General features: G+C 70.6%; 47 protein-coding genes and 1 riboswitch (2 of these 48 cut by a window edge). Of the genes, 31 read left to right on the forward strand and 16 right to left on the reverse strand.

Going from position 1 to position 57,671, the window contains the following annotated elements:
• A protein-coding gene (locus HUT18_RS31185; protein WP_254878888.1) for an ABC-F family ATP-binding cassette domain-containing protein crosses the window boundary here: on the reverse strand, positions 1-1,302 show its 5' portion. It extends 315 nt beyond the left edge of the window; 1,302 of the gene's 1,617 nt are visible here — the first part of the coding sequence; the start codon lies at positions 1,300-1,302; its stop codon lies off the left edge, out of view.
• A 428-nt stretch (positions 1,303-1,730) separates the two neighbouring features.
• Between HUT18_RS31185 and HUT18_RS31190 the strand changes: the two genes are divergently transcribed.
• A complete protein-coding gene (locus HUT18_RS31190; protein WP_176103852.1) occupies positions 1,731-2,411 on the forward strand; it encodes a GPP34 family phosphoprotein in 681 nt (226 codons plus the stop codon).
• A gap of 35 nt (positions 2,412-2,446) precedes the next feature.
• Here the strand turns inward: HUT18_RS31190 and HUT18_RS31195 are convergent, their stop codons facing one another.
• Positions 2,447-2,860, reverse strand: coding sequence for an SsgA family sporulation/cell division regulator (locus HUT18_RS31195; protein WP_176103853.1), 414 nt, complete (start codon positions 2,858-2,860; stop codon positions 2,447-2,449).
• A gap of 229 nt (positions 2,861-3,089) precedes the next feature.
• Between HUT18_RS31195 and HUT18_RS31200 the strand changes: the two genes are divergently transcribed.
• Positions 3,090-3,806 carry an endonuclease V gene (locus HUT18_RS31200; protein WP_176103854.1) on the forward strand — a complete coding sequence of 239 codons (717 nt, stop codon included), beginning with the start codon at positions 3,090-3,092 and terminating at the stop codon, positions 3,804-3,806.
• A 151-nt stretch (positions 3,807-3,957) separates the two neighbouring features.
• Here HUT18_RS31200 and HUT18_RS31205 read toward each other — a convergent pair whose 3' ends face one another.
• Together HUT18_RS31205 and HUT18_RS31210 are read right to left on the reverse strand one after the other, a co-directional pair.
• Positions 3,958-5,157 (reverse strand): trans-acting enoyl reductase family protein, encoded by a 1,200-nt coding sequence (locus HUT18_RS31205; protein ID WP_176103855.1) that lies wholly within the window; start codon positions 5,155-5,157, stop codon positions 3,958-3,960.
• Positions 5,158-5,655: 498 nt separating this feature from the next.
• Positions 5,656-6,921, reverse strand: a complete 1,266-nt coding sequence (locus HUT18_RS31210; protein WP_254878889.1) for an IS30 family transposase — start codon at positions 6,919-6,921, stop codon at positions 5,656-5,658.
• A 256-nt stretch (positions 6,922-7,177) separates the two neighbouring features.
• Between HUT18_RS31210 and HUT18_RS31215 the strand changes: the two genes are divergently transcribed.
• From HUT18_RS31215 to HUT18_RS31230, 4 genes are all read left to right on the forward strand, one after another.
• Positions 7,178-8,305 (forward strand): CaiB/BaiF CoA-transferase family protein, encoded by a 1,128-nt coding sequence (locus HUT18_RS31215; RefSeq protein WP_254878890.1) that lies wholly within the window; start codon positions 7,178-7,180, stop codon positions 8,303-8,305.
• Between the two features lie 154 nt (positions 8,306-8,459).
• Entirely contained in the window at positions 8,460-9,602 is a 1,143-nt protein-coding gene (locus tag HUT18_RS31220) for an acyl-CoA dehydrogenase family protein (RefSeq protein WP_176103856.1), read from the forward strand.
• Between the two features lie 67 nt (positions 9,603-9,669).
• A complete protein-coding gene (locus tag HUT18_RS31225) occupies positions 9,670-10,884 on the forward strand; it encodes an acetyl-CoA C-acetyltransferase (RefSeq protein ID WP_176103857.1) in 1,215 nt (404 codons plus the stop codon).
• A 42-nt stretch (positions 10,885-10,926) separates the two neighbouring features.
• Positions 10,927-13,098 carry a 3-hydroxyacyl-CoA dehydrogenase NAD-binding domain-containing protein gene (locus HUT18_RS31230; RefSeq protein WP_176103858.1) on the forward strand — a complete coding sequence of 724 codons (2,172 nt, stop codon included), beginning with the start codon at positions 10,927-10,929 and terminating at the stop codon, positions 13,096-13,098.
• Between the two features lie 164 nt (positions 13,099-13,262).
• Here the strand turns inward: HUT18_RS31230 and HUT18_RS31235 are convergent, their stop codons facing one another.
• Positions 13,263-13,991, reverse strand: a complete 729-nt coding sequence (locus HUT18_RS31235; RefSeq protein WP_176103859.1) for a MerR family transcriptional regulator — start codon at positions 13,989-13,991, stop codon at positions 13,263-13,265.
• 304 nt (positions 13,992-14,295) lie between these two features.
• Here HUT18_RS31235 and HUT18_RS31240 point away from each other — a divergent pair, with 304 nt between their 5' ends.
• Positions 14,296-15,741, forward strand: a complete 1,446-nt coding sequence (locus HUT18_RS31240) for an amino acid permease (RefSeq protein ID WP_176103860.1) — start codon at positions 14,296-14,298, stop codon at positions 15,739-15,741.
• A 76-nt stretch (positions 15,742-15,817) separates the two neighbouring features.
• On the opposite strand, the gene HUT18_RS31245 is transcribed toward HUT18_RS31240, so the two are convergent.
• On the reverse strand, positions 15,818-16,714 hold the full coding sequence (locus tag HUT18_RS31245) for an oxygenase MpaB family protein (RefSeq protein WP_176103861.1): 897 nt from the start codon (positions 16,712-16,714) through the stop codon (positions 15,818-15,820).
• A gap of 251 nt (positions 16,715-16,965) precedes the next feature.
• On the opposite strand from HUT18_RS31245, the gene HUT18_RS31250 reads away from it, so the two are divergent.
• On the forward strand, positions 16,966-17,589 hold the full coding sequence (locus tag HUT18_RS31250) for a TetR/AcrR family transcriptional regulator (RefSeq protein WP_176103862.1): 624 nt from the start codon (positions 16,966-16,968) through the stop codon (positions 17,587-17,589).
• 93 nt (positions 17,590-17,682) lie between these two features.
• Here the strand turns inward: HUT18_RS31250 and HUT18_RS31255 are convergent, their stop codons facing one another.
• Positions 17,683-19,203, reverse strand: a complete 1,521-nt coding sequence (locus HUT18_RS31255) for a M1 family metallopeptidase (RefSeq protein WP_176103863.1) — start codon at positions 19,201-19,203, stop codon at positions 17,683-17,685.
• A gap of 436 nt (positions 19,204-19,639) precedes the next feature.
• On the opposite strand from HUT18_RS31255, the gene HUT18_RS31260 reads away from it, so the two are divergent.
• Positions 19,640-21,337 carry a BCCT family transporter gene (locus HUT18_RS31260; protein ID WP_254879121.1) on the forward strand — a complete coding sequence of 566 codons (1,698 nt, stop codon included), beginning with the start codon at positions 19,640-19,642 and terminating at the stop codon, positions 21,335-21,337.
• A 73-nt stretch (positions 21,338-21,410) separates the two neighbouring features.
• Here the strand turns inward: HUT18_RS31260 and HUT18_RS31265 are convergent, their stop codons facing one another.
• Entirely contained in the window at positions 21,411-22,361 is a 951-nt protein-coding gene (locus HUT18_RS31265; protein WP_176103865.1) for an FAD-dependent oxidoreductase, read from the reverse strand.
• Between the two features lie 113 nt (positions 22,362-22,474).
• Between HUT18_RS31265 and HUT18_RS31270 the strand changes: the two genes are divergently transcribed.
• Positions 22,475-24,112, forward strand: a complete 1,638-nt coding sequence (locus tag HUT18_RS31270) for an ABC-F family ATP-binding cassette domain-containing protein (RefSeq protein WP_176103866.1) — start codon at positions 22,475-22,477, stop codon at positions 24,110-24,112.
• 188 nt (positions 24,113-24,300) lie between these two features.
• Here HUT18_RS31270 and HUT18_RS31275 read toward each other — a convergent pair whose 3' ends face one another.
• Positions 24,301-26,766 carry a Tex family protein gene (locus tag HUT18_RS31275; RefSeq protein ID WP_176103867.1) on the reverse strand — a complete coding sequence of 822 codons (2,466 nt, stop codon included), beginning with the start codon at positions 26,764-26,766 and terminating at the stop codon, positions 24,301-24,303.
• Positions 26,767-26,945: 179 nt separating this feature from the next.
• Positions 26,946-27,815 (reverse strand): hypothetical protein, encoded by an 870-nt coding sequence (locus tag HUT18_RS31280; RefSeq protein WP_176103868.1) that lies wholly within the window; start codon positions 27,813-27,815, stop codon positions 26,946-26,948.
• Positions 27,816-28,009: 194 nt separating this feature from the next.
• On the opposite strand from HUT18_RS31280, the gene HUT18_RS31285 reads away from it, so the two are divergent.
• Positions 28,010-29,032, forward strand: a complete 1,023-nt coding sequence (locus HUT18_RS31285; RefSeq protein ID WP_176103869.1) for a GlxA family transcriptional regulator — start codon at positions 28,010-28,012, stop codon at positions 29,030-29,032.
• A 212-nt stretch (positions 29,033-29,244) separates the two neighbouring features.
• A complete protein-coding gene (locus HUT18_RS31290; RefSeq protein ID WP_176103870.1) occupies positions 29,245-29,877 on the forward strand; it encodes a DJ-1/PfpI family protein in 633 nt (210 codons plus the stop codon).
• Positions 29,878-29,944: 67 nt separating this feature from the next.
• Here HUT18_RS31290 and HUT18_RS31295 read toward each other — a convergent pair whose 3' ends face one another.
• Positions 29,945-30,703 (reverse strand): enoyl-CoA hydratase/isomerase family protein, encoded by a 759-nt coding sequence (locus HUT18_RS31295; RefSeq protein WP_176103871.1) that lies wholly within the window; start codon positions 30,701-30,703, stop codon positions 29,945-29,947.
• A gap of 291 nt (positions 30,704-30,994) precedes the next feature.
• Here HUT18_RS31295 and HUT18_RS31300 point away from each other — a divergent pair, with 291 nt between their 5' ends.
• Positions 30,995-31,504 (forward strand): ATP-binding protein, encoded by a 510-nt coding sequence (locus HUT18_RS31300; protein ID WP_176103872.1) that lies wholly within the window; start codon positions 30,995-30,997, stop codon positions 31,502-31,504.
• Positions 31,505-31,538: 34 nt separating this feature from the next.
• Here HUT18_RS31300 and idi read toward each other — a convergent pair whose 3' ends face one another.
• Entirely contained in the window at positions 31,539-32,132 is a 594-nt protein-coding gene (idi, locus tag HUT18_RS31305) for an isopentenyl-diphosphate Delta-isomerase (RefSeq protein WP_176103873.1), read from the reverse strand.
• A 791-nt stretch (positions 32,133-32,923) separates the two neighbouring features.
• Positions 32,924-33,865 (reverse strand): cation diffusion facilitator family transporter, encoded by a 942-nt coding sequence (locus HUT18_RS31310; protein ID WP_176103874.1) that lies wholly within the window; start codon positions 33,863-33,865, stop codon positions 32,924-32,926.
• A gap of 798 nt (positions 33,866-34,663) precedes the next feature.
• On the opposite strand from HUT18_RS31310, the gene HUT18_RS31315 reads away from it, so the two are divergent.
• The 15 genes from HUT18_RS31315 (at position 34,664) to HUT18_RS31385 (ending at position 51,979) form a co-directional block, all read left to right on the forward strand.
• Positions 34,664-36,487: a DUF5941 domain-containing protein gene (locus HUT18_RS31315; RefSeq protein WP_176104917.1), complete on the forward strand. Its 1,824-nt coding sequence runs from the start codon at positions 34,664-34,666 to the stop codon at positions 36,485-36,487.
• Positions 36,484-37,236, forward strand: a complete 753-nt coding sequence (locus tag HUT18_RS31320) for a sugar phosphate nucleotidyltransferase (protein ID WP_176103875.1) — start codon at positions 36,484-36,486, stop codon at positions 37,234-37,236. Before HUT18_RS31315 ends, HUT18_RS31320 begins: the two co-directional genes overlap by 4 nt.
• Positions 37,224-38,288 (forward strand): iron-containing alcohol dehydrogenase family protein, encoded by a 1,065-nt coding sequence (locus HUT18_RS31325; RefSeq protein ID WP_176103876.1) that lies wholly within the window; start codon positions 37,224-37,226, stop codon positions 38,286-38,288. The genes HUT18_RS31320 and HUT18_RS31325 overlap by 13 nt, the downstream gene beginning before the upstream one ends.
• A complete protein-coding gene (locus HUT18_RS31330) occupies positions 38,266-39,045 on the forward strand; it encodes a CDP-alcohol phosphatidyltransferase family protein (protein WP_176103877.1) in 780 nt (259 codons plus the stop codon). Before HUT18_RS31325 ends, HUT18_RS31330 begins: the two co-directional genes overlap by 23 nt.
• 47 nt (positions 39,046-39,092) lie before the next feature.
• Entirely contained in the window at positions 39,093-39,938 is an 846-nt protein-coding gene (locus HUT18_RS31335) for a glycosyltransferase family 2 protein (protein WP_176103878.1), read from the forward strand.
• Positions 39,939-40,034: 96 nt separating this feature from the next.
• Complete coding sequence (locus HUT18_RS31340) at positions 40,035-40,964, forward strand: ABC transporter permease (protein WP_176103879.1); 930 nt, start codon at positions 40,035-40,037, stop codon at positions 40,962-40,964.
• Complete coding sequence (locus HUT18_RS31345) at positions 40,957-41,745, forward strand: ABC transporter ATP-binding protein (RefSeq protein ID WP_176103880.1); 789 nt, start codon at positions 40,957-40,959, stop codon at positions 41,743-41,745. The genes HUT18_RS31340 and HUT18_RS31345 overlap by 8 nt, the downstream gene beginning before the upstream one ends.
• A 373-nt stretch (positions 41,746-42,118) precedes the next feature.
• Positions 42,119-43,021, forward strand: coding sequence for a squalene synthase HpnC (gene hpnC / locus HUT18_RS31350; protein WP_176103881.1), 903 nt, complete (start codon positions 42,119-42,121; stop codon positions 43,019-43,021).
• Positions 43,018-43,983 carry a presqualene diphosphate synthase HpnD gene (gene hpnD, locus HUT18_RS31355; protein ID WP_176103882.1) on the forward strand — a complete coding sequence of 322 codons (966 nt, stop codon included), beginning with the start codon at positions 43,018-43,020 and terminating at the stop codon, positions 43,981-43,983. Before hpnC ends, hpnD begins: the two co-directional genes overlap by 4 nt.
• 166 nt (positions 43,984-44,149) lie before the next feature.
• Positions 44,150-45,565, forward strand: coding sequence for a hydroxysqualene dehydroxylase HpnE (hpnE, locus tag HUT18_RS31360; RefSeq protein ID WP_254879122.1), 1,416 nt, complete (start codon positions 44,150-44,152; stop codon positions 45,563-45,565).
• 54 nt (positions 45,566-45,619) lie between these two features.
• Complete coding sequence (locus HUT18_RS31365) at positions 45,620-46,687, forward strand: polyprenyl synthetase family protein (protein ID WP_176103884.1); 1,068 nt, start codon at positions 45,620-45,622, stop codon at positions 46,685-46,687.
• Positions 46,688-46,818: 131 nt separating this feature from the next.
• Positions 46,819-48,792 (forward strand): squalene--hopene cyclase, encoded by a 1,974-nt coding sequence (gene shc / locus HUT18_RS31370; protein WP_176103885.1) that lies wholly within the window; start codon positions 46,819-46,821, stop codon positions 48,790-48,792.
• A complete protein-coding gene (locus HUT18_RS31375; RefSeq protein WP_176103886.1) occupies positions 48,792-49,445 on the forward strand; it encodes a 1-hydroxy-2-methyl-2-butenyl 4-diphosphate reductase in 654 nt (217 codons plus the stop codon). Before shc ends, HUT18_RS31375 begins: the two co-directional genes overlap by 1 nt.
• Before the next feature lie 5 nt (positions 49,446-49,450).
• Positions 49,451-50,473 (forward strand): adenosyl-hopene transferase HpnH, encoded by a 1,023-nt coding sequence (gene hpnH / locus HUT18_RS31380; protein WP_176103887.1) that lies wholly within the window; start codon positions 49,451-49,453, stop codon positions 50,471-50,473.
• 120 nt (positions 50,474-50,593) lie between these two features.
• Positions 50,594-51,979 (forward strand): aspartate aminotransferase family protein, encoded by a 1,386-nt coding sequence (locus HUT18_RS31385; protein ID WP_176103888.1) that lies wholly within the window; start codon positions 50,594-50,596, stop codon positions 51,977-51,979.
• 47 nt (positions 51,980-52,026) lie between these two features.
• On the opposite strand, the gene HUT18_RS31390 is transcribed toward HUT18_RS31385, so the two are convergent.
• On the reverse strand, positions 52,027-52,824 hold the full coding sequence (locus HUT18_RS31390) for a tyrosine-protein phosphatase (protein WP_176103889.1): 798 nt from the start codon (positions 52,822-52,824) through the stop codon (positions 52,027-52,029).
• Between the two features lie 452 nt (positions 52,825-53,276).
• A riboswitch (cyclic di-AMP (ydaO/yuaA leader) is annotated at positions 53,277-53,432 on the forward strand.
• 4 nt (positions 53,433-53,436) lie between these two features.
• Between HUT18_RS31390 and HUT18_RS31395 the strand changes: the two genes are divergently transcribed.
• Entirely contained in the window at positions 53,437-54,291 is an 855-nt protein-coding gene (locus HUT18_RS31395; RefSeq protein WP_176103890.1) for a LysM peptidoglycan-binding domain-containing M23 family metallopeptidase, read from the forward strand.
• Positions 54,292-54,541: 250 nt separating this feature from the next.
• Positions 54,542-55,333 carry an SGNH/GDSL hydrolase family protein gene (locus HUT18_RS31400; RefSeq protein WP_176103891.1) on the forward strand — a complete coding sequence of 264 codons (792 nt, stop codon included), beginning with the start codon at positions 54,542-54,544 and terminating at the stop codon, positions 55,331-55,333.
• 174 nt (positions 55,334-55,507) lie between these two features.
• Here the strand turns inward: HUT18_RS31400 and HUT18_RS31405 are convergent, their stop codons facing one another.
• Together HUT18_RS31405 and HUT18_RS31410 are read right to left on the reverse strand one after the other, a co-directional pair.
• Positions 55,508-56,191: a TetR/AcrR family transcriptional regulator gene (locus HUT18_RS31405; RefSeq protein WP_176103892.1), complete on the reverse strand. Its 684-nt coding sequence runs from the start codon at positions 56,189-56,191 to the stop codon at positions 55,508-55,510.
• A 193-nt stretch (positions 56,192-56,384) separates the two neighbouring features.
• On the reverse strand, positions 56,385-56,954 hold the full coding sequence (locus tag HUT18_RS31410; RefSeq protein ID WP_176103893.1) for a carboxymuconolactone decarboxylase family protein: 570 nt from the start codon (positions 56,952-56,954) through the stop codon (positions 56,385-56,387).
• A gap of 131 nt (positions 56,955-57,085) precedes the next feature.
• Between HUT18_RS31410 and HUT18_RS31415 the strand changes: the two genes are divergently transcribed.
• A protein-coding gene (locus HUT18_RS31415; RefSeq protein ID WP_176103894.1) for an MBL fold metallo-hydrolase crosses the window boundary here: on the forward strand, positions 57,086-57,671 show its 5' end (the start). It continues 617 nt past the right edge of the window; the window shows 586 of its 1,203 coding nt (coding positions 1-586); it begins with the start codon at positions 57,086-57,088; the stop codon falls past the right edge of the window.

A 57,671-nucleotide genomic window follows, 5' to 3' on the forward strand; every position in this document is an offset into this window, starting at 1 on the left:
GAAGCGGGCCAGGCGTGCCCGGACCTGGTTGTCCGTGGCCCCGGGCGCGAAGCGCCGCACATTGGCGGCCACGCTCGCTTCCTCCTCCAGCACGTCGAGGCGTTGCGGCAGGTACCGCACGGGCACCCAGGTCGCCACCGCGCCCGCGGCCGGGGCGAGTTCCCCGGCCAGGGTGCGCAGCAGCGTCGACTTGCCCGCGCCGTTGCGGCCCACCAGGGCGATCCGCTCCGGCCCGTGCACCCGGAACTCACCCGGCACCCGGGCCCCGCCGTGGGCGAGCTCCAGCTCACGCAGTGTGCACACTTCACGGCCCGGCGGCACGGCGGTGAACGGGAGTTCCACCCGGATCACGTCGTCGTCGCGCACCGCGTCCTCCGCCTCGTCGAGGCGTTTGCGCGCGTCCGTGACCCGGTCCTCGTGCATGATCCGGTGCTTGCCCGCCGAGACCTGGGCCGAGCGCTTGCGCAGCTTCATCACGGCCCTGGGCTCCCGCTTGATCTCGTACATCTTCTGGCCGTAGCGCTTGCGGCGGGCCAGTACCACCTGGGCGTCGGCCAGATCGCGCTGCTGGCGCTTCAGATCGGCCTCGGCCACCCGCAACTTGCGCTGTGCGGCCTCCTGTTGGGCCGCGACCACCTCCTCGTAGTCACTGAGCGTGCCGCCGTACCAGTTGACCTCGCCGCTGCGCAGTTCGGCGATCTGGTCGACGCGTTCGAGCAGTTCACGGTCGTGGCTGACCAGGACCATCACACCCGGCCAGCTCTCGACGGCCCGGTACAGCCGCCTGCGCGCGTACAGGTCCAGGTTGTTGGTGGGTTCGTCGAGCAGCAGCACCTCCGGGCGGCGCAGCAGCAGCGCGGCCAGGCGCAGCAGTACGGACTCGCCGCCGGACAGTTCGCCGACCGTGCCGTCCAGGGAGCCGGGCAGACCGAGCTGTTCGAGCATGGCCGTGGCCCGCTCCTCGACGTCCCAGTCGTCGCCGACGGTGGTGAAGTGCTCCTCGCGCACATCACCGGCCTCGATGGCGTGCAGGGCGGCGCGGGTGCGGTCGATACCGAGGGCCCGGTCGACGCGCAGCCCCGTTTCCAGGGTGAGGTTCTGGGGCAGGTAGCCCACTTCACCCCGGGTCCCTACGGTGCCGGAGCTCGGCTGGAGCGCTCCCGTGATGAGCCTCAACAGGGTGGACTTTCCGGCCCCGTTGAGGCCGATCAGCCCGGTCCTGCCGGGTGCGAAGGCCGTACTCAGGTCCTCGAAGACGGGGGTCCCGTCCGGCCAGGCGAAGCTCAGCCGGGTACAGATCACGGACGCGGCCGACGCCGACGGTGTGAACGCGCCGGAGGAACTCGGGAACGGAGAACTGGAAGCAGAGGGAGAGGAATGGGTCATACGGGCCTCGCGGATTCGGAGTACGGGCGGATGGCGACGTATCCGGAACACCGCGGTCACAGCGGAAACAGGCCCTGGGCTCCGCGCGAAAGGCGGCCCTGAGGACGGCTCGTGACATCGAGGTCGTACACGGCGGGCACAGCCGACACCAGTGGTGGGCTGTACTGCGCGGTGTTCCGAGACCTCAGACGAGCAACGTCCTACTCCTGTCGACGACGACAACGACCCGACCAACGTACGACCGGGGTCGCGCACCGTCAACGGATTAATGTGGCGACCGAGCCCCGCTCCTTCGCGCCCGCCGCGAAGCGGAGCACAGGGAGGATCGAGGGAGGAACGACGCTGTGGCCGAGATCCCGCAGTCACTGCCCGCACGCCTGTACCTGCTGGCCTGGGACGCCCGCGAGGGACGGCTCACCGGGGCGGCGAGGCTCTCCCACCTGCTGCGCGCGGGCGCGCTGACCGAGCTCGCCCAGCGGGGGCTGCTGACCGACGACGACGGTGTGGCCACGCCCGCCGACCCGGACGCCGAGACGGGTGATCCGGCCCTCGACGGACTGCTCGAACTCATCACCGAGTCGCGGCCGCGCACCTGGAAGGAGTGGGTGGGCAGCAGGACCGAACTCACCCGTACCGCCGTCCAGGACTCCCTCACCGACGCGGGCTTTCTGCGCACCGAGCGCAAGCGCGTCCTTGGTCTGTTCCCCTCCGTCGAGCACCTGCTCACCGACCCGGCGCCCGTGGAGCGCCTCCAGTCCGAGGCGCGCGAAGTGCTCTGCGGCCCGGTGCCGGTCGCTCGGATCCCGGACCGCGAGGCCGCGCTCGTCTGCCTCGCGGCGGTCGCCGAACTGAACACCTTCGCCACGGCCGAGGAACGCCGCGCGCACAAGGACCGCCTGGCACAGCTCACCGAGCGCGGCGGCATGGCGGCGCCCGCCCTTGGCAAGGTCTTCCAGGAGGTTCAGGTGGCGATCATGCTCGCCGCCACCTCGGTGACCCTCACGACCGGCGCCTCGGGGAGCTGAACGCCCGCCCGGCGTTCACCGGCGGGCCGCGGTCGTCAGCAGACGTCGTCCAGCGCCTGCGCCAGGTCCCGCTCGATGTCGGCGAAGAGATGCTCCTCGCCGAAGGGCACCAGCGCGGAGGTCAGGTCCAGGAAGCCGCGCAGCTGCTGGGTGGGTATGTGCACCACGGCGATCCCCTCCGCGCCGTGGAACTCCAGGACGGTACGGCCCGGTCCGTAAGGGCGAACCCGTACGTCGCCCTCGCCCGCGGCCCGTTCGATGCCCTCTGCCAGGAGTTCGCGTCCGAAGGTCCAGCACACGTCCTCACCGCGCAGGGCCGCGTGCGCGGGGAAGGCCATCCGTACGGCGAACGGGTCCCAGCCGTCGAAGTGCAGGGTCGCCGGGATGACCGGGACGCGAGGGGCGGCGGCGATCAGTCGCACCTCGACGGCGTGCGAGACAGAGGACAACTCCTGCTCCTTGAGGGGCCGGGGCGCGTGAGGGTAGGGCGCGGGGATGGGGGCGGACATCCTGTGAGATGCGCGAGGGGCTGAATGCGTGCACTCCCGGCCGGGGTGACGTCCGTCACATTCGGGGGCTGTGCCTCCGGTCTTGATCACCGCCCGGGGCGCCCGGGTGGTGCCGCCCTCGCTGCTCCCGGACGTCAACCGCCAACGGCGCGCCTAGGCTTGGCCCATCATGACGTGCATTCCGCCGCCCGGCGACTGGCCGGTCACCGAGTCCCAAGCCCGCGCCGTACAGGACGAGTTGCGCGCCCGTGTGATCCTCACCGAGGCGGGCCCGGCGCCCGGTGCCGGACATGTGACGGGTCTGGACGTCGCCTACGACGACGCGCGCGACCTGGTCGTGGCCGCGGCCGTGGTCCTGGACGCGGCGAGCCTCAAGGTGGTGGCCGAGGCGACGGCGGTGGGGCGGGTCAGCTTCCCGTACGTGCCCGGACTGCTCGCCTTCCGTGAACTGCCCACGGTGCTGGCCGTGTTGGCCCGACTGCCCGTCGAGCCCGGTCTGCTGGTGTGCGACGGCTACGGGCTGGCCCACCCGCGGCGGTTCGGTCTGGCCTGCCATCTGGGCGTGCTCACCGGGCTGCCCACCATCGGGGTCGCCAAGAACCCGTTCACCTTCAGCTACCGCGAGCCGGGGCAGGAGCGCGGGGCGGCGGCGCCACTGACCGACGGCGCCGAGGAGGTCGGCCGGGCGCTGCGCACCCGCACCGCCACCAAGCCGGTCTTCGTCTCCGTCGGCCACCGCACCGATCTGGACACCGCCTGCGCCCACGTCCTCGCCCTCACCCCGCGCTACCGGCTGCCGGAGTCCACCCGGCGCGCGGACGCGCTGTGCCGCCAGGCCCTGAAGGCCGCACAGGCGGGCAATCAGGAGGAATTCCAGGGGAGTTGAGGTGCGCCGCGCCAGGAGATGAGGCCCGCTCAGCCGGAGCCGGAGCCGGAGCCGGAGCCGGAGCCGGAGCCCGAGCCGGAGCAGGAGGACGGGGCCCGGTCGCGCCGGAACCGGGAGACGAGGCCCCGGCGCGCCCGGTGGTGAGGTTCCGTCAGCGGACCGCCGCCACTCGGAAGACCATCCCGGCCCGCCGCAGCCGCTCGATCAGGGCGTCGCCCATGGCCACCGCGGTGGTGACCTGACCCGAGGTCTCGGGCAGGTCGTCGAAGACGAGCGCGAGCGCCGCCTCGGCCATCATCTTGGCCGTCTCGTCGTAGCCGGGGTCGCCGCCCGCGACCTCGGTGTAGACCCGTCGGCCGCCGCCTTCGCCGACGAAGCGCACCGAGAAGGTGCTGCGGGCCCGGCGCTCCTCGCTGGGGCCCTCGCCGGGCTTGATCCGCTCGGAGAGCGCGCGTCGCGCGGGCGGGATCTGCGCCGCGACGAACACCCCGGCGACCAGGCCGACGAGGCCGCCCACGGTGGCCAGCCGACGTACGCCCGCGTAGTGGCGGTAGCGGAAGTCGGGGCCGTAGCGCTCAAGCGCGCGGGCCGAGCGCTGCACGATCTGGGGGTCGATGGTGGGCAGCGGCAGCGCCCAGGCGTCGACCTCCTTGGCGTAGCGGAAGGTACCGATGGGCGCGTACGCGCGGCGGTTGGCCGGGCGCGGCTCGTGCTGACCGCGCTCGCGGGCGACCGCGAGTACCTGCCGACCGCGGGCGAAGGCGGTCATCGCCGAGGCGAAGGTGCCGCCGGAGAACTGGGCGTTGGTCTGCACGTAGCCGTCGACGCGCAGCGGCACGTCCTCGGGCAGCTGCTGGACGGTGAAGTACGCGCCCAGGTCGTGCGGCACCGAGTCGAAGCCGCAGGCGTGCACGAGACGGGCGCCGGTCTCGCGCGCCCGCGCGTCGTTCTTCAGGTACATCAGGTCCACGAACTCGGGCTCGCCGGTCAGGTCGACGTAGTCGGTCCCGGCGTCCGCGCAGGCGGCGACGAGTTCCTGGCCGTAGGTGATGTACGGACCCACGGTGGTGGCCACCACCCGGGCCGAGGTGGCGAGTTCACGCAGGCTGTCCGGTTCGTTGACGTCGGCCCGCAGGACCGCGGGCCCGTCGCCCGTGGGGGAGAGGCCGAGCAGACGCTCGCGCAGGTCCTCCAGCTTCTTCGTGCTGCGTCCCGCGATCGCCCAGCGCAGCCCCTCGGGCGCGTGGACGGCGAGGTACTCGGCGGTCAGCCGTCCGACGAAGCCCGTGGCACCGAACAGCACGATGTCGTACGTGCGCTCGGCTCGTTCGGTCCTGCTCTGCGCTGCCATGACACCCCTTGGTGAGTCGAATGGGCGGAGTACGAGTGTGCACCAAGAGGCTCGGAGGGTGTGTGCCGGGGCGGTGCGCGCGTGCCTTGCGCGCGGTGCCCGCGCCGGCGCGCTCGAACCTTTGGTCTGTCACTCGAACGGCAGGTCCCCAACCGGTAGTTGAAGTCGTTATGGAGGCATGTATGGCGAAATGCCTCCGTTGGAAAGCGGAGATCGAACTCGACGTTGTACCTGTCACGCGGCAGCGCCGGAACCTCGCCCCTCGCGGGCCGCGTCAAAGAACAACAGCGCACGTCAGTCGGGGACTTCCCCGTATCTGACCGACCTTCTCGTTGCGCTGAATCACCTGCAAGCGGACTTCGAGGAGCGCTTCGCGGCCATTGAGCACGCTGCCCGCAGCGGCCTCCATGAGGCGCCATCAGAACCTTCGGTGCTCTGAGCACTGACCAACCCCCGACGCCGGAGGGCGAATTCAAGGTGTCGTGGCAACACCGCTGGTCATGCGGCTGTTGTGAGGAGCTTAGCGAGGCGCTCGGCTGGGGTTTCCCAGCCGAGCGTTTTGCGTGGACGGCCGTTGAGTTCGGTGGCGACGGCGTCCAGGCGCTCACGGCTGTGCCGGGACAGGTCGGTGCCCTTCGGGAAGTACTGCCGCAGCAGCCCGTTCGTGTTCTCGTTCGATCCGCGCTGCCAGGGGCTGGAGGGCTCGCAGAAGTAGACCGGCATGCCCGTGGCCATGGAGAACTGGTGGTGCAGGCCCATCTCCGAGCCCTGGTCCCAGGTCAGCGACCGCCGCAGGTGGGCCGGGAGCGTGCTGACCGTGTCGATCAGCGCGTCGCGGACGGTGAGGGTGTCGCGGTTGCCGGGCAAGTGGACCAGCATCACGTAGCGGGTGGTCCGCTCGACCAGCGTGCCGATCGCGGAGCCGTTGTCCTTGCCGATGATCAAGTCTCCCTCCCAGTGGCCGGGAACGGCCCGGTCCTCGACCTCAGCCGGCCTGTCGCTGATCATCACCATCGGCGCCGGAAAGCGCGGAATCCGCTGGTCGGGACGGCGTTGAGGCTTGCGCAGGGTTCGGCCGGTGCGCAGTGCCTTCGTGAGCTCACGGCGCAGCTCGCCCCGGCCCTGGACGTAGAGCGCCTGGTAGATCGTCTCGTGCGACACGTGCATCTCCGGCTGGTCGGGGAAGTGCAGGCGCAGGCTCCGGCTGATCTGCTCGGGACTCCACTTCAGCCCCAGCCACGACTGGATGGTGTCACGCAGCAGCAGACACGCAGCGATCTTCCCGCCCTTGGGGCGGGGCCGCCTGGCCCGTGCCCGGGCGTGCGCGGCGTGTGGCCGGTACTGGCCGTTCACGGGGTGCCGATTGCGGCGGATCTCCCGGCTGATGGTCGAGGGGCTGCGGCCCAGCTCGGCCGCGATGGCACGGACAGTGGCCTTCTCCCGCAGCCGGTCGGCGATGTGTATCCGCTCGTCCTCACCGAGATACCGGGAGTCCCCGCGGACCTCGATCAGCCGCGTCTTCGCGGTCCTGACGGCACGGACCGCGACCGAGGGCGCATCTTTCGCCTTCGGCCGCGGTCTCTTCACCCGGCCCTTCGGCCGTCCGTACCGCCACTCCCTGCCAGTCCGATCGTGGACCCCCACGATCCGGCAGGCCTGCGCGTTGCCCATTCCTTGATCCACAAGGGAAAGGTAGAGCTCACGCTCTTTCAGGAGCTTCCTGGGCCCCTGCGGCCGACGGTCCTCCCTGACATCGAAGTCCACTGCAACTCCCTACGGACGGGTGTTGCAACGACCTCTTGAACTGAAGATCGCCGGGGGTTTCGTCATGCCCGCCGGCCTTCGGGCAGGCCCTCACGTGCGACGGAGTCGGTCCCGGCGGCCCGGCTTCCGCCCCTGGCGCGGCCCCGGAAAACTTACTGAGCGCTTGCTCGCGAAGGGCTTGTGCGGTGGCGTCCGGGTTCATAACATCAACAGTGTTACATCGATGGTGTCACATTGCTGAGGGGTGTGGAGAACAGTGGCAGAGCCGCCCGGACAAGGCCCGCTCGCGGGTGTGCGTGTGGTCGAGCTGGCCGGGATAGGGCCCGGTCCGTTCGCAGCGATGCTCCTGGCCGACCTGGGGGCGGACGTCGTACGTGTCGAACGCCCCCGCGGCGGTATCGGCATCGATCCGAAGTTCGACGTCACCAACCGCAACAAGCGCTCCGTGGCCCTCGACCTCAAGGCCGCGGACGGCCCCGCCACCGTGCTCGACCTGGTGCAGCGCGCCGACATCCTGATCGAGGGCTACCGCCCGGGGGTGGCCGAGCGGCTCGGCGTCGGCCCCGAGGAGTGCCTCGCCCGCAACCCGCGCCTCGTCTACGGACGGATGACCGGCTGGGGACAGGACGGGCCGCTGGCCGACCGGGCCGGACACGACCTCGGCTACATCGCCATCACCGGCACCCTCGGCATGATCGGCAAGCCGGACGAGGCACCGGCCATCCCCGTGAACCTGCTCGGCGACTTCGCGGGCGGCTCCCTCTACCTGGTGGTCGGCCTGCTCGCCGCCCTCCAGCACGCCCGCACCACCGGCACCGGCCAGGTCGTCGACGCCGCCATCGTGGACGGCGCCGCCCATCTGGCGTCCATGATCCACGGCATGGCCGCGGCCGGAGTCTGGCAGGACCGGCGCGGGGTGAACCTGCTCGACGGCGGTGCGCCCTTCTACGGGATCTACGAGACCTCCGACGGGCAGTACATGGCCGTGGGTGCCCTGGAGCCCCAGTTCTACGCGGAGTTCGGCGAGCTCCTCGGCCTGGGTGAGGAGGCCGCGGCCCGGGACGACTTCGGGCGCTGGGACAGCCTGCGCGAGTCGATCGCGGCACGCTTCAGGACCCGTACCCGGACGGAGTGGACCGAGGTGTTCGAGAAGTCGGACGCCTGCGTGGCGCCGGTACTCTCGATGTCCGAGGCGCCCGCACACCCGCATCTGAGCGCGCGGGGGACCTTCGTGGAGCACGAGGGCATCACCCAGGCCGCGCCCGCGCCGCGCTTCTCGGCCACCCCCGCCACCGTACGCAGCGGCCCGGCCCGGCCGGGCGCCGCGAACACCGAGGTCGCCCGCGACTGGGGCGTCCCGCAGCTCGCGAAGGACGCGGGCTGATGTCCGCCCCCGGCCCCGCCACCCGCCGGAGCCTGCCGCACCACGCGTGCCCGGGTGCCCCGCACCCTTCCCGCGGGCGCACGCCTCGCCGGGCTCACCGAAACCGTCCAGGACCGGCGGCGCAGTACACCGGCCGCCCGCACAGGAGGACCCCTTGAAGCGCGTGATCTTCGAGCCCGAGCACGAGGCGTTCCGCGAGACGGTGCGCACCTTCCTCGCCAAGGAGGTGCTGCCGCACTACGAACAGTGGGAGAAGGACGGCATCGTCTCCCGCGAGGCATGGCTGGCCGCGGGCCGTCAGGGGCTGCTGGGCCTGGCCGTGCCCGAGGAGTACGGCGGCGGCGGGATGGCCGACTTCCGCTACAGCGCGGTCCTCGCCGAGGAGTTCACCAAGGCCGGGGCGGCCGGACTGGCCATCGGGCTGCACAACGACATCATCGGCCCGTACCTGACCTCGCTGGCCACCGACGAGCAGAAGCGCCGCTGGCTGCCCGGGTTCTGCTCGGGCGAGATCATCACGGCCATCGCCATGACCGAGCCGGGCGCCGGATCCGACCTCCAGGGCATCCGCACCACCGCGGAGGACCACGGCGACCACTGGGTGCTGAACGGTTCCAAGACCTTCATCTCCAACGGGATCCTCTCCGACCTCGTCGTGGTGGTCGCCAGGACCACCCCCGAGGGCGGCGCGCACGGTCTGTCCCTGATCGTCGTCGAGCGCGGCATGGAGGGCTTCGAGCGGGGCCGCAACCTCGACAAGATCGGCCAGAAGTCGCAGGACACCGCCGAGTTGTTCTTCAACGACGTGCGGGTGCCCAAGGAGAACCTGCTCGGCGAGCTCAACGGCGCGTTCCTGCACCTGATGACCAACCTCGCTCAGGAACGGCTCGCCATCGCGATGGCGGCGATCACCGCGTCCGAGCACCTGGTCGACATCACCACCACGTACATCAAGGAGCGCGAGGCCTTCGGCCGCCCGCTGGCCAAGTTCCAGCACATCCGCTTCGAGATAGCCGAGATGGCCACCGAGTGCGCGGTCACCCGGGCCTACCTCGACCGCTGCATCACCGAGCACTCCGACGGCGCCCTCGACGCGGTCAACGCCTCGATGGCCAAGTGGTGGTCGACCGAACTGCAAAAGCGTGTCGCCGACCGGTGCCTGCAACTGCACGGCGGGTACGGCTACATGACCGAGTATCCGGTGGCCAGGGCCTTCACCGACGGCCGGATCCAGACGATCTACGGCGGCACCACGGAGATCATGAAGGAGATCATCGGCCGTTCGCTGCTGAACTGAGCCGGCCGCCCCGACGGGCACCGGCTCACCCCGAACTCAACCCTCGTACGTACGAAAGGCTGCTGTCTTGACCACCGAAGCGTATGTCTACGACGCGATCCGCACCCCGCGCGGCCGCGGCAAGGCCAACGGAGCCCTGCACGGAACCAAGCCGATCGACCTGGTCGTCGGGCTCATCAAGGAGCTGCGCACCCGATTCCCGAACCTGGACCCGGCGGCCATCGACGACATCGTGCTCGGTGTCGTCAGCCCGATCGGCGAGCAGGGTTCGGACATCGCCCGTATCGCCGCCATCGCGGCCGGGCTGCCCGACACGGTCGCCGGTGTGCAGGAGAACAGGTTCTGCGCCTCCGGCCTGGAGGCGGTCAACATGGCCGCCGCGAAGGTGCGTTCGGGCTGGGAGAGCCTGGTCCTCGCCGGCGGCGTCGAGTCGATGTCGCGGGTCGCGATGGGCTCCGACGGCGGTGCCTGGTTCGGCGACCCGATGACCAACCTGGAGACCAACTTCGTCCCGCAGGGCATCGGCGCCGACCTCATCGCCACGATCGGCGGCTGGACCCGCGCCGACGTCGACGAGTTCGCCGCGCTCTCCCAGGAGCGTGCCGCGACCGCGCAGAAGGAGGGCCGCTTCGACCGGTCCGTCGTGCCCGTGCTCGACCGCACCGGACTGACCGTCCTGGACCGCGACGAGTACCTGCGTCCCGGCACCACCGCCGAGACCCTCGCCAAGCTCAAGCCCTCCTTCGCCGACATCGGCGAGCTCGGCGGCTTCGACGCGGTGGCGCTGCAGAACTACCACTGGGTCGAGAAGATCGACCACGTCCACCACGCGGGCAACTCCTCGGGCATCGTGGACGGTGCCTCGCTCGTGGCGATCGGCAACAAGGAGGTCGGCGAGCGCTACGGCCTGACCCCGCGCGCCCGTATCGTCGCCGCGGCCGTCTCCGGCTCCGAGCCGACCATCATGCTCACCGGCCCCGCGCCCGCCAGCCGCAAGGCGCTCGCGCTCGCCGGGCTCACGATCGACGACATCGACCTGATCGAGATGAACGAAGCCTTCGCCGCGGTCGCGCTGCGCTTCGTCCGCGACATGGGCACCACGATCGACAAGGTCAACGTCAACGGCGGCGCCATCGCGCTCGGCCACCCGCTGGGCGCCACCGGCGCCATGCTGCTCGGCACCGTCATCGACGAACTGGAGCGGCAGGACAAGCGCTTCGGCCTGGTCACGCTGTGCGTCGGCGGTGGCATGGGCATCGCCACCATCGTCGAGCGTCTCTGACCCCGTCCCGTCCCTTCCGGATCCGCAAACGGAGAATCCTTCATGACCGAGAGCACCACCATCCGCTGGGAACAGGACGAGACCGGCGTCGTCACCCTCGTTCTCGACGACCCCGACCAGTCCGCGAACACCATGAACGCGGCCTTCCGCACCTCCCTGACGGCGATCGCCGACCGTCTGGAGGCCGAGAAGGAGTCCGTGCGGGGCGTCATCTTCACCTCCGCCAAGAAGACCTTCTTCGCGGGCGGCGACCTGCGCGACCTGATCCAGGTCACCCCCGAGACGGCCCAGCTCGTCTACGAGGGCGGCCTGGAGATCAAGCGCGACCTGCGCCGCATCGAGACCCTCGGCGTCCCGGTCGTCGCGGCCATCAACGGCGCGGCCCTGGGCGGCGGTTACGAGATCGCGCTGGCCTGTCACCACCGGGTCGCCCTCGACGCCTCCGGCTCCAAGATCGGCCTGCCCGAGGTCACCCTCGGCCTGCTGCCCGGCGGCGGTGGCGTGGTGCGTACGGTGCGCCTGCTCGGCATCGCCGACGCGCTCCTGAAGGTGCTGGTCCAGGGCACCCAGTACAACCCGAAGCGCGCCCTCGACAACGGTCTGGTGCACGAGCTCGCCGCGACCCCCGAGGAACTGATCGCCAAGGCCCGCGCCTTCGTCGACGCCAACCCCGAGTCGGCGCAGCCCTGGGACAAGCCCGGCTACAAGATCCCCGGCGGCACCCCGAAGAACCCGTCCTTCGCGGCCAACCTGCCGGCCTTCCCGGCCAACCTGCGCAAGCAGACCGCGGGCGCCAACTACCCGGCCGTGCGCAACATCCTGGCCGCCGCGGTCGAGGGCACCCTGGTCGACTTCGCGACCGCCGAGAAGATCGAGGCCCGCTACTTCGTGGAGCTGGCCGCCGGTCAGGTCTCGAAGAACATGATCCAGGCCTTCTTCTTCGACCTCCAGGCCGTCAACTCCGGTGCGAACCGCCCGAAGGACATCGACAAGAGCGAGGTCCGCAAGGTCGCCGTGCTCGGCGCGGGCATGATGGGCGCGGGCATCGCGTACTCCTGCGCACGGGCCGGTATCGAGGTCGTCCTCAAGGACGTCAGCGCCGAGGCCGCCGCCAAGGGCAAGGCGTACTCGGAGGGCCTGTGCGCCAAGGCCGTCGCCAAGGGCCGCACCACGCAGGAGAAGGCGGACGCGCTGCTCGCCCGGATCACGCCGACCGCCGAGGCGGCCGACCTCGCGGGCTGCGACGCGGTGATCGAGGCGGTCTTCGAGAGTACCGAGCTCAAGCACAAGGTGTTCCAGGAGATCCAGGACGTCGTCGCTCCCGACGCGCTGCTGTGCTCCAACACCTCCACGCTGCCGATCACCGGCCTCGCCGAGGGTGTGAAGCGGCAGGAGGACTTCATCGGCCTGCACTTCTTCTCGCCGGTCGACAAGATGCCGCTGGTCGAGATCATCAAGGGCGAGCGCACCGGCGACGAGGCGCTGGCCCGCGCCTTCGACCTGGTCCGCCAGATCAGCAAGACGCCGATCGTCGTCAACGACTCGCGCGGCTTCTTCACCTCGCGCGTCATCGGCCACTTCATCAACGAGGGTGTGTCGATGGTCGGCGAGGGCATCGAGCCCGCCTCCGTCGAGCAGGCCGCGGCCCAGGCCGGTTACCCGGCCAAGGTCCTGTCCCTGATGGACGAGCTGACCCTGACCCTGCCGCGCAAGATCCGCCTGGAGACCAAGGCGGCCATCGAGGCGGAGGGCGGCACCTGGATCGTGCACCCCGCCGAGCAGGTCATCGACCGCATGGTGGAGGAGTTCGAGCGCCCGGGACGCAGCGGCGGCGCCGGGTTCTACGACTACGAGGACGGCAAGCGCACCGCCCTGTGGCCGGGCCTGCGCGAGCACTTCACCAAGCCGGGCCACGAGATCCCGTTCAAGGACATGCAGGAGCGCATGCTCTTCTCCGAGGCGCTGGACACCGTCCGGCTCATCGAGGAGGGCGTGCTGACCTCGGTCGCCGACGCCAACATCGGTTCGATCATGGGCATCGGCTTCCCGGCCTGGACCGGCGGTGTGCTCCAGTACATCAACGGTTACGAGGGCGGTCTGCCCGGCTTCGTGGCCCGGGCCCGTGAGCTGGCCGCGACCTACGGCGAGCGCTTCGAGCCGACCGCGCTGCTGGTGGAGAAGGCCGAGAAGGGCGAGAAGTTCAGCGACGCCTGACGGTCACGCCCGACGGTGTGCTGCCCGACGGCCGACGCCTGACGGCCCCCGTAACGCCGGACGCCCCCGGTCGTACCGCATCAGCGGCGCGACCGGGGGCGTGGTGGCGTTCTGCGGGTGTCTGGGGCCGCCGCTCGGCGCGCGGGCGTCGGCGCCCCCGCCCGTCAGTCCTTGGTGAGCCAGCCCCGGATCTCCTCGCGCATGGACCGCTGGAAGGCGGTCAGCATGGCTTGGACGATCAGCGGCTGCATATGGGCGGAGAGGGACTTCATCGCGGCGGTGTGCTCCTGCTCGGAGGCGCCCTCGCGTCCGGCGTCCCAGACCTCCTCGCGGAACAGCCGGGACAGCTCCTGCGCGACCGCACGGGTGTGCTCGATCAGTACGGTCTGCGCCGCGAGGATGGTCTCGATGGGAATGGGGACGTCGACCATCTCCACGCCGAGCCTGAGCAGCCCGGGGTCGGAGTCAAAGACCTCCGGGTCGTCGGTGCGGCGGATGATGTTCATCGCGACGAGCCGTTCCAGGTCCGTCGCGGACAGCCCCCGCCCGGCCCGCTTGCGCAGCTCCGCCACGTCGACCCGCTCGGTGCTCTCCGGCGTCCAGGAGGAGACCAGCGCCCGGTGGATGGCCAGATCGTGGGCACTCAGGTCCTCGGGAAGCTGTTCCAGGTAACGTTCGATCCCGGCCAGCGTCATTCCCTGGTGCTGCAATTCCTCGATGAGCGCGAGCCGCGAGAGATGCGCGGGCCCGTAGTGACCGACCCGGCGCGGACCGATGACCGGGGGCGGCAGCAGTCCGCGGGTGCTGTAGAAGCGGATCGTCCGGACCGTCACGCCCGCGCGCGCCGCCAGCTCGTCGACCGTGAGCACGGGCTCCGCGGTGTCGCTCGTCATGGCTGGCTCCTCGGTTCGGGCTGGGTACTTCCCCTGCTGGTTCAACAGTATTGCTGTCTCACCAGAGTTGTGAAAGTCGCGGGCGCGTAATTCCCGGGGAGCGGGCGTCATTACCCCTCTGTGGGGTTCCCGTACAGACCCTGCTCAATATGTGAGATATCCGTCGATGTGATCTGGCGCACCGCGTGATCGGGCAGGTGGGGGTGAGAGTGGCCGACGGTCCGTGCCGCACACCCTTCGGCATGGACCGTGGCACATCAGGACACCGGAGAACCTCCGCGTACCAGAGAGTGGAACCACCCCTGTGAGCAAGGAAGCCCTCGACACGGCTGTGCCCGTGTCCCGGACGGACGCTGCCGCCACGCCCCACGACGCGGGCGATGCCGGTTACAGCAAGGACCTCAAGGCCCGGCACGTCAACATGATCGCCATCGGCGGCGCGATCGGCACCGGACTCTTCCTCGGCGCCGGCGGCCGTATGCACGACGCCGGTCCCGCCCTCGCCATCGCCTACCTGGTCTGCGGAATCTTCGCCTTCTTCGTGGTGCGCGCCCTCGGTGAGCTGGTCCTGTACCGGCCCTCCTCGGGCTCCTTCGTCTCGTACGCGCGGGAGTTCCTCGGTGAGAAGGGGGCATACGTCGCCGGGTGGATGTACTTCGTCAACTGGTCCACCACCGGTATCGCCGACATCACCGCGATCGCGCTCTACACGCACTACTGGAGCCTGTTCACGGACATCCCGCAGTGGACGCTGGCCCTGATCGCGCTGGCCGTGGTGCTCGCGCTCAACCTCATCTCGGTGAAGATCTTCGGCGAGATGGAGTTCTGGTTCGCGATCATCAAGGTGGCCGCGCTCGTCGCCTTCATGTTCATCGGCATCTTCCTGCTGATGACCCAGCACGAGGTGGGCGGCCAGACCCCTGGCCTGCACGTCATCACCGACAACGGCGGTCTGATGCCGCACGGCGTTTTGCCGGTCGTCCTGGTGATGCAGGGCGTCGTCTTCGCCTACGCCTCGCTGGAGCTGGTGGGCGTCGCGGCGGGCGAGACCGCCGAACCGCAGAAGGTCGTGCCGCGCGCGGTGAACTCGATCATGTGGCGCGTGGGCCTGTTCTACGTCGGCTCCGTCGTCCTGCTCGCCCTGCTGCTGCCCGGCTCGATGTACTCGGCCGACCAGAGCCCGTTCGTGACGGTCCTGTCCAAGATCGGCGTGCCGGCGGCCGGTGACGTGATGAACCTGGTCGTCCTGACCGCGGCCATGTCCAGCCTCAACTCGGGCCTGTACTCCACCGGCCGCATCCTGCGCTCGATGGCCATGGCGGGCTCGGCCCCGAAGTTCACCGCCCGGATGAACCGCAGCCAGGTGCCCTACGGCGGCATCATGCTGACCTCGGCCGTGTGCGTCCTCGGCGTCGGGCTGAACTACCTGGTGCCGGGCCAGGCGTTCGAGATCGTGCTGAACATCGCCTCGCTCGGCATCATCAGCACCTGGGTGATCATCATGATCTGTCACCTGGCCTTCGTCCGGCGGTCCAAGCAGGGCCTGGTCACCCGGCCGACGTTCCGGCTCTGGGGCAGCCCGGTCACCGAGATCGTCACCATCGCCTTCCTGCTCTCCGTGCTCGGCCTGATGTGGAAGGACCCGGAGGTGGGCCGCAAGACCCTCTACCTGATCCCGATCATCTCCGCGGCCCTGGTCGCGGGCTGGTACGCCATCCGGCGCCGGACCAGGAACTCGCTCGAGACCTGATCCGTCCTCGCGACGTCGACCGTGCGGCCGGACCCTCGGGGGGTCGGGCCGCACGGTCGTTCTCGGGTGCCGCGGGTCAGCCGCGGGGTCCCGGCTTCGCGGGATCCCAGGGCAGCGGCTCCAGCGGACGGCTCTGGGCCCAGGCCGGGCCGAGGTCGTCCAGGGTGTAACCGAAGGGGTACGAGCGCACCCGGACACGCGCGGGCCGTGACTCCGGCCGCGCCGGTCCGAGCCGTACCAGCAGCGCCCGCGCGCGCAGGGCACCGGCCACGAGACGGCGCGTGCGGCGGGGCTGCTCGGGGTAGCCCAGCGCCTCAAGCAGCGGCCGGTCGAGCAGCGCCAGCAGGACCCGGGCGACCAGTGGGCGCAGGAGAGCCGGGTACCAGGCCGCCACGGTGCGGAAAGTGGCGCCCGCCACCCGGTGGTTGGCGGGGTCGTAGGCGTACCTCGCCCGCTCGTAGTCGTCGTGGAACTTCTCGAAATCCGCGTAGCGGGCCGGCACGTTCTCGATGCCCATCATGCGTCCCGTCGTCGCCGCGCTGACCGCCAGTGCCTCCCTCTCGACCTCGCACAGCGGCCGCCAGCCGAACCGGTCGATCCAGCGCTTGGGCCCGACGATCGTGGTGGCCAGGACGTAGAGGAAGTCCTCGTTGGGGATGCGGTACCGGGCGTGGATGCGGTTGAGGTGCCGCACCGCCGCCCGGCTCCGCTGCGATCCGGGACCCTCCTCGGTCATCTCGTAGCCGAAGAGCAGGGTGTCGTCGTAGCGCTTCTGCCCGGCCTTCTCGAACTCCTGGGTGCGGTCGAGGAGTTGGGAGATTCGGGGGACACCGAAGTCGCGCAGGAAGGCGACCGAGACACCCTGGCGGTAGTCCCAGGGGAATTCGTACTGGGTGATCCAGCGGGTGATCTGTGCGTGGTCGCGCTCTGGGTCCATGCGGCGGATGGCGCGCAGTCGGCTGTAGCGGCCCACGGGGGTCCTCCTCGGCGGGTGCACGGGCTCGGGCTGCCGGGCCGCGCTCTTCCGTGCGCCGACGTCCGGACGCACAACTCCCTTTCCATACGCACCTCTTGGGGCCCGGCGGGGCGGATCGCTCCGGCGAGATGCAACACTGACGATGAATCTGTTTCATTGTTGCGTCAAGGGGTTCGGACCGAACCGGGCGTGGGCTAGGGTCGGGCACCTGTCCGGGGCGGCTCGCGGGGCGAGAGGGGTGGCGGCGCATGACGCGTACACATGTGGGGCGGCCCGTGCGGGCGGCGGGCCGCAGGCCCGAGACGGACGAGGTCACCGAGCGCGTCCTGGACGCCGCGCGCGAGCAGTTGATCCGCTTCGGACTGCGGCGCACCACGGTCGACGACGTCGCCCGCGCGGCCGGGATCGCACGGGTCACCGTCTACCGCCGGGTCGGCAACAAGGAGGCCGTGGTCTCGGCCTGTCTGCTGCGCGAGTACCGCCGTTTCGTCGAGGACCTGGACGCGGCGATGGGTCCGTTGCCGTCGGTCCAGGAGCGGGTGACCGAGGGCTTCGTGGCCGTCCTGCGGCACATCCGTGAGCACGAACTCATCGGCGGCATGCTGGAGTCGGAGCCCGAGACCCTGCTGCCGTACCTCACCGTCGACGGCGGCCCCGTCCTGCGGGCGATGCGCGACTACGTCGCCCGGCGCCTGGACGAGGAACGCCGCGCCGAGGGCCTGCCGGTCGGCGGCGCCACCGCGGTGGCCGAGCTGATGGTCCGTATCACCGTGTCGTTCCTGCTGAATCCGGAGACCTGCTTCGACCTGGACAGCGAGGAGGGCGCGCGGGCCTTCGCCCGCCGCTATCTGGTTCCCCTGCTCGCGAGTTGAGGGCAGCCCGTGCCGCACGGTGTGCGCAGGGTGCCGAAAAGGCCGTGGCCCCCGGTCGGAACCGGAGGCCACGGATGTCGTACGGGGCGGGGATCAGTGCTTGCCGCAGGCGCACTTGCCGCCGTGGCCGTGCAGCTCGTGCACCGCCTCGATCTGCTTCCAGCCCTTGGGTGCCTCGATGGGGGCACCGGAGCGCAGGGACAGACCGGCCGCCTTCGCCTTGGACTTCTCCGGCCGGGTGGGCTGGAACAGCCAGGTGTCGAAGAGCTCGTCGAGCTGCTTGCCGGAGACCTTCTCCGCGTACGCGACGAATTCCGGGATCCGGGCGTTGCCGTGGGCGCGCTCGGTGGGCCAGCCCTTGAGGATCTCGAAGAAGGCCTTGTCGCCGACCTCGTTGCGCAGCGCCTGCACGGTCAGCGCGCCGCGGTCGTACACCGCGCCGTCGAACTGCTTGTCCGGGCCCGGGTCGCCCGGCTTGACCGTCCAGAACTCGTCGTCGGCCGGGTAGGAGTCGTAGACGTAGTCCGCGATCTCCTGGGTGGTGCCCTCGCCCTGGGCCTCCGACCACAGCCACTGCGCGTAGCTGGCGAAGCCCTCGTTCAGCCAGATGTCCGACCAGGCGCCGAGCGAGACGCTGTCGCCGTACCACTGGTGGGCCAGCTCGTGCACCACGACGGAGACGTTCGAGCCCTTGGCGAACTGCTTGGGGCTGTAGAACGGCCGGGTCTGCGTCTCCAGCGCGAAGCCGCTCTTCACGTTCGGTACGTAGCCGCCGAGCGCGTTGAACGGGTAGGGGCCGAAGTACTGCTCCAGGAACTCCGCCGCCTCGCCGGTGCGCTCGATGCTGGCCCGCGCCGCGCCCGCGTTCTCACCGAGGTCCTTGCTGTACGCGTTGACGATGGGCAGGCCGCTGGACGTCTTGCCGGTGGTGATGTCGAACTTGCCGACCGCCAGCGTGGTCAGGTACGAGGCCTGCGGCTTGGGGGAGCGCCAGCTGTAGCGCGTCCACCCGGCCTTCGAACTCGTCGACTGCAACGTGCCGTTGGAGATCGCCTGAGTGCCGTCGGGGACCGAGACGGAGACGTCGTAGCTGGCCTTGTCCAGCGGGTGGTCGTTCGAGGGGAACCACCAGGCCGCGGACTCCGGCTCCTGCGCGGCGACTGCGCCGTCCGGCGTGCGCACCCAGGCGGTCCAGTCGTTGATCTTCACGGTGGACGGCTTGTCGGCGTAGCGCACGACGACGGTCAGGGGCGTGTCCTTGGGCAGGCCCTGGGCCGGAGTGATCTCCAGCTCCTGCTGACCGGTCTTCTTGAACCGCGCCTTCTCACCGTTGACGCGGACGTCGGTGACCTTCAGCGCGAAGTCCAGATTGAACCGGGACAGGTCCTGCTTGGTGGTCGCGAGGATCGTCGCGGTGCCCTCGAGCAGGTCGGTCTTCGGCTGGTACTTGAGCCTCAGGTCGTAGTGCGAAACGTCATACCCGCCGTTGCCGGCGGCGGGGTAGTACGAGTCGCCGATGCTCGGAGCCCCGGGGGTGTAGTCGGCCGCCGACGCGGGGAGCGCCAGCAGCAGACCGGTGGCGAGGACGCCCGGGACGAGGAGTCTGCGGTGCACGAATTCTCCAAGTGGTGGGGGACACAAGATGTGTTGGAGCATATTCAGCCCCCCTGTCCCTGTCGTGTCTACGGTCTCGTGCGCCACAGGACTGACATCGGGCCGACATCTCCGCGCGTTGCTTCCGGTATTTCCGCGCTGTACGGCCGCCGCACGGCTATCGAACAGCTTGTACGAACTGGCTGGAATTGCTTGGAGGTATCGGGGTAGGCGCCGGACATCGGCCCGCTCCATGCCGTTGACCGATCGGTCGAATGGGTGGCTTATGGCCCGCTATGTGGTATGCCGAAACAAGTGAAACAGCTGAATACGTAACGAACTCGGACAAACAACAGCACATGACTAAAAAGTATGAAAGGTGCCGCCCGTGAGGCAGGACGACAAAGGAGCGGACGAGGGCGCGACCGCGGATCTCACCGGAGGCCGTGGTGACCCCCTGACACCCGCCCAGGGACGCCCGGTCACCGACCGGATCGTCTTCGGTGTCTCGGCGGTACTGACCCTCGGCTTCGTGGTGTGGGGCTGGCTCGCCACCGACAACCTGGAGAGCGTCTCCGGGAAGATGCTCGACGGCCTGGTGAAGAACGGCGGTTGGGCATTCATGCTCGTCGCCTCCTGCTTCGTCGTCTTCGCGCTCTGGCTCGCGGCCAGCCGCTACGGCAGGATCCGGCTCGGCAAGGAGGGCGAACAGCCCGAGTTCCGTACCGTGTCCTGGGTCGCGATGATGTTCAGCGCGGGCATGGGCATCGGCCTGATGTTCTACGGCGTGAGCGAACCGCTGTCGCACTACAACTCCCCGCCACCGGGCACCGATCCGGCCACCTCGGCGGACAAGATGCAGACGTCGATGGCCACCACGCTCTTCCACTGGACGCTGCACCCCTGGGCGATCTACGCGGTGGCCGGACTCGCCATCGCCTACAGCACCTTCCGGCGGCGGCGCCGCCAGACCATCAGCGCGGTGTTCGCCCCGCTGATCGGCGAGCGCCACGCCAACGGCGCGGCCGGGCGGGTCATCGACATCCTCGCCATCTTCGCCACCCTCTTCGGCTCGGCCGCCTCGCTGGGCCTCGGCGCCCTGCAGATCGGCTCCGGCATAGAGGTTCTGGACTGGAAGAGCGACGTCGGTACGGGCCTGCTCGTGCTGATCATCGCGGTGCTCACCGCGGCCTTCGTGCTCTCCGCCGTCTCCGGTGTGGAGAAGGGCATCCAGTGGCTGTCGAACACCAACATGGTGCTCGCGCTCATCCTGGCCCTCTTCGTGTTCATCGCCGGGCCGACCATCATCGTGCTCGACATGCTGCCGACCTCCGTCTTTTCCTACCTCGGTGACCTGCCCGAGCTGGCCGGGCGCACCGACGCCACCGGTGGCAAGGACGTCGCCGACTGGCTGGGCAGCTGGACGGTCTTCTACTGGGCCTGGTGGATCTCCTGGACGCCGTTCGTCGGCATGTTCATCGCGAGGATCAGCCGGGGCCGCACCATCCGGCAGTTCGTCGGCGGCGTGATCCTGGTGCCCAGCACGGTCAGCCTGGTCTGGTTCGCCATCTTCGGCAGCACCGCGATGAAGCTCCAGGAGCGCGGCGAACTCGCCGACGCCACCACGCCCGAGGGCCAGCTCTTCGACGTGCTCGAGCAGTTCCCGATCGCCACCGTGAGCAGCCTCCTGGTGATGGTCCTCGTCGGTATCTTCTTCGTCTCCGGAGCCGACGCCGCCTCGATCGTGATGGGCACCCTCTCCCAGAAGGGCGCCCTGGAACCCGGCCGGATGGTCGTGGTGTTCTGGGGTGTGGTGACCGGCGCGGTCGCCGCGATCATGCTGCTGATCGGCGACGGTCAGGGCGATGCCCTGCAAGGCCTGCAGAATCTGACGATTCTCGCGGCGGCGCCGTTCGTCCTGGTGATGATCGGGATGTGCGTCGCGCTCATGCGCGATCTGCGGCGCGACCCGCTGATCGTGCGCGGCAAGATGGGCATGGAGGCGGTCGGCGCGGCCGTGGTCCAGGGGCACACCAAGTACGACGGCGAGTTCGAGATCCGGGTCGGCCCCGGTTCCGGACCGCAGGTCGAGGGCGACCCGATCGGTCCCGGCCACGGCACCGAGACCGTGAAGGACGCGGTCGACAAGGTCTGACCCCGCACGATCCCGTACGACCCGTACGAACACCGGTGCCCGCCCCGCTCCCGAGCATGGCGGGCACCGTCGTTCACCCGGCGTCCGTCACCAGATCCGCCGCCTCCCGCGCACAGCCCCAGGCGACGGTCACCCCGGCGCCGCCGTGCCCGTAGTGATGCACCAGGAGCGAGCCGTCCGCCCGCCGCTCGGCCTCGATGCGTACGGCGCTCCGCGCGGGCCGCAGTCCCACCCGGTGCCCGAGGATCCGGGCCCCGGCGATCTCCGGCCGCACCCGGGCGCAGCGCCGTACGATCGCCGCCGCGATGGCCGGGTCGGGCTCGGTGGACCAGGCGTCCTCCTCCGCGGTGCCGCCGAGCACCAGCCGGTCCGGGTGCGGGAAGAAGTACGCCGGCGCCGCGGAGTGGCCCTCGGTCGCCACGTACCAGGTGTCGATGCCCGGGTTCTCCACCAGGACCAACTGCCCCCGCACCGGCCGCACCGAGGGATCCGGTACGAGCGAGCGGGCGCCGAGTCCCGTGCAGTTGACCACCACCGGCGCCCGGGCGCTCGCCTCGTCGAGCGCCCGCACCTCGCGCCGCTCGACGGTGCCACCCGCCTCGGCGAGACGATCGGTCAGCCACCGCAGATGCACCGGCATGTCGACGAGCGGCAGCCGCGCCCACAGTCCGCCGCCCGGACACTCCTCCTCGCGCGCGGCCCGCAGTCCGGGCACCTCGCGCGACCATGCGCCCAGCGCCCCGGGCCGCACGCCCTCGTGCACACCGGGCACCATCCGTACACCGGTCTCCTCAGGCCGCCCGGCCAGCCGCACATACTCCGCCAGCGACTCCAACGACCAGGGACCGGCCCGCTCCTCGGGTTCGATGCGGTACGGCCACCACAGGGCACCGGCCACGGCGGAGGTGGTCTCCTCGGCCGGTTCTCTGGTCCAGACGCGCACGCGGTATCCGCGCCGGGCGAGAGTGAGGGCGGTGGTCAGCCCGATGACTCCGCTGCCCACGACGACGACCTCAGTGTCCATCCGGGGATCGTACGGGTGGGCGGCGCCCGCCGGACCTTCGCGTACGCGCGCCTTCGGCGTGGGGCCGGTCGCCGGACCAGGGGGCCCCGCGACCTCGTTAGGATGGCCAGCTGATGACTGCGACTCTCGTTGCCAAGGAACTGGCCGCCGGGCACGGCGACCGCTCGCTCTTCGCCGGTCTCGACCTGGTCGTGGCACCCGGCGAGGTGATCGGTCTCGTCGGCGCCAACGGGGCGGGCAAATCAACCCTGTTGAGGCTGCTCGCCGGACTGGACGCCCCCCAGGAGGGCCGGATCGGCCTCTCGCCGCCCACCGCCACCGTCGGGCACCTGCCGCAGGAACCCGAGCGCAGGCCGGGCGAGAGCGTGGCGGGGTTCCTGGCCCGCCGTACCGGAGTGGCCGAAGCGCAGCGCCTGATGGACGAGGCCGCCGAGGCGCTGGCGGTCTCCGCGCCGGGCGCCGACGACGCCTACGCGAACGCCCTGGAGCGCTGGCTGGCCCTGGGCGGCGCCGACCTGGAAGATCGGTCGGCGGAAGTGGCCGCCTCGCTCGGGCTCGCGGTGAGCCTGGAACAGCCGATGACCTCGCTCTCCGGCGGCCAGGCCGCCCGGGCCTCGCTCGCCTCGCTGCTGCTCTCCCGCTACGACGTCTTCCTCCTCGACGAGCCCACCAACGACCTCGACCTGGATGGACTCGAACGCCTGGAACGCTTCGTCACCGGGCTGCGCGCCGGGACCGTTCTGGTCAGCCACGACCGCGAGTTCCTCGCCCGCACGGTGACCAAGGTCCTCGAACTCGACCTCGCCCAGCGGCAGATCAACCTCTACGGCGGTGGCTACGAGTCCTACCTCGAAGAACGCGAGCGCGCCCGGCTGCACGCCCGCGAGGAGTTCGAGGAGTACGCCGACAAGAAGGCCGCCCTCCAGGACCGTGCGCACACGCAGCGGTCATGGATGGACAAGGGTGTGAAAAACGCTCGGCGCAAGGCGACCGACAACGACAAGCTCGGGCGCAAGTTCCGGTCCGAGGCCAGCGAGAAGCAGGCGGCCAAGGCGCGGCAGACCCAGCGCATGATCGAGCGGCTCGACGTCGTCGAGGAACCGCGCAAGGAGTGGGAGCTGCGGATGCACATCGCCTCCGCCCCTCGCTCCGGAGCCGTGGTGGCCACCTTGCGCGAGGCCGAAGTACGCCGTGGGGACTTCGCGTTCGGTCCGGTGAGCCTGCAGGTCGACTGGGCCGACCGGATCGCGGTAACCGGAGCCAACGGCGCGGGCAAGTCCACCCTGCTCGCCGCGCTGCTCGGGCGCCTCCCGCTCGACGCGGGTCACGCCACCCTGGGCGCCTCCGTGGTGGTCGGCGAGGTGGACCAGGCGCGCCAGCTCTTCTACGGTCCCGCCCCGCTGCTCGACGCCTTCCGGGAGACGGTGCCCGACCAGGACCCGGCCGAAGTACGCACCCTGCTCGCCAAGTTCGGGCTCGGCGCCGACCACGTACTGCGGCAGGCGTCCTCCCTGTCACCCGGCGAGCGGACGCGTGCGGCGCTCGCCCTGCTCCAGGCCAGGGGCGTCAACCTGCTGGTGCTCGACGAGCCGACCAACCACCTCGACCTGCCCGCCATCGAACAGCTCGAATCCGCCCTGGACTCCTACCGCGGCACTCTCCTGCTCGTCACCCACGACCGCCGGATGCTCGACGCCGTACAGCTCACGCGGCGTATCGAGGTGGCGGACGGGAAGATCACGGAGGTCTGAGCGGGGCGGACGGTCCGGTCCTTGGTTGTCCGGTCCTCGAAGAAGAGACCGGGAAGCGAGGAGCCGGACTTCGAGAGAACAGGCTTCGAGAAAGCGGACTTCGAGAAGCCGGACAACGAAGGGCCGGGCGTCATCGCTTCGCGACGCCCGGCCCTTCACACCGTTCTCACCGTCCTCGGGACGGAGGCTCAGCGCTTGGGGTCGACCAGACCGGCCCGGCGCAGCGCGTCCGCCATGGCGCTGTTGGCGGGCGCGGCCTGCGGACGGCCACCGCCGCCTCCGCCACCACGCTGGCCGCCGCCGTTGCCCCCGCGCTGGCCCTGGCCGCCGCCTCCGCGCTGGCCGCCACCTCCGCCGCCGCGCTGGTTGCGCTCCCCACGCTCCCCGCGCTGCTGCGGCGGGCGCCCGCCGCCACGCGGTCCGCGGTCGCCGCGCTGCTCGGAGCGCTCGCCGCGCGGCGCCGCCTCGTCGTCGAGGCGCAGCGTCAGCGAGATCCGCTTGCGCGGGATGTCCACGTCGAGGACCTTCACCTTGACGATGTCGCCGGGCTTGGCCACGTCCCGCGGGTCCTTGACGAAGGTCCGCGACATCGCCGAGACGTGTACCAGGCCGTCCTGGTGCACACCGATGTCCACGAAGGCGCCGAAGGCCGCGACATTGGTGACCACGCCCTCCAGGACCATCCCGGAGGACAGGTCCGAGATCTTCTCGACGCCCTCCTTGAAGGTGGCCGTACGGAACGCGGGCCGCGGGTCGCGCCCGGGCTTCTCCAGTTCCTTGAGGATGTCGGTGACCGTCGGCAGACCGAAGCTGTCGTCGACGAAGTCCGCGGGCTTCAGCGAGCGCAGCACCGCGGTGTTGCCGATCAGCGCGGCCACCTCGTCACCGGCGCGCTCGCCCATCCTGCGCACCACCGGATACGACTCCGGGTGCACGCTGGAGGCGTCCAGCGGATCGTCGCCGCCCCGGATCCGCAGGAACCCCGCGCACTGCTCGTACGCCTTCGGGCCGAGCCGGGGCACGGACTTCAGGGCGGCGCGGGAGCGGAACGGGCCGTTGGAGTCGCGGTGCGTCACGATGTTCTCGGCGAGCCCGGAACCGATCCCGGAGACCCGCGCGAGCAGCGGGGCGGAGGCGGTGTTGACGTCCACGCCGACGCCGTTCACACAGTCCTCGACGACCGCGTCAAGGGAGCGGGACAGCTTCACCTCGGACAGGTCGTGCTGGTACTGACCGACTCCGATCGACTTGGGGTCGATCTTGACCAGTTCGGCGAGCGGGTCCTGAAGGCGGCGCGCGATGGACACGGCGCCGCGCAGCGAGACGTCCATGGCGGGCAGTTCCTGCGAGGCGAAGGCCGAGGCGGAGTACACCGAAGCGCCCGCCTCCGAGACCATCACCTTGGTGAGCTTCAACTCCGGGTGCTTGGTGATGAGTTCACCGGCGAGCTTGTCCGTCTCCCGGGAGGCGGTGCCGTTGCCGATCGCGACCAGCTCGACCGAGTGCTCCGCGGCCAGCCGGGCCAGCTTCGCGATCGCCTCGTCCCACTTGTTCTGCGGGACGTGCGGGTGGATCACGTCCGTGGCGACGACCTTGCCGGTGGCGTCGACGATGGCGACCTTCACACCGGTACGGAAACCGGGGTCGAGGCCGAGCGTGGCGCGCGTCCCCGCGGGTGCGGCGAGCAGCAGGTCGCGCAGGTTGGCCGCGAAGACCTGTACGGCCTCGTCCTCGGCCGTGGTGCGCAGCCGCAGCCGCAGGTCGATGCCCAGGTGGACCAGGATGCGGGTGCGCCAGGCCCAGCGCACCGTGTCCTGGAGCCACTTGTCGCCCGGCCGTCCCTGGGCGGCGATGCCGAACCGGTCCGCCACCAGCGCCTCGTACGAGGAGGGGCCGGTCTCCTCCGCCGCGTCGGCGGGCTCCGGCTCCAGGGCGAGGTCGAGGATCTCCTCCTTCTCACCGCGCAGCATGGCGAGGATCCGGTGCGAGGGAAGCTGGGTGAACTCCTCGGCGAAGTCGAAGTAGTCGGCGAACTTCGCGCCCGCCTCCTCCTTGCCCTCCCGGACCTTGGCCGCGAAACGGCCGCGCTGCCACATGCGTTCGCGCAGCTCGCCGATGAGGTCGGCGTCCTCCGAGAAGCGCTCGGTGAGGATCGCGCGGGCGCCGTCGAGCGCCGCCTGCGCGTCGGCCACGCCCTTGTCGGCGTCGACGAAGGCGGCGGCGGCCGCGGCCGGCTCCACCGAGGGGTCGCCGAGCAGGCCCTCGGCCAGTGGTTCGAGACCGGCCTCACGGGCGATCTGCGCCTTGGTACGCCGCTTCGGCTTGAACGGAAGGTAGATGTCCTCCAGCCGCGCCTTGGTCTCGGCGGCGCGGATCCGGGCCTCCAACTCCTCGGTCAGCTTGCCCTGTTCGCGCACCGATTCGAGGATCGCGCTCCGGCGCTCCTCCAGTTCGCGCAGATACCGCAGCCGCTCCTCGAGGGTGCGCAGCTGCGCATCGTCGAGCATCTCGGTGGCTTCCTTGCGGTAACGGGCGATGAACGGCACCGTCGAACCGCCGTCCAGCAGTTCCACGGCAGCCTTCACCTGCCGCTCCCGCACGCCGAGTTCCTCGGCGATCCTGCCTTCGATGGACCCTGTGAGGGCTGTGGTCACGATCCCGTACCGCCTTATCCGGTTCAGCTTGCGCCGCAATTGTGGCAGGCCGGACCGACATCCGGGGGACAGGGCGGCCGCGGCAGCGTGCCGCCGCGAACCGGGCGGCGGGCGCGCACCGTCGGCGGGACGTCCGTCACCCGGTCACCCAAGAGCCCCGCACCGCCGTACGGATGCGCTCAGCCCTTGCCGATCATGTCGTCCGGGAAGGCGCCGTTGAGGAAGGCCGTGGTGAGGAAACCGGTGGCCAGTTCGGTCAGTCGGGCCACCTTGTCCGCGCCGAGATGCTCGTACGGTGCGACATCGAGACGGTCGGTGGCCAGCTCCAGTTCCTTGCGGTGGGCGACGCCCTCGGGGGTGGGCTCGCCGTCGGCGTCCAGGAGACCGCGTCCGCGCAGTCGTTCGGCGGCCGCGTCCCAGTCCGCCTCGGTCCAACCCCGGGTGGCCAGTACCCACTTGGGGGTCATGCCCTTGCCGGTCGCGGTGTGCGTCACCAGGGCTTCCACCGGGTCGAGGCCGGCGGCGAGCAGGGCCGCCAGATGACCGTCGCCGCGGTGCTCGCGCAGCAGGGTCGCGGCGTGCCAGAGGGCCAGATGCGGAGCGTCCGGCACCGGCAGGGCCGCGTGCGCCGCGTACAGCGGGCGCGCGTGCGGGGCGCAGGCCTGGGCGGCGTGCAGGGCGAGGTCGGCGGCCTCCGCCAGCTCCGGTGAGCCGATGATCTCCTCGCCGAGCAGGCGCCGCAGACTCGTGTCCACGGCGCGCAGCCGGGCGTCGAGTACCGCCGCGGGGGAGGCCGTCCGCCAGACCGCGGGCACGTGCCGGGCCACGAGCTCGGGGCGGAAGTTGTAGAAGGTGGCCGTGACCACCGGCGCCTCGACCGGCCCGAGGGCGGCGGCCCGCACGGCGAAGTACGCGGCACTGCGGTCCTCGACTCCCAGCTCGGCCAGCTCCGACGCCAGCTCGGGGGAGAAGTAGTGGGTGGAGTGCAGCGGGTTGAGGACGTTGTGGCAGCGGCGGGCGGCGCGGTCGGGCAAGGCGGCAGTCGTCATGGCCTCATGCTACTGACCGGTCGGTACGTCGCCGAGGGGCGTGTCATCGCGACTCTTGAACCGGATCGCGACTCTTGAACCGGCGGGCGGCGAGGGGGCGCGTCCGCCCGGGGATGCGCGTGGCAGCGGCGGTGGCAGGAAGAGTGGGGCCCCCGTCATTGCTGCCATCCGGCAGGCCCGCGAGAATTCCGGGCATGACCGCAACACCCGGCGCCCGTCGGGCCGTTCACCCCCGGCCCGTCCTGTTCGTCCTCTTCGACGGCCTGCAGAGCCTGGACCTCACCGGACCGTTCGAGGTCTTCAGCGGGGCGGGCCGACACCTGAGGGACAGCGGCGCCTACCCGCTGCGTACCGCCTCGCCGGGCGGGCTTCCGATCAGGACCGACAGCGGGCTGACCCTGATGCCGGACCTCGCGCTCGAAGACGCCGAGGTGCCGCACACTCTGGTGGTCCCCGGCGGCCCCGGAGCCAACCGCGCGGACCCGGTACTGGTCGACTGGCTGCGCGAGCACGGCCCGCGCGCCGAACGGCTGGTCTCGGTCTGCACCGGCAGCTTGCTGCTCGCCGCGACCGGCCTGCTCGACGGACGCCGGGCCACCACGCACTGGGCGTACTGCGCGACCCTCGCCCGTGACCATCCGGCCGTACGCGTCGAACCCGAGCCGATCTTCGTACGCGACGGAAAGGTGTCCACCTCGGCGGGCGTGACCGCCGGGATCGACCTGGCGCTGACCCTGGTCGAGGAGGACTACGGCCACGAGACCGCGCTGACCGTGGCCCGGTACCTGGTGGTCTTCCTCCGACGGCCGGGAAACCAGGCGCAGTTCAGCGTGCAGCTCGCCGCGCAGACCGCACACAGCGAACCGCTGCGGGAGGTGCAGCACTGGATCGCCGAGCACCCGGCGGCCGACCTCTCGGTGGAGACCCTCGCCGCCCGCGCGAACCTCTCCCCGCGCCACTTCGCCCGCGCCTTCCGGGCCGAGACCGGCGTGACGCCCGGCCGCTACGTCGAGCGCGTACGGGTCGAGCAGGCCCGCCGCCTCCTGGAGGACTCCTCGTACGGCGTGGAGGAGATCTCCCGGCACTGCGGCTACGGAACGCCCGAGGCGATGCGCCGCGCCTTCGTGAAAACGCTGGGCGCACCGCCCTTCGAGTACCGCCGCCGCTTCCGCCCGGAGCGGAGCACCGAGGCCGTTCCGGCATCTGCATCGGCCTGAGACGCCGCTAGCCACGCCAACCCCCGCCCAGGGCCCACCCCGCCGTCCTCGCAGCCCTCAACTGCCGCCGGACGTAAGCCTTTTGCTGCCCAGTCCCCTGGATCAAGCATCACATCTCAGCGCATAACGGCGCCACAGAACGGCGCAACAGAACGGCGCAACAGAACCGCGCCACAGAACCGCACCGCACCCAACGCCCGAAAGGATCTCCCATGCAGATCGCCTTCGTTCTCTTCCCGGGATTCACCTCGCTCGACATCGTCGGCCCGTTCGAGATGCTGGCCAAGCTGCCGGACACGGAGTCCGTCTTCGTCGCCGAGCGCACCGGCGAGTACCGCAACGAGGACGGTCAGCTCGCCCTCGTCGCCGACCGGACCCTGCGGGAGGTGTCGCGGCCCGACATCGTGGTGGTTCCCGGCGGGCCGGGGCAGGCCGACCAGATGGACAACCAGGTCCTCCTGGACTGGCTGCGCGAGGTGGACGCGCACAGCACCTGGACCACCTCGGTATGCACCGGCTCGCTCCTGCTGGCCGCCGCCGGACTGCTGACCGGCCGGACCGCCACCTCGCACTGGCTCGCCCTCGACGAACTGACCGCGCGTGGCGTGCGGGCGACGGGCCGACGTGTGGTCACCGACGGCAAGTACGTGACCGCCGCCGGAGTCTCCTCCGGCATCGACATGGGCCTCCTGCTCGCGGGCCGGGTGGCCGGCGACGAGGTGGCGCAGTCCATCCAGCTGCTCACCGAGTACGACCCGCAGCCGCCCTACGACGCGGGTTCCCCGGAGAAGGCACCCGCCGAACTCGTCGCGCAGTGGCGTGCCCGGAGCGGCGCGTCGCAGTGAGGCGGTCGGCGTGGTCCGGTCAGGCGGGGAGTGGGAGGGCGGCGAGGTCGGGGGCCGCCCCGGCCGGTCAGCCCGAGGCCGTCCAGCCGAAGCGCGGGGCACGCCGCTCCAGGAAGGCGCTGATGCCCTCGGCGGCCTCGGAGCTGCTCGCGACCTCGGCGGACCAGTGGTCCACGCGGTCGATCCGTCCGGCCGCGTACTCCTTGGCCGCGGACTGTGTGAGCAGTGAGCGCGAGGTGAGGGTACGGGTGAACTCGGCCACCCGCTTGTCGAGTTCACCGGCGGGGAGCACCTCGTCGACCAGGCCGGTGCGCAAGGCGCGGGCGGAGTCGACGAGTTCACCGGAGAACAGCAGGTACTTGGCGGCGGCGGGGCCCACCAGTGAGACCAGGCGCGCGGTGGACGAGGCCGGGTAGACGATGCCGAGCTTGGCCGGGGTGACCCCGAACAGTGACCCGTCCTCGCAGAACCGCAGATCGCAGGCGGCGGCCAACTGGCTTCCGCCGCCCACGCAGTAGCCACGAATCGCGGCGAGCGTCGGCTTCGGGAAGTGCGCCAGCGCCTCTTCGGCCCGTACGGCGAGGTGCTGGGCGTCGGCCGGGCTGCCGTCCTCGCCGCGGAGGGTGGAGATGTCGGCGCCCGCGCAGAAGGTCTCGCCCTCGCCGGTGAGTACCAGCGCGCGCACCGTGTCGTCGGCGGCGAGTTGGTCGAGGAGCGACGGCAGCGAGGCCCACATGCCCGCGGTCATGGCGTTGCGCTTGGCGGGGTGGTGAATGACGACGGTGGCCACCGAATCGGCGACCCGGTGCAGCAGCTGGGGCTCCATGCAGCGGATCGTAACCGGCGGTTGATCTCTGTCGGGGGTGCCGTCCGTCACAGGCCCGGCGCGGTGCTGGTTCGCGCGGTTTCGCGTGCCCTGGCCGTATCCGTCCTATGCGGGTGCGATTGAATCCGGAACAAGTCGGGCGGTACCCGGTCCGTGCCGGGGCGCACTCGGGCCGCAACGGTCAGAATGCGTCGATACTCGGCGACTTGTGGTCATGCCCGCGGCATGGACCGGTCCGTTCCCAAGACTTTGACTGTGGCGACAATCGAGTACAGGGGTGGCGACCGGACGATGGAGGACCGCGGGTGGGGGACGCTGCCGCGGCCGGGGGCGGGTGCGCGGGTGCCCGCGGGCGCACCGGCGGGGGCACCACCGCCCTACGAGGGTGTGTGGCGATTCACCGCACAGGCCGAGGAGGCCTCGGTGCCCAAGGCGCGGCACGCGGTACGTGACCTGCTGCGCAGGCAGCAGGTCCCGGTCTCGGACGAAGTGGTGCAGGGGCTGCTGCTGATCGTCTCCGAACTCGCCACCAACGCCGTCCGGCATGCGGCGGTGCTCTCGCCCCTGCTCGCCGTCGAGGTGGCCGTGGGCGCCGAGTGGGTGCGCGTCTCCGTCGAGGACAACCACCCCTACCGGCCCACCGCCCTGGTGGCCGACCACGCGCAGACCGGAGGTCGCGGTCTGCTGCTGGTGCGGGAGGTCACCAGGGAGGCGGGTGGCGTCTGCGACGTGGAGCACACCGCGGGCGGCGGCAAGATCATCTGGGCCGCCCTGCCGCTGACCACGCTGGGCGCCAGCTGAACCGTTTCGCGGCCGCCCTCGGGCGGCCGCCGGTTCACCAGCCCGCGGCGGGGCCCGTCAGTTCCCGTACCGCGGGACGCGCGGCGTCGAGGACCGTCATGAACCAGGCCGAGAACGTGTCCCGTGCGTGCCGCTCGGCGAGCTCGGCGGCCGTGACGAAGGCGGTGTCGGCGATCTCCTCGGGGTCCGGCTCGAGCGGCGACTGCACCATGCCGACGAAGAGATGGTTGAACTCCTGCTCCACCAGGCCCGATTCGGGGTCCGGATGGTTGTAGCGGACCGTGCCCGCCTCGGCGAGCAGCGAGGGCGAGATGCCGAGTTCCTCGTGCGTCCTGCGGGCCGCCGCCGTGAACGGGGCCTCGCCCGGGTACGGGTGCCCGCAGCAGGTGTTGGACCACACGCCGGGGGAGTGGTACTTGCCGAGCGCGCGCCGCTGGAGCAGCAGTCGCCCCTGCTCGTCGAAGAGGAACACCGAGAAGGCGCGGTGGAGTTGGCCGGGAGCCTGATGGGCGGCGAGCTTCTCGGCGGTGCCGAGTGTGTTGCCCTCCTCGTCGACCAGTTCAAGCAGGATCGGATCCGTCGTGGATCCGGGTGCGCCGTCCGTCTCGGTGGCAGGTGTGATCGGCATGCCCATCCTTCGCTCGTTCTTCGCGCCCCAAGTCTGCCGTATCCCACTGACATCGGGTGGTTCCGGCGGATTTCGCATGTCCCGCAGGGGGATCGCGAGTCGTCGGCACTGGGACGACCGGCCGGATGGCCGACCGGTCTCCTGATCGTGCCCGGGGGTCACCGAGGCGATACGTCCCGTAAGGGTGGCGTCCGACAGGGGCGCGTGCTCCTCGCGCGAGGGCTCACCGGAAGGGCGGAGTCCCGCGGGGAGCGAAGCCGCACCGGAACAGGAAGTGAAGTCCCGCAGGAGCAGTCGGTGAAGCTTCACAGGATGGGCGCTTCACAGGAAAGGGACAGGAAACCGGCGGTTGTCCGGCACATGGGGCCGGACAGCGCGAAGGCCGCCCCTGGGGCGGCCCGGGCAGAAGCCTGAGGAGTCAGGCGTCCGCCCCTCGCTTCAACCGCATATGCACCGGACGCGCCCGCAAGTCGGGCAGACGGGGACGTGCACGCTTCCTCCTTCGGCTTCTGGTGCCGGGGCGTGCGTGCGGGGCGGCCCGGGAGGGAGTCCGGGCCGACGTCCGCCTGCACACCTGTCGGCAGCGGGGGGCGGTTTTCGTGACGGCATCGAATCCGCGGTGCCGTCGTCCCCCCGCATCGGTACAGACGTCGCGGATGGCCGTCGAGTTCCCTCCCGTCCTGGTTCTCTGCTCTCCGCCGCTGTTTTGCCTGTTTGTCGCGCATGGGCCGAGATCCCGGATTCCCGGGGCCGACTGACCCTGTGTCCGTTTCGCCCGGGGGTGCCGCGGCTCAGTGGCAGAGCCTGGCCTCGTGCTCGGCGTGCCCGCCGGGCTCCAGCTGGAAGGTGCAGTGCTCCACGTCGAAGTGGTGGCCGAGACAGCCCTGCAACTCGTGCAGCATCTTCTCGTGGCCGATCGCGTCGAGTACGTCCGAGCGGACCACGACGTGCGCCGAGAGCACGGGCAGACCCGAAGTGATCGTCCAGGCATGCAGATCGTGTACGTCCTCCACTCCGTCGAGGGCCAGTATGTGCGCGCGGACCTCCGCGATGTCCACACCCTTGGGCGCGGCTTCCAGAAGTACGTCGAGGGTCTCGCGGAGGAGTTTGACCGTACGCGGCACGATCATCAGGGCGATCACGAGCGAGGCGACCGGGTCCGCGGCCTGCCAGCCGGTCGTCATGATCACCACGGCGGAGATCAGTACCGCGACCGAGCCGAGGGCGTCGGCCACGACCTCCAGGAAGGCGCCGCGGACGTTGAGGCTCTCCTGCTGACCGCGCATCAGCATCAGCAGCGAGGCGACATTGGCCACGAGGCCGACGAGTGCGAACGCGATCACGGGTCCGGTTTCGGTGTCCGCCGGGTTGATGAACCGATGGATCGCCTCGTACAGCACATAGCCGCCCACTCCCAGCAGCAGCAGGCAGTTGGCGAGGGCGGCGAGGATCTCGGCGCGTGCGTAGCCGAAGGTGCGCTTGTCGCTGGGCGGCAGCCCGGCGAAGTGGATGGCGAGCAGGGCCATGGCGAGCCCGAGCGCGTCCGTCGCCATATGGGCCGCGTCGGCGATCAGCGCCAGCGAGTCGGCGACCAAGCCGCCCACGACCTCGACGAGCGTCACACCGAGTGTGATCGCGAGCGCAATGCGCAGCCGACCGCGGTACGCGGCGCTCGCGGTGCCCGGGGCCGCGCCGTGTCCGTGCGCGTGCCCGTGGTCGTGACCTGCCCCCATGCCGACACCTCCGTCCGGCCCGTGAAGGCCCTCCCGCCACTGCTACGAGCCGATGGCCGTGATCCCTGGGATCTCCCGGCACGCCGACAGTGAACTACGTTCCCGACCGTTCGGGCAACACGGCAGTGAACACCGTTGTCATATGCTCTGACCTGCGGAAATGATGATCGGAGCCAAGTAATCCGGAGGGATCGGTTCCGGCCTCCCGGGCTGGAATCGGCGGGCGGGGGCGCAGGGCCGTGCTCCGCGGGTGCTTTCAGGGCGATGGATTCCGCTTCTCGCTCATCTCCGGCGGTGCGGGCGCGAGTTGGTGTGTGCGTACCGGCCCGGCGCAGTGCTGTGCGTGAGCAAATAGCCGTGACGGCGGGTGAGATGAACGCGGGGCGGCAGTGGTGACAGGGCGTCGCGTGGTTCGCGTGGGGCCGCCTCGTGGTGTGGCCGAAAGGCCCTTCGGCCGCCAAGGGCTGCCCCCCGGGCGCGGAGTCGGGCCCGCCCTCCCTCATGTGATCAGCGATGTCGCGGCCGCGAGGGCCAACTGGGCGCTTTCGGTGGACCGTAGGCATGTCGTAAATGTGTTGGTATGAGAGGCGGGTTTGTCGGCCCGGGGGCACATCCGTGATGATGATCGTGGCGGCCGAAAAGTCAGCACCCGCTTATCGGATCATGAACGTGTGGTGAACCCACGCCCCTCGTCATCCGGTACCCTCTGCCGAATCGCCGCCCGGCGGGACCGGCCAGAGGCGTTTCAGCAGCAATGATCCGGCGCGCGAAGGTGCCGAAGTCAAGGAGTGGATTCGTCTGTCGACCGCGATCGTCACCGGTTCCGCGGTGCCCGGGTCCCCTCTTCGGGGTGATCTGGAGGCACTGGGCTTCGAGGTGCGGTACGCCGAGGACGCGTCACAGGTGGCCGGATTGCTCCAGGACGTCCCGGCGGGGCGGCGGGTGGCCGTGGTCGACAGTCGTTTCGTCGGTCACCGGCACGCACTCCGGCTCGCCCTGACCGACCCCCGCTTCCCCGTCGCGGCCGTACCCGGCGCACTCACCGCACAGCCCGCCGCGCGCCCAGCGCTGACGCGCGCACTGGCCGCCGAGGTCACCGCGACCGTGGGCGGATCCGGGACCGCCGCCCTCGCCGTCGACTCACCGGCCGACCGGCTCACCGAGAACCTGCTCGCCGACGGCGGCGACGTCCACCGGCCCGAACTCGGCACTCTCGTCGCCGAAGTGCCCACGGACACCGCCGCGCGCGAAGCGGCCCGGGCGGCCGTCACCGCCGTCGACGAGGAAGCGGTCCGGCTACGCACCGCCGTGAAGTCGCGCGACGGCTTCTTCACGACGTTCTGCATCAGCCCCTACTCCCGCTACCTCGCCCGCTGGTGCGCCCGGCGCGGACTCACTCCGAACCAGGTCACCACCGCCTCGCTGCTCACCGCCCTGCTCGCGGCGGGCTGCGCGGCCACCGGCGAGCGCATCGGCTTCGTGGCCGCGGGCGTCCTGCTGCTCCTGTCCTTCGTACTCGACTGCGCGGACGGCCAACTCGCCCGCTACTCCCTCCAGTACTCCACCCTCGGTGCCTGGCTGGACGCGACCTTCGACCGCGCCAAGGAGTACGCCTACTACGTGGGTCTCGCCCTCGGCGCCGCGGCCGCCACCGGCGACGACGTATGGGCGCTCGCGCTGGGCGCGATGGTGCTCCAGACCTGCCGCCACGTCGTCGACTTCGCCTTCAACGAGGCCAATCACGACGCCAGCGCCAACACCAGTCCCACCGCCGCGCTCTCCGACCGGCTCGACCGGCTCGGCTGGACGGTGTGGCTGCGCCGCATGATCGTGCTGCCCATCGGCGAACGCTGGGCGCTGATCGCCCTGCTCACGGCCGTGACCACACCCCGGATCACGCTCGTGGTGCTGCTCGTCGGCTGCTCGGTCGCCGCCCTGTACACCACGGCCGGACGCGTACTGCGCTCGCTCACCCGCAAGGCGCACCGCACCGAGCGGGCCACCGCCGCACTCGCCGACCTGTGCGACACCGGCGCCATCGCCGCCTCGGTCGCCGCACTCGGCCACCGCACCGCGCGCGCCCTGCCCGCTCTCGCGCCCGTCGCCCTCGCCGTCCTCGGCGGCGCGCTCGTGGTGACGGCCGGCGCGGTCGCGGACTTCGGCAGCGTCTGGCCGGTCCTCGCCGCGGCCGTCTACTGCCTCACCTCGGGCCTGGCCGTCGCGCGCCCCCTCGGGGGCAGCCTGGACTGGCTGGTCCCGCCCGTCTTCCGGGCGGCGGAGTACTGCACGGTGCTCGTGCTCGCCGCTCGCTCGGAGGTGAACGGAGCCTTGCCCGCGGCTTTCGGGCTGGTGGCCGCGGTCGCCTACCATCATTACGACACCGTGTACCGCATCCGTGGCGGCACCGGTGCACCCCCGCACTGGCTGGTGAGGACCGTCGGCGGGCATGAGGGCAGGACGCTGCTGGTCACCGCGCTGGCCGCGTCGCTCGCCACCTCGGATTTCACTGTCGCGCTCACGGCACTCGCCGTGCTCGTGGCCCTCGTGGTGCTCGTCGAGAGCATCCGCTTCTGGGTGTCCGCGAAGGCACCCGCCGTACACGACGAAGGAGAACCCGCATGATCGGCCTCGTGCTCGCGGCCGGCGCTGGCCGGCGTCTGCGCCCCTACACCGACACCCTGCCGAAGGCACTGGTGCCGGTCGGACCCGAAGGCGACGAGGAGAGCCTGACGGTTCTCGACCTGACCCTCGGCAACTTCGCCGAGATCGGGCTCACCGAGGTCGCGGTCATCGTCGGCTACCGCAAGGAGGCCGTCTACGAGCGCAAGGCCGCTCTGGAGGCCAAGTACGGCCTGAAGATCACGCTGATCGACAACGACAAGGCCGAGGAGTGGAACAACGCCTACTCCCTGTGGTGCGGCCGGGACTCGATCAAGCACAGCGTGATCCTCGCCAACGGCGACACCGTGCACCCCGTCTCCGTCGAGAAGACCCTGCTCGCCGCGCGCGGTGAGGGCAAGCGGATCATCCTCGCCCTGGACACCGTCAAGCAGCTCGCCGACGAGGAGATGAAGGTCGTCGTCGACCCGGAGAAGGGCGTCCAGCGCATCACCAAGCTGATGGACCCCGCCGAGGCCACCGGCGAGTACATCGGCGTCACCCTCATCGAGGGCGAGGCCGCCGACGAACTCGCCGACGCGCTGAAGACCACCTTCGAGCGCGACCCCGACCTCTACTACGAGGACGGCTACCAGGAGCTCGTGAACCGCGGCTTCAAGATCGATGTCGCGCCCATTGGTGACGTCAAGTGGGTCGAGATCGACAACCACGACGACCTCGCCAAGGGTCGTGAGATCGCATGCCAGTACTGACCCGGCTCATCCCCTCGCCGGTCGTCGTCGACATCCGGCCGGGGGTGCTCGACCACCTGGCCACCATCCTGTCCGACCAGCGCATCGCGCCGTCGGGCCGGATGGCCTTCGCCATCAGCGGCGGCTCCGGGCAGGTACTGCGCGAGCGGTTCGCCCCGGCGCTGCCGCACGCGGACTGGTTCGACGACGCCGACGGAACCATCGACGGTGCGGTGCGCCTGGCCGACTCCATCAAGAGGGGCGGCCACTACGACGCGGTGATCGGCCTCGGCGGCGGCAAGGTCATCGACTGCGCCAAGTACGCCGCGGCGCGGGTCGGTCTGCCCCTGGTCGCAGTGGCCACCAACCTCGCCAACGACGGTCTGTGCTCCCCGGTCGCCACCCTGGACAACGACGCGGGCCGCGGCTCGTACGGCGTGCCCAACCCGATCGGGATCGTCATCGACCTCGATGTGATCCGCGAGGCGCCCGTGCGCTTCGTACGGGCCGGCATCGGCGATGTGATCTGCAAGATCTCCGCCGTCGCCGACTGGGAACTCTCCCACCGGGAGAACGGCGAGCAGGTCGACGGCCTCGCCGCCGCCATGGCGCGTCAGGCGGCCGAGGCCGTACTGCGCCACCCCGGCGGCATCGGCGACGACGACTTCCTGACCACGCTGTCCGAGGCGCTGGTCCTGTGCGGCATCTCCATGTCCGTGGCCGGGGACAGCCGCCCGGCCTCCGGTGCCTGCCACGAGATCAGCCACGCCTTCGACCTCACCTTCCCCAAGCGCAACGCGCTGCACGGGGAACAGTGCGGCCTCGGCGGCGCCTTCGCCACCTTCCTGCGCGGCGACCACGACACCGCGGGGCACATGACCGAGGTGCTGCGCCGCCACGGACTCCCGGTGCTCCCCGAGGAGATCGGCTTCTCGATGGACGAGTTCGTGCGGGTCGTGGAATTCGCCCCGCAGACCCGCCCCGGCCGCTACACCATCCTCGAGCACCTCGACCTGTCCACCAACCAGATCAAGGACGCATACGCCGACTATGCCAAGGCCATCGGTAGCTGAGCTCCGCCCCGTCGTCCACCCCGCCGGGGTGAAGGACCGGCGCAGCGGTGAGCACTGGGCGGGACGCCTGTACATGCGAGAGGTCTCGCTGCGCGTCGACCGCTACCTGGTCGACACCAGGATCACGCCCAACCAGCTCACGTACCTGATGACCGTCTTCGGTGTGCTCGCGGCCCCGGCGCTGCTCGTGCCGGGCGTCGCGGGGGCCGTGCTCTGCGTGCTCGCGGTACAGATGTACCTGCTCCTGGACTGCGTCGACGGCGAGATCGCGCGCTGGCGCAGTCAGTACTCGCTCGGCGGGGTCTACCTGGACCGGGTCGGCGCCTACCTCACCGACGCCGCGGTCCTGGTCGGCCTCGGTCTGCGCGCGGCGGACCTGTGGGGCACCGGCCGTATCGACTGGCTGTGGGCGTTCCTCGGCACGCTGGCCGCGCTCGGCGCGATACTGATCAAGGCGGAGACCGACCTCGTGGGCGTGGCCCGCCACCAGGCCGGGATGCCGCCGGTGCAGGAGTCGGCGTCCGCGCCGCGCTCCTCCGGGATGGCGACGGCGCGGCGGGCCGCCGCGGCGCTGAAGTTCCACCGGCTGATCCTCGGTATCGAGGCCTCCCTGCTCATCCTGGTCCTCGCCATCCTGGACGCGGCCCGGGGCGACCTCTTCTTCACCCGTCTGGGCACCGCCGTCCTCGCGGGCATCGCGCTGCTGCAGACCCTGCTGCACCTGGTGTCCGTCCTCGCGTCGAGCAGGCTGAAGTGACCGGCCCGGCGGGAGGCGCCCCCAGAGTCGGCGCGGTCATCATCACCATGGGAAACCGCCCCGAGGAACTGCGCGCGCTCCTCGACTCGGTCGCCGGGCAGGTCGGCGACCCGGTCGAGGTGGTGGTCGTGGGCAACGGTTCGCCGGTGCCCGACGTCCCCGCCGGAGTCAAGACCATCGAACTGCCCGAGAACCTGGGCATCCCCGGCGGCCGCAATGTCGGCATCGAGGCCTTCGGGCCCGCCGGACGGGATGTCGACATCCTGCTCTTCCTCGACGACGACGGTCTCCTCGCCCGCAAGGACACCGCACAGCTCTGCCGCCAGGCGTTCGCCGACGACCCCGAGCTCGGCATCATCAGCTTCCGCATCGTCGACCCGGAGACCGGGGCGACGCAGCGCCGTCATGTCCCGCGCCTGCGGGCCTCCGACCCGATGCGTTCCTCCCGGGTCACCACCTTCCTCGGCGGCGCCAACGCGGTGCGCACCAAGGTCTTCGCCGAGGTGGGGGAGCTGCCCGAGGAGTTCTTCTACGCCCATGAGGAGACCGACCTCGCCTGGCGCGCGCTCGACGCCGACTGGATGATCGACTACCGCTCCGACATGGTCCTCAACCACCCCACGGCGGCCCCGTCCCGGCATGCCGTTTATCACCGCATGGTGGCCCGCAACCGTGTCTGGCTCGCCAGGCGAAACCTTCCGGCCACGCTCGTCCCGGTCTATCTCGGCGTCTGGCTGCTGCTCACCCTGGTCCGCCGCCCCTCCCGTCCGGCGCTCAAGGCCTGGTTCGGCGGCTTCCGTGAGGGATGGGCCACACCGTGCGGGCCCCGCAGGCCGATGAAGTGGCGTACGGTGTGGCGCCTGACCCGGCTGGGCCGACCTCCCGTGATCTGAACCGCTCGGATCTGAGAGCATTCGGCGGTATCCAGGTCCCTGGCCCTGGCCTACGCCCGACCCGGATGCGTATTTTGAGGACGAAAGTTTCCATTGGTGAGTGAGACAACGCATGACGGCGGTGTTGCGGTGACCGCTCCTCCGTCGCCCGATGACGGGCTCACACCGGCTGAGCTCGCCGGCAAGTACGGATTGACGGTCAGTGGTGCGCGTCCGACGCTGCGGGGGTATGTGCGGCAGTTGTGGGGGCGGCGGCATTTCATTGTGGCGTTCTCGCAGGCGAAGCTGACGGCGCAGTACAGCCAGGCGAAGCTGGGGCAGTTGTGGCAGGTGGCGACGCCGCTGCTGAACGCGCTGGTGTACTTCCTGATCTTCGGTCTGATTCTTCAGGCGGACCGGGGTATGGAGCGTGAGGTCTATGTTCCGTTCCTGGTGACGGGCGTGTTCGTGTTCACGTTCACGCAGAGTTCGGTGATGGCCGGGGTGCGGGCGATCGCGGGCAATCTGGGTCTGGTGCGGGCGTTGCACTTCCCGCGGGCGTCGCTGCCGATCTCGTTCTCGTTGCAGCAGCTTCAGCAGTTGCTGTTCTCGATGATCGTGATGGTGGCGGTCGCGATGGCGTTCGGGAGCTTCCCGACGTGGTCGTGGCTGCTGATGGTCCCGGTGCTGGTGCTGCAGTTCTTCTTCAACACGGGCCTGGCGCTGATCATGGCGCGGCTGGGCAGCAAGACCCCCGACCTGGCGCAGCTGATGCCGTTCGTGATGCGCACCTGGATGTATGCCTCGGGTGTCATGTTCTCCATCCCGGTGATGCTGGAGGACAAGCCGCAGTGGGTGGCCGACATCCTGCAGTGGAACCCCGCGGCGGTCTACATGGACCTGATGCGGTTCGCGCTGATCGACGGGTACGGCTCGCGCAATCTGCCGCCACATGTGTGGGCGGTCGCGCTGGGCTGGGCCGTCCTGCTCGCCGTGGGCGGGTTCATGTACTTCTGGAAGGCTGAGGAGAAGTACGGCCGTGGCTGAGGACATCGAGGACATCACCGGGGCGCAGATCCCCACCGTCATCGCGGACGAGCTGCACATCGTCTACCGCGTGAACGGCGCGAAGACCGGACGCGGCACCGCGACCGCGGCCCTGAGCCGCATCATCAAGCGCGGCGAGGAACGCGGCGTACGCAAGGTGCACGCGGTGCGCGGTGTCAGCTTCACCGCCTACCGCGGCGAGGCGATCGGCCTGATCGGCTCGAACGGTTCCGGGAAGTCGACCCTGCTGCGCGCCATCGCGGGCCTGCTCCCCGCGGAGCAGGGCAGGGTCTACACCGACGGGCAGCCCTCGCTGCTCGGCGTCAACGCCGCCCTGATGAACGACCTCACCGGCGAGCGCAACGTGATCCTGGGCGGGTTGGCCATGGGCATGTCGCGCGAGCAGATCCGCGAGCGCTACCAGGAGATCGTCGACTTCTCCGGCATCAACGAGAAGGGCGACTTCATCACCCTGCCGATGCGTACGTACTCCTCCGGCATGGCCGCCCGCCTGCGATTCTCCATCGCTGCCGCCAAGGACCACGACGTCCTCATGATCGACGAGGCCCTCGCCACCGGCGACCGCTCCTTCCAGAAGCGCTCCGAGGCCCGCATCCGCGAACTGCGCAAGGAAGCCGGCACCGTCTTCCTCGTCAGCCACAACAACAAGTCCATCCGCGACACCTGCGACCGCGTCCTGTGGCTGGAACGCGGCGAACTGCGCATGGACGGCCCCACCGACGAGGTCATCAAGGAGTACGAGAAGTTCACCGGCAAATAGCCCGTGAACTCCGATGAGCCTGGCGTGTCCGACCCGAGCCCCGTCGCGTATCCGGCGGGGCTCAGGGCAATCTCCGGGTCAACTTCCTTCCCTGGGCGGAATCTTGACGACGATCGGTGTGTTCTTGTGATCTGTGGGTCACGCGCGGCTCGTCGTCGCGCTGTACAACGTAAGCCGGACCGAGGGCGGCAGGCGGCTCCGGAAAGCACGGGCGTCGGGGGCGTACAAGCGCCCTCACCAGCGCCGTCGTGGCGGCGTGTCCGAAATGGGCTGTATTGTGTCGGCAGTGTAGAACGGGAGATGTGACGGCCATGGCTACGGATACTCCCCGGCTCCGCGACGCGTCCGCCGCTCCCGTCATGGGCGGCCGGCAGTGACGGGAGCCGGGCCCGCGGAGGACGCCGCGGTGCGCGGCGCCACCCTCGACAAGGCCGTGCACGAGAACTTTCCGGTGGCCCCGTTCTTCCTGCCCCGCGCCTGGCGCGACGACCTCATGGCCCTCTACGGTTTCGCCCGCCTGGTCGACGACATCGGCGACGGCGACCTCGCCCCCGGCGGCCTTGACGCCCGCCACCTGGGCGTCCCGCCCGAGCGCGCCGACGACCGGCTCGCCCTGCTCGACGCCTTCGAGACGGACCTGGGCCGGGTCTTCGACGGCGAACCCCGCCATCCGCTGCTGCGGGCACTCCAGCCCGTGGTGCGCGGGCGTGCGCTCACGCCGGAGCCCTTCCTCGGCCTGATCGCCGCCAATCGCCAGGACCAGACGGTTCGGCGGTACGCGGACTACGCGGAGCTCCTCGCGTACTGCGAACTTTCGGCCAATCCCGTAGGCAGGCTGGTTCTGGCCGTCACCGGTACCTCGTCCCCGGAGCGGATCCGGCTCTCGGACAAGATCTGTACCGCTCTGCAGGTTGTCGAGCATCTGCAGGACGTCGCCGAGGATCTGCGCCGTGACCGGATCTATCTCCCGGCCGACGACATGGCCCGGTTTCGGGTCGCCGAGGCCGACCTGAAAGCGCCCTCGGCCGGGGCCTCGGTGCGCGCGCTCATCGCGTTCGAAGCGGACCGGGCTCGTCAACTCCTGCTTGAAGGTGCCCCCTTGGTGGGTAGCGTGCACGGCAGGCTGCGGCTGCTCCTGGCCGGTTTCGTGGCGGGCGGGCGTGCGGCCCTGCACGCGATCGAGACCGCCGCGTACGACGTACTGCCCGGACCGCCCAAACCCACCAAGGTCCGGCTGCTGCGCGAGGTGGGCGTGATGCTGCGAGGAGAGGGGTGAGGCGAAGCGTGGAGCCGGAGCAACACCTGTCGGCGCCGGTACTCGCCGCGTACCGCTACTGCGAGACGGTGACCGGACAGCAGGCCCGCAACTTCGCCTACGGCATCAGGTTGCTGCCGCCTCCCAAACGGCGCGCCATGTCGGCGCTGTACGCCTTCTCGCGCCGGGTCGACGACATCGGCGACGGCGAGCTGAGCGCCGAGGAGAAGACCCGGCGCCTCGAAGGTACGCGCACCTTGCTGACACGTGTACGCAACCTGGAGGTCGCCGAGGACGACACCGATCCGGTCGCGGTCGCCCTCACCCACACCTCGGCGCACTTCCCGCTGCCCCTCGGCGGTCTCGACGAACTCCTCGACGGCGTACTGATGGACGTGCACGGCCAGACGTACGAGACCTGGGAGGACCTCAGGGTCTACTGCCGCTGTGTGGCCGGGGCCATCGGCCGTCTCTCGCTCGGCATCTTCGGCACCGCGCCCGGCGCCCGCGAATCCGAGCGCGCGCACGCCGCCGAGTACGCCGACACCCTCGGGCTCGCCCTCCAGTTGACGAACATCCTGCGCGACGTGCGCGAGGACGCGGACAACGGGCGCACCTATCTGCCCGCCGACGATCTCGCCAAGTTCGGCTGTTCGGCCGGGTTCCACGGGCCGGTGCCGCCCTCGGGATCCGACTTCGCGGGCCTGGTGCACCACGAAGTGCGCCGCGCCCGCACCCTGTTCGCGGAGGGCTACCGGCTGCTGCCGATGCTGGACCGGCGCAGCGGCGCCTGTGTGGCCGCCATGGCGGGCATCTACCGGCGGCTGCTCGGCCGGATCGAGCGCGACCCCGAGTCCGTACTGCGGGGGAGGGTCTCGCTGCCGGGACGCGAGAAGGCCTACGTCGCGGTGCGCGGACTGACCGGGCTGGACGCCCGCGAGGCCCGCAGCGCCCTGCGGCAGAACGTCGGGAGGCGCGTCTGATGGCGGGTCAGCAAGCGTCGAGCAGCCGTCTTCCGGCCGGGCGGACAATCACCGGGTACCGCACGGCGCCCCCGTCGGCGTCGGCCCGACGCGCTTCGGGCGCGGCGGCGGTGCCCGCATCCGGTACGGCCACGTGGAGGAGCGTATGAGCAGCGCAGGTGCCGACATGGCCGAGGCGGCGCGGGAGACCGGCCGGGCCGGGTCCGTGCTCGTCGTCGGCGGCGGGCTCGCGGGGATCACCGCGGCGCTGTCGCTGGCCGACGCGGGGCTCGACGTCACGCTCGCTGAGGGGCGGCCGCGCCTGGGCGGACTGGCCTTCTCCTTCACCCGCGGGGACCTGGTCGTCGACAACGGGCAGCACGTCTACCTGCGCTGCTGTACCGCGTACCGCTGGTTCCTCGACCGGATCGACGCGACCGCGCTCGCCCCACTCCAGGACCGGCTCGACGTACCCGTCCTTGATGCCTCGCGGGCCGCGCCCGGAGCCCGGCACCACGGACTGCGGCTGGGCCGCCTGCGGCGCGACGCCCTGCCCGTACCGCTCCATCTGGCCCGCGGGCTCGGGACGTATCCGCATCTCTCGCTCGCCGAACGGGCGCGGGCCGGCCGGGCCGCGCTCGCCCTGCGCGCCCTCGACCTCGCCGATCCCGCGCTGGACCGGGCGAACTTCGGGGAGTGGCTCGCCGAGCACGGGCAGTCCGAGCGCGCCGTGCGGGCGCTGTGGAACCTGGTCGGTATCGCGACGCTGAACGCCAGGGCCGAGGACGCCTCGCTGGCTCTGGGCGCGATGGTGTTCAAGACCGGACTGCTCACCGACCCCGGTGGCGCGGACATCGGCTGGGCCCGGGCTCCGCTCGGCGAACTGCACGACCGCCGTGCCGGACAGGCGCTGGACGCGGCGGGTGTCCGCACCCGGCTGCGGGCCAAGGTCGCCGGACTGACCCGGACCGAGGAGGGGCGCTGGAGCGCCGAGGTCGGGGGCGAGCGGATCGAGACCGACGCCGTGGTGCTCGCGGTACCGCAGACGGAGACGCACGCCCTGCTGCCGGACGGAGCGCTGGCCCGGCAGGACGGGCTCCTGGACATCGCCAACGCCCCGATCCTCAATGTGCACGTGGTCTACGACCGCAAGGTGCTGCGGCAGCCCTTCTTCGCGGCGATCGGCTCGCCCGTCCAGTGGGTCTTCGACCGGACCGACTCCTCCGGCCTCGCCGAGGGGCAGTACCTGGCGCTGTCGCAGTCGGCGGCGCAGCGGGAGATCGACCTGCCGGTGGCCGAACTGCGCCGCCGCTATCTGCCGGAGCTCGAAAAGCTGTTGCCCGCGACCCGGGGCGCCGCGGTACGGGATTTCTTCGTCACCCGCGAACACACCGCGACTTTCGCGCCGACTCCGGGCGTCGGCGCGCTGCGTCCCGGCGCGCGGACCAGGCTCCCCGGGCTGTACCTTGCGGGTGCGTGGACCGGCACCGGCTGGCCCGCGACGATGGAGAGCGCGGTACGCAGCGGCGTGGCCGCGGCCGAGGCGGCACTGCTCACACTCGGCCGGCAGCCGCGCGAGCGCCTCTTCGAGGAGGCCGCATGACCAACGGATGTCAGGGGTCGGCCCCCCGCACCACCGCACGAAAGAGGAGAAACTGTGCCCACTGTGCCCTCGGCTGAACCGACTGCCGACGCGGTGGACGTGACCGCGCTCCTGGAGCGTGGCCGGACTCTGGTCACCCCCGTACTCAAGGCCGCCGTGGACAGGCTCGCCTCTCCGATGGACACCGTCGCCGCCTACCACTTCGGCTGGATCGACGCGCACGGCAAGCCCTCCGACGCCGACGGGGGCAAGGCGGTGCGCCCGGCGCTCGCGGTGCTCTCCGCCCAGGCCGCGGGCGCGGCACCGGAGGTGGGCGTGCCCGGCGCGGTGGCCGTCGAACTCGTGCACAACTTCTCCCTGCTCCACGACGACCTGATGGACGGCGACGAGCAGCGCCGCCACCGCGACACGGTCTGGAAGGTGCACGGACCCGCCCAGGCGATCCTCGTCGGGGACGCCCTGCTGGCCCTGGCCGGGGAGATCCTGCTGGAGATCGGCACGGTCGACGCGCTGCGCGCGGCCCGTCGGCTCACCACGGCCACCCGCAGGCTGATCGACGGTCAGGCCCACGACATCTCCTACGAGCACCGGGAGCGGGTCACCGTCGAGGAGTGCCTGCAGATGGAGGGCAACAAGACCGGTGCGCTGCTCGCCTGTGCCAGCTCCATCGGCGCGGTGCTCGGCGGGGCGGACGACCGTACGGCCGACGCCCTGGAGACGTACGGATACCACCTGGGCCTCGCCTTCCAGGCCGTCGACGACCTGCTCGGGATCTGGGGCGACCCGGAGTCGACCGGCAAGCAGACCTGGAGCGATCTGCGCAAGCGCAAGAAGTCGCTGCCGGTGGTGGCCGCGCTCGCCGCGAGCGGCCCGGCCTCCGAGCAGCTCGGCGAACTGCTCGCCGCGGACGCGAAGAGCAACGAGTTCGAGAGCTTCTCGGAGGAGGAGTTCGCGATGCGGGCGGCGCTGATCGAGGAAGCGGGCGGACGGCAGTGGACGTCCGACGAGGCGCGCAGGCAGTACGCCCTGGCCCTCGACGCGCTGGCCACTGTGGACATGCCCTACGAGGTACGTGGGCAGCATGCCGATCTGGCGGACTTCATCGTCGTACGGAAGCGGTGAACGCCCGACCCGTACAGCCTCGTCGGGGGTGAGAGGGCGCACCTCGCGACAAGTCGCCGACCGCGGCCCCGGGGGGCGGGCAACGGCCGACGGCGGACCCAGCAGAAGGAACACTGCACGAAGGGGAAGCCATGACAGCGACGACCGACGGAAGCACGGGAGCCCCGGTTCCCCTGACTGCCGCTTCCGCCACCGGGACCGCACCGGACGACATCGGAGGCCGGGCGAACGAGGCCGCCCGGCGGGCCACCGAGTATCTGCTCTCCCTCCAGGACCCCGAGGGCTGGTGGAAGGGCGACCTCGAGACCAACGTGACGATGGACGCGGAGGACCTGATGCTGCGTCAGTTCCTCGGTATCCGGGACGAGAAGACGACCCGGGCCGCCGCGCAGTTCATCCGGGGCGAGCAGCGCGCGGACGGCGCCTGGGCCACCTTCTACGGCGGGCCCGGTGAACTCTCCGCCACCATCGAGGCGTACGTGGCCCTGCGGCTCGCGGGCGACGCCCCCGAGGCCCCGCACATGGCGAAGGCCTCCGCCTGGATCCGGGAGCGGGGCGGGATCGCCGCGAGCCGGGTGTTCACCCGGGTCTGGCTCGCGCTCTTCGGCTGGTGGAAGTACGAGGACCTGCCCGAACTGCCGCCGGAGCTCATCTACTTCCCGCACTGGCTGCCGCTGAACATCTACGACTTCGGCTGCTGGGCGCGGCAGACCGTGGTGCCGCTGACCGTGGTCTCCGCGCTGCGTCCGGTGCGGCCCGCGCCCTTCGCACTCGACGAACTCCACGTCGATCCCGCCGTCCCGAGACCGGCCAAGCCGCTTGCCCCGATGGGCAGTTGGGAGGGCGCCTTCCAGCGGCTCGACAAGGCCGTACGCGCCTACCGCAAGGTGGCTCCGCGCAGGCTGCGCAGGGCGGCGATGCGTGCGGCGGCGCAGTGGATCGTGGAGCGTCAGGAGAACGACGGCTGCTGGGGCGGCATCCAGCCACCGGCCGTGTACTCGCTGATCGCGCTGCATCTGCTCGGTTACGACCTCGACCACCCGGTCATGCGGGCGGGGCTCAAGGCGCTGGACGAGTTCGCGGTCTGGCGCGAGGACGGGGCCCGGATGATCGAGGCCTGCCAGTCCCCGGTGTGGGACACCTGCCTGGCCACCATCGCCCTCTTCGACGCCGGACTCCCCGCCGACCACCCGCAGTTGGTGAAGGCGGCCGACTGGATGCTCGGCGAGCAGGTGCTGCGGCCCGGCGACTGGTCGCTGCGCAGGCCCGAACTGCCGCCGGGCGGCTGGGCGTTCGAGTTCCACAACGACAACTACCCCGACATCGACGACACCGCGGAGGTCGTCCTCGCGCTGCGCCGGGTCGCGCACCCCGACCCGGAGCGGGTCGAGGGAGCCGTCGCGCGCGGAGTGCGCTGGACCCTGGGCATGCAGTCCAGGAACGGCGCCTGGGGCGCCTTCGACGTGGACAACACCAGCCGGATGCCCAACCGGCTCCCGTTCTGCGACTTCGGCGAGGTCATCGACCCGCCCTCGGCCGATGTCACCGCGCACGTCGTGGAGATGCTGGCCCACGAGGGCAAGGCCGACGATCCGCGCGCCCGCCGCGGCGTGCAGTGGCTGCTGGCCGAACAGGAGCCGAGCGGTGCCTGGTTCGGGCGCTGGGGCGTCAACTACGTCTACGGAACGGGGTCGGTGGTGCCCGCGCTCGTCGCGGCGGGCCTGGCACCCGGACATCCGGCCGTCCGGCGGGCGGTGCGCTGGCTGGAGGCGGTGCAGAACGAGGACGGCGGCTGGGGCGAGGACCTGCGTACCTACCTGCCGGGCGGCGGCCAGGGCGTGGGGGAGTCCACCGCCTCGCAGACCGCCTGGGCACTGCTCGCCCTGCTCGCCGCCGGGGAACGCGAGTCGGCGGCCGCGCGGCGCGGGGTCGGTTTCCTCGTCGACACCCAGCGCGAGGACGGGAGTTGGGACGAGCCCTACTTCACGGGGACCGGCTTCCCGTGGGACTTCTCCATCAACTACCACCTGTACCGGCAGGTGTTCCCGCTGACGGCACTCGGCCGGTACGTGCACGGCGAGCTGTTCACCGGCGCGGGCCGCTGATGGGACGGGCACCGGGGGACAGGGCACCCGAGCCCCCGCCCCTGCTCGTCGCCTGTGCCCTGGGCATCGAGAAGTTCGCGCTGCGCTCCGGGGACCGGGGCAGGTCCTGTCCGCCGCTGACCGTGCTCAAGACCGGCATGGGCCCGGCGGCCGCCGAGCGGGCCGTGCTGTCCACCCTGGCCGAACGGGACATGCGCGAGGCCGCGGTGATCGCCACCGGGTTCTGTGCGGGCCTGGAACCCGGTATGCACCCCGGCGATGTGATCGTGGCGTCCACGACCCGCGGCGCGGGCGGCGCGCTGGCCTGCACCGGCACCGAACTCCTGGTCAAGGAACTGCTCGGGCTGGCCCCCGGGCGCACCGTACACACCGGCGCGCTGCTCGGCACGGATCATGTGGTGCGCGGGAGCGAGCGCGCCGAACTGCGCGCCACGGGCGCCATCGCCGTCGACATGGAGTCGGCGGCCACACTGCGGGCCGCTTCGACGCTGGGGCGCCCGGTCGCCGCCGTACGCGTCGTGGTGGACGCGCCCGAGCACGAACTCGTCCGCATCTCCACCCTGCGCGGTGGCATAACCGCCTTTCGCGTACTGCGTTCCGTACTTCCTGCTTTCTTCGAATGGCACCGTAACTTGCTGCTCCCCCGGAGGTGAGCCCCATGGCCATGCCGCTGCGCCAGTCCGTCAAGGTCGCGACGTATCTGTTCGAACAAAAGCTCCGCAAGCGCGAGAAGTTCCCGCTCATCGTGGAACTCGAACCGCTTTTCGCCTGCAATCTGAAATGCGAGGGCTGCGGAAAGATCCAGCATCCGGCGGGCGTACTGAAACAGCGCATGCCGGTGGCCCAGGCTGTCGGGGCGGTTCTCGAATCGGGTGCGCCGATGGTGTCCATCGCGGGCGGTGAGCCGCTGATGCACCCGCAGATCGACGAAATCGTACGGCAGTTGGTGGCGCGGAAGAAGTTCGTGTTCCTGTGCACCAATGCCCTGCTGCTGCGCAAGAAGCTGGAGAAGTTCACGCCCTCGCCCTATCTCGCCTTCGCCGTGCACATCGACGGACTGCGCGAGCGGCACGACGAGTCGGTGGCGAAGGAAGGGGTCTTCGACGAGGCGGTCGAGGCCATCAAGGAGGCGCAGCGACAGGGCTTCAGGGTCACCACCAACTCCACCTTCTTCAACACCGACACCCCGCAGACCGTTGTCGAGGTGCTGAACTTCCTCAATGACGATCTCAAGGTCGACGAGATGATGATCTCGCCCGCCTACGCCTACGAGAAGGCTCCCGACCAGGAGCACTTCCTGGGTGTCGAGCAGACCAGGGAACTGTTCAAGAAGGCGTTCGCCGGCGGCAATCGTCGCAAGTGGCGGCTCAACCATTCGCCGCTCTTCCTCGATTTCCTCGAGGGCAAGGTCGACTTCCCGTGCACGGCCTGGGCGATCCCCAATTACTCGCTCTTCGGCTGGCAGAGGCCCTGCTATCTGATGAACGACGGGTACGTCACGACCTATCGGGAACTCGTCGAGGACACCGACTGGGACGCGTACGGCCGGGGCAAGGACGAGCGCTGCGACAACTGCATGGCGCACTGCGGCTACGAACCCACCGCCGTACTGGCCACCATGGGCTCGCTGAAGGAATCGCTGCGCGCCGCCCGCGAGACCCTCGCGAGCAGCCGCGACTGATTGAAGGACACCCACGGCCACGTCCGTACGTCCCGCGGGACCGCCCGGCCACCACGGTGGCCGGGCATCCGGCTGCCCGGCCCTTCGCGCCCGGGCGGCGACCGTCGTGAAGGAGCAGGCATGGGCAAGGACTTCGACCTCGGCGCGCTGCTCGCCGCACGCGGGGCCGAACGCTACGAGCTGCACGAGAAGCACCTGAACCACCAGCTTCCGCGCATGCTGCACACCATCGGTTTCGACAAGGTCTACGAACGGGCCGAGGGCGCGCACTTCTGGGACGCCGAGGGAAACGACTACCTCGACATGCTCGCCGGGTTCGGCGTGATGGGCCTCGGCCGCCACCATCCCGTCGTCCGCAAGGCGCTGCACGATGTCCTGGACGCCTCGCTCGCCGACCTCACGCGCTTCGACTGCCCGCCGCTGCCCGGGCTGCTCGCCGAGCGGCTGCTCACCCACAGTCCGCATCTGGACCGGGTGTTCTTCGGCAACAGCGGCACCGAGGCGGTCGAGACCGCGCTGAAGTTCGCCCGGTACGCCACCGGAAGGCCGCGCGTCCTGTACTGCGACCACGCCTTCCACGGGCTCACTACCGGCTCCCTGTCCGTCAACGGCGAAGCGGGCTTCCGCGACGGCTTCGCCCCACTGCTGCCCGACAGTGCCGTCCCGCTCGGCGATCTCGACGCCCTGCGCAGGGAACTGGCGCGCGGCGACGTGGCCGCGCTGATCGTGGAACCCGTACAGGGCAAGGGCGTGCACGCGGCGCCGCCCGGCTATCTGCGGGCGGCGCAGGAACTCCTGCACCGCGGCAAGGCGTTGCTCATCGCCGACGAGGTGCAGACCGGCCTCGGCCGCACCGGGGACTTCTACGCCTACCAGCACGAGGAGGGCGTGGAGCCGGACCTGGTCTGCGTGGCCAAGGCGCTGTCCGGCGGTTATGTGCCGGTGGGCGCGACGCTGGGCAAGGAGTGGATCTTCAAGAAGGTGTACTCCTCGATGGACCGGGTGCTCGTGCACTCGGCGAGCTTCGGCTCGAACGCCCAGGCCATGGCCGCGGGCCTCGCGGTGCTCTCGGTCATGGAGAACGACCAGATCGTCGCCAACGCCCGCGCCACCGGTGACCTGCTGCGCAACCGGCTCGCCGCCCTGGTCGACGAGTACGAGCTGCTGAGCGACGTACGCGGCCGCGGCCTGATGATCGGGATCGAGTTCGGCAGACCGTCCTCGCTGCGGCTGCGCAGCCGCTGGACGATGCTCCAGGCCGCCCGCAAGGGGCTGTTCGCGCAGATGGTGGTGGTGCCCCTGCTGCAGAAGCACCGCATCCTCACCCAGGTCTCCGGCGACCACATGGAGGTGATCAAGCTGATCCCGCCGCTGATCGTCGACGAGGCGGACGTGGACCGGTTCGTCACCGCCTTCCGCGCGGTGATGGACGAGGCGCACAGCGGGGGCGGGCTGATGTGGGACTTCGGCAAGACCCTGGTGAAGCAGGCGGTCTCCGGGCGCTGAGCCGGGGGCGCGTGCGGCGCGGCCGGAAGGCGCGCGCCGCGGCGCGCTCAGTCGAGGAAGCTGTCCCGCAGGCGTTCGCGAGTGGCGGGCGTGAGGCCGAGACCGGTGGTCAGATAGGTCTCGACGTCGCCCCAGGTGTCCTCGATGGTCTCGAAGGCGGCGCCGAGGTAGCTCAGGCGCGCGTCGAACATCGGGCTGAGGAGCTCCATGACCTCGGGGGAGGTGCCGCCGGGGGCGTCGCTGCTGCGCCGGACCTTGTAGCGGCGGTGGGCGGCGTTGGACTTGAGGTAGTCCTCCTCGATGGCGGAGCGCTCCACGCCGAGGGCGAGCAGGGTGATGGCCACCGAGAGCCCGGCCCGGTCCTTGCCCGCCGCGCAGTGCATCAGCGCGGGCAGTCCGCCGTCGGCCATCTCGTGCAGGACGCGGCTGTGCTCGGCGGTGCGCTGCGTCATGATCGTGCGGTACGAGCCGACCATGCGGGCCGCGGCCTTGCCGTCCGCGAGCAGTTCGCGCAGCTGGGCGAGGTCCCCGTCGCGGACCATGGACCAGAACTCGACGCCGGAGGCCGGGTCGGTCAGCGGCAGGTTCAGGTTGCGTACGCCGGGCAGCTCGACGTCCGGACCTTCGAGTGCCTGGTCGCCGGCGTTGCGGAAGTCGAAGACGGTGTGCAGGCCGAGCGAGGTGAGGAAGGCGGTGTCCTCGTCGGTGGCGTGGGCCAGGTGCCCGCTGCGGTACAGCACACCCGGCCTGACGCGCCTGCCGTCCACGGTCGGCAGTCCGCCCACGTCACGGAAGTTCCGTACGCCGGTCAGCTGCGGTTCTGTCGACGGCACCTGCTGCGTCACTGGGGCTCCTCCCGGCGGGCCGCCGACGTGGTTCGCGGGCGGACACGATTTCGACGATACGACACACGTCGCGGCCGTCATCATCGCCGCTGACCGCGTGCGAGGGCCATGTGTGTGCCGTGGTTCATGGCGAAGGCAACACCGCGCGATGCCCGTATTGCCCGAAATGGCATCTGATTTCCAAGTGGCCCCGGAATAAAGTCTCCTGGCCTTGATGCGAGTGAGCGGGATCATATTCGTGACGGTCGGTGGCGGCGGCCGGTTTCGCACCCTCAAGCGCGGCAAGGATTTCCGAGTGGCCGGAAGATCGAGATTCCACGGAGTGTGACCGCTGAATTCTCCGAGGGATCAAGAAAGGAATGTGGGTGGGAATTCCCGGCTTGTCGTCCGTATTCCGGTTCGCTTAACGTCGCGCTCAATCCGGACGGACGCCTAATCCTGCCGCCGCCCGGAATCCGCACTCACCTAAGAATCGGCAGGAGCGGGGAAACCACAGGTAGTAGGCCGGGTCCCGAGTGGACCGGCTAGGGGTGAAGTCGTGCCGTATCACGGCCGGGCATCTCCAGCCCGAACCCGACAGCTCACCTCGCAGGCGCCGGAGAGGAATCCGCCATGCCTGCAAAGGGCAAGCACCGCCGTCCCACCTCGCGTCGCCTGCTGCGTACGCTCGCCGTCGCCTCCACGGGCGGCGCGGCACTCGCGCTCCCGCTGATCGGCGCCACCGGCGCCCACGCGGCCGCCGCGCAGGGCGCCGACGTCAAGCAGAAGAGCGTCACCAAGGCCGCCGAGAAGCCGAAGAAGAAGGCCAAGAAGGCCCCCGAGACCTACACCGTGGTTCCGGGCGACCACCTGTCGAAGATCGCCCAGGAGCAGCACGTCAGCGGCGGCTGGAAGAAGCTGTACGCCGACAACCGCGAGGCCATCGGCTCCGACCCCGCGCTGATCCGCCCGGGCCTGAAGCTGACCCTCGGCGCCAAGGCCGAGAAGCCTCAGGCCCCGAAGAAGCAGGCCGCGCCCAAGAAGGAAGCCCCGAAGAAGCAGGCCAAGGCCGCGCCCGCCGCCACGGGTTGGACGCTGCCCGTCGCCGGCTCCGTCGGCACGCCGTACCACCAGTCCGGCAGCATGTGGTCCAGCGGTTACCACACTGGTGTCGACTTCGCGGTGCCGACCGGGACCAGCCTGAAGGCCGTCGGCCCGGCGACCGTCGTGTCGGCCGGTCCGGGCGGTGCCTACGGCAACCAGGTCGTGCTCCAGCTCGAGGACGGCCGCTACGCCCAGTACGCGCACCTCTCCCAGATCTCCGTCTCGGCCGGTCAGAGCGTGAGCGGCGGCCAGGAGATCGGCCTGTCCGGCGCGACCGGCAATGTCACCGGGCCGCACCTGCACTTCGAGATCCGCACCGGCCCGGACTACGGTTCCGACATCGACCCGCTGGGCTATCTGCGTGCCCACGGTGTGACCATCTGAGTCAATCCGGCACCAACCCGCGAGGGCGTCTGAACGAAAGCGCGCGGACGCCGTCGCCGGGCCGAACCGGAACGCGGTAAACGATCAGGGCCGCGACGTACCAAAGGGTGCGTCGCGGCCCTGATGTGTCGTCCGACACCCCTTCGGCTATTCCGAGTTGGCGGAAATTTTCCTGGTGGCGTATCTCACGAGCCGTCAAGCCCTTATTACGGTGGCGTAGGTCACGCGTGGAGGTGAAAAATACGCTGACGTGGCAGCAGAGTCGACATCTTCCTCACGTGACGAAATCAGGTCCTACGCTGCGATCGGCGACAGCTTCACCGAAGGCGTGGGCGACCCGGGCCCCGGCGGTTCCTGTCTCGGCTGGGCCGACCGGCTGGCAGTCCTGCTCGACGACCGAGTCCCCGAACACAGCTTCCGCTACGCGAATCTCGCGGTACGCGGGAAACTCCTCGACCAGATCGTCGCGGACCAGGTGCCGCGTGCCAGGGAACTCGCTCCCGATCTGGTCACCATCTGCGCGGGCGGCAACGACATGATCGGCCCCGGTACCGACCCCGACGAGGTCGCCGAACGATTCGAGGCGGCCGTCGCGGCTCTCGTCCCCGCCGTCGGCTCCGTGGTCATCGCGACCGGATTCGACACCCGCGGCGTACCGGTGCTCCGGCACCTGCGGGGCAAGATCGCCACGTACAACGGACATGTGCGCGCGGTCGCCGACCGCTATCACTGCCGGGTTCTCGACCTGTGGTCCTTCAAGTCCGTCCAGGACCGCAGGGCTTGGGACGCCGACCGGCTGCACCTGTCCCCGGAGGGGCACACCCGGGTGGCGCTCAAGGCGGCCCAGCTTCTCGGCATCGAGGTGCCCGCCGACCCGGACCAGCCCTGGCCCCCGCTGCCGCCGCGTTCCTCCCTGGAGGGCAGACGCGACGACATCCAGTGGGCCCGCGAGTACCTGGTCCCGTGGATCGGCCGACGGCTGCGCGGTGAGTCCAGCGGCGACCACGCGGCGGCCAAGCGCCCGGACCTGCTGCCGCTCTGACGTCGTGTCACCCGGGGTGGGCTGGGCCCATGGCCCCGGGTGACGGAGCGGTGTGCGCACCGTCCGACGGACGTACGGCGCGAGATCACGGCGCGACACGCGCCCGAATTACGGCGCGACATGCGGCCGACCTACCGTGCGATGTACGGCTGGTCGGCCGGGGCGAGCCCTGGGTCAGCCCAGATCCGCCGCGAGGGGCGGGGCCGGAGTGGGCACGCCCGCCAGGGCGTTCTTCGGCGTGGCGGGCACCGTGCGCAACGCCGCCCGGTCGACGCCGAGTTCACGGGTGAGGGCGTCGTCGAGCCAGTCGTGCACCTTGTGGCGGGCGATGGTGTGGCCGTAGGCGGTCATCTGTACGACCAGGCCGTCCAGGAAGGCGGTCAGGCGCAGTACGGTGTGCTCCGGGTCGGGGCAGGCGAACTCGCCCGCGGCGACGCCCTCTCGCAGGACCTCGCGCATCGCCGACCGCCACTGCCGGTCCGCGTCCCGTGTCACCTCGCGCAGCGCCTCGTGCCGTCGGCCGAACGCCCAGCCCTCCAGCCACAGCCGCCAGTTCTTCGCGCCGCCGGTGGGCGCGTACCAGCGCAGCGCCGCGCGCAGTCGGCGCAGGGCGGTGGTGCGGCGGCCCAGCAGCTTGCGCAGGTGGGCGGTGTCGCTGTGGACGGCGTGGGTGAAGGCGCCGCAGACCAGTTGTTCCTTGGTCGAGAAGTGGTAGAGCACCAGGGCGTTGCTCACCCCGAGGGCCGCGGCCACGTCCTGCACGCGGACAGCGCTCACTCCGCGCGAGGCGATCTGCTGCACCGCGGCGCGCAGCAGCTCTTCGCGCCGCTCCTCGACGCTCAACCGGACCGTTGCCACCTGCTCACCCTACACAGCTGACGGACGCGCGTTGATCCGCTTGACAGGGCGCTGCGCAGGGGTAGTTGAGGCTTGTGATCCGTGAGGCGGGCGGTGCCGGTGAGCGCCCGTTCGGTACGGGTGCCGCCCGGGTCCTGGGTGGTTGTGCCGACTGTCCGGGCGCGGTGCGTTGCCGCGGCCGTGGTCGGGTGTCTCAGTGGCCGCCCGCCGTCGGTGCGTCCCGCAGGTCGCAGGTCTCCTTGAAACCCTGGCTCACCAGGCCCAGGGCCAGATTGAGGCGCGAGCGCATGTTCTCCACGGCGACCACCGCGGTCAGGTCCACGAAGGCGGCCTCGCCGAGGCGGGTGCGGAGGCGGTCGGCCAGTTCGTCGTCCACGGTGACCGGCGTGGTGGTCATGGCCTCGGCGTACGCCATGACGTCCCGCTCGGTCGGCGAGTAGACGCCGCTCTCCCGCCACCCGGGCACCGCGCGCAGCTTCTCGGCGGACATGCCGCGCTCGCGGTTCTCCCAGTAGCCGAAGTCCATGCACCAGGAGCAGTCCAGACGGGTGGCGGCCGCCAGCACCGCGAGGGCGGAGAGGTCGCGGTCGAGAGCGTGCCACTTGGTCACGCCCTGCTCCATCCGGAAGTAGGTCCGCAGTACGCGAGGGCTGTGCGCGAGGGCCTTCCCGGGGTCCAGGACTTTGCCGAAGCTGCGTTTCGAGTACCACTCGATGAAACGGAACAGTGGGGTCCGAGGGGGATCGAGCGAAATGCGGGCCATGACGGCGCCTCCTGTGCGTGCCGCGCTCCCACCCGGGTAAGACAGAGCGGGCGACGCGGACTGTGGCATCCGGTGTCGGTGTGGTGACGCACATAATGGAGTGTTCGAACCGAACCCCACCTGGAGGATTCGTGTCCGGTTCCCGTTCCCTGCGCACCGGGATCCGCTCCCTGCGATCCGCCGCCTTCGGCGCGGACCCGGTCGGCGAGCGACTGCGGCGCATACAGGCCTCGCCCAATTTCTCCGCCGGTTCCTTCCGAAACGCCCAGGTCACGCGCAGTGGCCCCACCGGATCGACGGGCGCCCTCCTGAAGCGGTACCTGAACAAGGCGGAGCGCGTCCGCCGGGCCCCGGCCGGTGCCGTTCCGCTGTACGGCAGCGCCGCCGCCGAACTGATCGCGCCACCCGCCTCCGGGCTGCGGCTCACCTGGACGGGCCACTCCAGCGTCCTCGCCGAGATTGACGGCGGTCGGGTGCTCTTCGACCCGGTCTGGGGCGAGCGCTGCTCACCGTTCGGCTTCATCGGCCCGCGCCGACTGCACCCCGTGCCGCTGCCGCTCGTCGATCTGGGCCCGGTGGACGTGGTGGTCATCTCGCACGACCACTACGACCACCTCGACATGCCCACGATCAAGAAGCTGGCCGGGACCCGAACCGTGTTCGCCGTACCGCTCGGCGTCGGCGCCCATCTGGAGCGCTGGGGCGTCCCGGCCGACC

The sequence above is a fragment of the Streptomyces sp. NA04227 genome (assembly GCF_013364195.1).
In the GTDB taxonomy this organism is placed as follows: Bacteria; Actinomycetota; Actinomycetes; order Streptomycetales; family Streptomycetaceae; genus Streptomyces.

Bases quoted from the DNA above. Each gene is read 5' to 3' on its own strand.
- HUT18_RS31395 (WP_176103890.1), top strand. From the start codon at position 53,437: ATGCCTGCAAAGGGCAAGCACCGCCGTCCCACCTCGCGTCGCCTGCTG.
- HUT18_RS31300 (WP_176103872.1), top strand. From the start codon at position 30,995: ATGGAGGACCGCGGGTGGGGGACGCTGCCGCGGCCGGGGGCGGGTGCG.
- HUT18_RS31270 (WP_176103866.1), top strand. From the start codon at position 22,475: ATGACTGCGACTCTCGTTGCCAAGGAACTGGCCGCCGGGCACGGCGAC.
- hpnE (WP_254879122.1), top strand. From the start codon at position 44,150: ATGGCCGAGGCGGCGCGGGAGACCGGCCGGGCCGGGTCCGTGCTCGTC.
- HUT18_RS31200 (WP_176103854.1), top strand. From the start codon at position 3,090: ATGACGTGCATTCCGCCGCCCGGCGACTGGCCGGTCACCGAGTCCCAA.
- HUT18_RS31265 (WP_176103865.1), bottom strand. From the start codon at position 22,361: ATGGACACTGAGGTCGTCGTCGTGGGCAGCGGAGTCATCGGGCTGACC.
- HUT18_RS31310 (WP_176103874.1), bottom strand. From the start codon at position 33,865: ATGGGGGCAGGTCACGACCACGGGCACGCGCACGGACACGGCGCGGCC.
- HUT18_RS31230 (WP_176103858.1), top strand. From the start codon at position 10,927: ATGACCGAGAGCACCACCATCCGCTGGGAACAGGACGAGACCGGCGTC.
- shc (WP_176103885.1), top strand. From the start codon at position 46,819: ATGACAGCGACGACCGACGGAAGCACGGGAGCCCCGGTTCCCCTGACT.
- idi (WP_176103873.1), bottom strand. From the start codon at position 32,132: ATGCCGATCACACCTGCCACCGAGACGGACGGCGCACCCGGATCCACG.
- HUT18_RS31290 (WP_176103870.1), top strand. From the start codon at position 29,245: ATGCAGATCGCCTTCGTTCTCTTCCCGGGATTCACCTCGCTCGACATC.
- HUT18_RS31205 (WP_176103855.1), bottom strand. From the start codon at position 5,157: ATGGCAGCGCAGAGCAGGACCGAACGAGCCGAGCGCACGTACGACATC.
- HUT18_RS31235 (WP_176103859.1), bottom strand. From the start codon at position 13,991: ATGACGAGCGACACCGCGGAGCCCGTGCTCACGGTCGACGAGCTGGCG.
- HUT18_RS31250 (WP_176103862.1), top strand. From the start codon at position 16,966: ATGACGCGTACACATGTGGGGCGGCCCGTGCGGGCGGCGGGCCGCAGG.
- HUT18_RS31335 (WP_176103878.1), top strand. From the start codon at position 39,093: ATGGGAAACCGCCCCGAGGAACTGCGCGCGCTCCTCGACTCGGTCGCC.
- HUT18_RS31295 (WP_176103871.1), bottom strand. From the start codon at position 30,703: ATGGAGCCCCAGCTGCTGCACCGGGTCGCCGATTCGGTGGCCACCGTC.
- hpnH (WP_176103887.1), top strand. From the start codon at position 49,451: ATGGCCATGCCGCTGCGCCAGTCCGTCAAGGTCGCGACGTATCTGTTC.
- HUT18_RS31280 (WP_176103868.1), bottom strand. From the start codon at position 27,815: ATGACGACTGCCGCCTTGCCCGACCGCGCCGCCCGCCGCTGCCACAAC.
- HUT18_RS31410 (WP_176103893.1), bottom strand. From the start codon at position 56,954: ATGGCCCGCATTTCGCTCGATCCCCCTCGGACCCCACTGTTCCGTTTC.
- HUT18_RS31375 (WP_176103886.1), top strand. From the start codon at position 48,792: ATGGGACGGGCACCGGGGGACAGGGCACCCGAGCCCCCGCCCCTGCTC.
- HUT18_RS31325 (WP_176103876.1), top strand. From the start codon at position 37,224: ATGCCAGTACTGACCCGGCTCATCCCCTCGCCGGTCGTCGTCGACATC.
- HUT18_RS31385 (WP_176103888.1), top strand. From the start codon at position 50,594: ATGGGCAAGGACTTCGACCTCGGCGCGCTGCTCGCCGCACGCGGGGCC.
- HUT18_RS31330 (WP_176103877.1), top strand. From the start codon at position 38,266: ATGCCAAGGCCATCGGTAGCTGAGCTCCGCCCCGTCGTCCACCCCGCC.
- HUT18_RS31320 (WP_176103875.1), top strand. From the start codon at position 36,484: ATGATCGGCCTCGTGCTCGCGGCCGGCGCTGGCCGGCGTCTGCGCCCC.
- HUT18_RS31285 (WP_176103869.1), top strand. From the start codon at position 28,010: ATGACCGCAACACCCGGCGCCCGTCGGGCCGTTCACCCCCGGCCCGTC.